54 protein-coding genes and 1 pseudogene (1 of these 55 only partly in view) are annotated in these 57671 nt (G+C 47.5%); 31 read left to right on the top strand and 24 right to left on the bottom strand.

Going from position 1 to position 57671, the window contains the following annotated elements; all coding sequences use genetic code 11:
* The 12 genes from B5X72_RS14260 to B5X72_RS14315 all read left to right on the top strand — a co-directional run.
* A protein-coding gene (locus tag B5X72_RS14260; RefSeq protein ID WP_317043116.1) for a c-type cytochrome crosses the window boundary here: on the top strand, nt 1-177 show its 3' portion. The gene continues 450 nt to the left of window position 1, outside the view; only the last 177 of its 627 coding nucleotides appear in the window; its start codon lies off the left edge, out of view; it ends in the stop codon at nt 175-177.
* A 20-nt stretch (nt 178-197) separates the two neighbouring features.
* The gene (locus B5X72_RS14265) at nt 198-1433 is read left to right on the top strand and encodes a quinol:cytochrome C oxidoreductase (RefSeq protein WP_079717586.1); all 1236 of its coding nucleotides are present in this window, start codon (nt 198-200) and stop codon (nt 1431-1433) included.
* A gap of 75 nt (nt 1434-1508) precedes the next feature.
* Entirely contained in the window at nt 1509-2846 is a 1338-nt protein-coding gene (locus tag B5X72_RS14270) for a cytochrome c oxidase subunit II (RefSeq protein ID WP_079717587.1), read from the top strand.
* Nucleotides 2847-2877: 31 nt separating this feature from the next.
* Nucleotides 2878-4770, top strand: a complete 1893-nt coding sequence (locus tag B5X72_RS14275; RefSeq protein ID WP_079717588.1) for a cytochrome c oxidase subunit I — start codon at nt 2878-2880, stop codon at nt 4768-4770.
* Between the two features lie 6 nt (nt 4771-4776).
* Nucleotides 4777-5829: a COX15/CtaA family protein gene (locus B5X72_RS14280; protein ID WP_079717589.1), complete on the top strand. Its 1053-nt coding sequence runs from the start codon at nt 4777-4779 to the stop codon at nt 5827-5829.
* 83 nt (nt 5830-5912) lie between these two features.
* A complete protein-coding gene (gene cyoE / locus B5X72_RS14285; RefSeq protein ID WP_079717688.1) occupies nt 5913-6848 on the top strand; it encodes a heme o synthase in 936 nt (311 codons plus the stop codon).
* A 5-nt stretch (nt 6849-6853) separates the two neighbouring features.
* Nucleotides 6854-7435: a cytochrome c oxidase subunit 3 gene (locus B5X72_RS14290; RefSeq protein ID WP_079717689.1), complete on the top strand. Its 582-nt coding sequence runs from the start codon at nt 6854-6856 to the stop codon at nt 7433-7435.
* A 9-nt stretch (nt 7436-7444) separates the two neighbouring features.
* Nucleotides 7445-8173 (top strand): cytochrome c oxidase subunit 3, encoded by a 729-nt coding sequence (locus B5X72_RS14295; RefSeq protein WP_079717590.1) that lies wholly within the window; start codon nt 7445-7447, stop codon nt 8171-8173.
* A gap of 25 nt (nt 8174-8198) precedes the next feature.
* Entirely contained in the window at nt 8199-8579 is a 381-nt protein-coding gene (locus B5X72_RS14300) for a cytochrome C oxidase subunit IV family protein (protein WP_079717591.1), read from the top strand.
* A gap of 29 nt (nt 8580-8608) precedes the next feature.
* Nucleotides 8609-9295 (top strand): SCO family protein, encoded by a 687-nt coding sequence (locus tag B5X72_RS14305; RefSeq protein WP_217698145.1) that lies wholly within the window; start codon nt 8609-8611, stop codon nt 9293-9295.
* Between the two features lie 37 nt (nt 9296-9332).
* On the top strand, nt 9333-9869 hold the full coding sequence (locus B5X72_RS14310; protein ID WP_079717593.1) for a DUF420 domain-containing protein: 537 nt from the start codon (nt 9333-9335) through the stop codon (nt 9867-9869).
* Nucleotides 9870-10005: 136 nt separating this feature from the next.
* Entirely contained in the window at nt 10006-10461 is a 456-nt protein-coding gene (locus B5X72_RS14315; RefSeq protein WP_079717594.1) for an ABC transporter ATPase, read from the top strand.
* A gap of 20 nt (nt 10462-10481) precedes the next feature.
* Here the strand turns inward: B5X72_RS14315 and mtgA are convergent, their stop codons facing one another.
* On the bottom strand, nt 10482-11216 hold the full coding sequence (gene mtgA, locus B5X72_RS14320) for a monofunctional biosynthetic peptidoglycan transglycosylase (protein ID WP_079717690.1): 735 nt from the start codon (nt 11214-11216) through the stop codon (nt 10482-10484).
* Between the two features lie 86 nt (nt 11217-11302).
* On the opposite strand from mtgA, the gene mutS reads away from it, so the two are divergent.
* From mutS to B5X72_RS14345, 5 genes are all read left to right on the top strand, one after another.
* Nucleotides 11303-13912 (top strand): DNA mismatch repair protein MutS, encoded by a 2610-nt coding sequence (gene mutS, locus B5X72_RS14325; RefSeq protein WP_079717595.1) that lies wholly within the window; start codon nt 11303-11305, stop codon nt 13910-13912.
* Nucleotides 13913-14047: 135 nt separating this feature from the next.
* Entirely contained in the window at nt 14048-14653 is a 606-nt protein-coding gene (locus B5X72_RS14330; RefSeq protein WP_079717596.1) for an RNA polymerase sigma factor, read from the top strand.
* 168 nt (nt 14654-14821) lie between these two features.
* Nucleotides 14822-16060, top strand: a complete 1239-nt coding sequence (locus B5X72_RS14335) for a FecR family protein (protein ID WP_079717597.1) — start codon at nt 14822-14824, stop codon at nt 16058-16060.
* 279 nt (nt 16061-16339) lie between these two features.
* A complete protein-coding gene (locus B5X72_RS14340; protein WP_176146216.1) occupies nt 16340-19786 on the top strand; it encodes a SusC/RagA family TonB-linked outer membrane protein in 3447 nt (1148 codons plus the stop codon).
* A gap of 28 nt (nt 19787-19814) precedes the next feature.
* Nucleotides 19815-21302 (top strand): RagB/SusD family nutrient uptake outer membrane protein, encoded by a 1488-nt coding sequence (locus B5X72_RS14345; protein ID WP_217698146.1) that lies wholly within the window; start codon nt 19815-19817, stop codon nt 21300-21302.
* 197 nt (nt 21303-21499) lie between these two features.
* Here the strand turns inward: B5X72_RS14345 and B5X72_RS14350 are convergent.
* Nucleotides 21500-23047, bottom strand: a pseudogene (locus B5X72_RS14350) (IS1182 family transposase).
* Between the two features lie 256 nt (nt 23048-23303).
* Between B5X72_RS14350 and B5X72_RS14355 the strand changes: the two are divergent.
* The 6 genes from B5X72_RS14355 (at nt 23304) to B5X72_RS14380 (ending at nt 30356) form a co-directional block, all read left to right on the top strand.
* A complete protein-coding gene (locus B5X72_RS14355) occupies nt 23304-23762 on the top strand; it encodes a hypothetical protein (RefSeq protein ID WP_079717599.1) in 459 nt (152 codons plus the stop codon).
* Nucleotides 23763-23893: 131 nt separating this feature from the next.
* Nucleotides 23894-25240, top strand: a complete 1347-nt coding sequence (locus B5X72_RS14360) for a dihydroorotase (protein WP_079717692.1) — start codon at nt 23894-23896, stop codon at nt 25238-25240.
* 18 nt (nt 25241-25258) lie between these two features.
* Nucleotides 25259-26299, top strand: coding sequence for a S66 peptidase family protein (locus B5X72_RS14365; protein ID WP_079717600.1), 1041 nt, complete (start codon nt 25259-25261; stop codon nt 26297-26299).
* A gap of 1 nt (nt 26300) precedes the next feature.
* Nucleotides 26301-27776 carry a M14 family zinc carboxypeptidase gene (locus B5X72_RS14370; protein ID WP_079717601.1) on the top strand — a complete coding sequence of 492 codons (1476 nt, stop codon included), beginning with the start codon at nt 26301-26303 and terminating at the stop codon, nt 27774-27776.
* A 178-nt stretch (nt 27777-27954) separates the two neighbouring features.
* Nucleotides 27955-28953, top strand: a complete 999-nt coding sequence (locus B5X72_RS14375; RefSeq protein WP_176146217.1) for a DUF6807 domain-containing protein — start codon at nt 27955-27957, stop codon at nt 28951-28953.
* 14 nt (nt 28954-28967) lie between these two features.
* Nucleotides 28968-30356, top strand: a complete 1389-nt coding sequence (locus B5X72_RS14380) for a putative oxidoreductase C-terminal domain-containing protein (protein ID WP_079717603.1) — start codon at nt 28968-28970, stop codon at nt 30354-30356.
* A gap of 73 nt (nt 30357-30429) precedes the next feature.
* Here B5X72_RS14380 and B5X72_RS14385 read toward each other — a convergent pair whose 3' ends face one another.
* Together B5X72_RS14385 and B5X72_RS14390 are read right to left on the bottom strand one after the other, a co-directional pair.
* On the bottom strand, nt 30430-31497 hold the full coding sequence (locus tag B5X72_RS14385; protein WP_079717604.1) for a dipeptide epimerase: 1068 nt from the start codon (nt 31495-31497) through the stop codon (nt 30430-30432).
* Entirely contained in the window at nt 31494-32744 is a 1251-nt protein-coding gene (locus B5X72_RS14390) for a C40 family peptidase (protein WP_079717605.1), read from the bottom strand. The genes B5X72_RS14385 and B5X72_RS14390 overlap by 4 nt, the downstream gene beginning before the upstream one ends.
* A gap of 148 nt (nt 32745-32892) precedes the next feature.
* Between B5X72_RS14390 and B5X72_RS14395 the strand changes: the two genes are divergently transcribed.
* From B5X72_RS14395 to B5X72_RS14405, 3 genes are all read left to right on the top strand, one after another.
* Nucleotides 32893-33918 (top strand): glycosylasparaginase, encoded by a 1026-nt coding sequence (locus tag B5X72_RS14395; protein WP_079717606.1) that lies wholly within the window; start codon nt 32893-32895, stop codon nt 33916-33918.
* A gap of 101 nt (nt 33919-34019) precedes the next feature.
* Nucleotides 34020-34532, top strand: a complete 513-nt coding sequence (gene msrA, locus B5X72_RS14400) for a peptide-methionine (S)-S-oxide reductase MsrA (protein WP_079717607.1) — start codon at nt 34020-34022, stop codon at nt 34530-34532.
* 370 nt (nt 34533-34902) lie between these two features.
* Nucleotides 34903-35523 carry a response regulator gene (locus B5X72_RS14405; protein ID WP_176146218.1) on the top strand — a complete coding sequence of 207 codons (621 nt, stop codon included), beginning with the start codon at nt 34903-34905 and terminating at the stop codon, nt 35521-35523.
* Nucleotides 35524-35699: 176 nt separating this feature from the next.
* On the opposite strand, the gene B5X72_RS14410 is transcribed toward B5X72_RS14405, so the two are convergent.
* The 12 genes from B5X72_RS14410 to B5X72_RS14460 all read right to left on the bottom strand — a co-directional run bounded on the left by B5X72_RS14410 (nt 35700) and on the right by B5X72_RS14460 (nt 47556).
* Nucleotides 35700-36572 (bottom strand): cupin-like domain-containing protein, encoded by an 873-nt coding sequence (locus tag B5X72_RS14410; RefSeq protein ID WP_079717609.1) that lies wholly within the window; start codon nt 36570-36572, stop codon nt 35700-35702.
* Nucleotides 36559-38118 (bottom strand): phytoene desaturase family protein, encoded by a 1560-nt coding sequence (locus tag B5X72_RS14415; protein WP_079717610.1) that lies wholly within the window; start codon nt 38116-38118, stop codon nt 36559-36561. The genes B5X72_RS14410 and B5X72_RS14415 overlap by 14 nt, the downstream gene beginning before the upstream one ends.
* The gene (locus B5X72_RS14420) at nt 38102-41791 is read right to left on the bottom strand and encodes a 1-acyl-sn-glycerol-3-phosphate acyltransferase (RefSeq protein WP_079717611.1); all 3690 of its coding nucleotides are present in this window, start codon (nt 41789-41791) and stop codon (nt 38102-38104) included. The genes B5X72_RS14415 and B5X72_RS14420 overlap by 17 nt, the downstream gene beginning before the upstream one ends.
* 48 nt (nt 41792-41839) lie before the next feature.
* Nucleotides 41840-43015 (bottom strand): DUF2062 domain-containing protein, encoded by a 1176-nt coding sequence (locus B5X72_RS14425; protein WP_079717612.1) that lies wholly within the window; start codon nt 43013-43015, stop codon nt 41840-41842.
* Between the two features lie 13 nt (nt 43016-43028).
* Complete coding sequence (locus B5X72_RS14430) at nt 43029-43496, bottom strand: hypothetical protein (RefSeq protein ID WP_079717613.1); 468 nt, start codon at nt 43494-43496, stop codon at nt 43029-43031.
* A 3-nt stretch (nt 43497-43499) separates the two neighbouring features.
* Nucleotides 43500-43868 (bottom strand): ApeI family dehydratase, encoded by a 369-nt coding sequence (locus B5X72_RS14435; protein WP_079717614.1) that lies wholly within the window; start codon nt 43866-43868, stop codon nt 43500-43502.
* Between the two features lie 47 nt (nt 43869-43915).
* Nucleotides 43916-44563, bottom strand: a complete 648-nt coding sequence (locus B5X72_RS14440; protein WP_079717615.1) for a flexirubin biosynthesis/transport protein LolA2 — start codon at nt 44561-44563, stop codon at nt 43916-43918.
* Nucleotides 44550-45218, bottom strand: a complete 669-nt coding sequence (locus B5X72_RS14445; RefSeq protein ID WP_139378706.1) for a polysaccharide deacetylase family protein — start codon at nt 45216-45218, stop codon at nt 44550-44552. The genes B5X72_RS14440 and B5X72_RS14445 overlap by 14 nt, the downstream gene beginning before the upstream one ends.
* A gap of 259 nt (nt 45219-45477) precedes the next feature.
* On the bottom strand, nt 45478-45966 hold the full coding sequence (locus B5X72_RS14450; RefSeq protein ID WP_176146219.1) for a hypothetical protein: 489 nt from the start codon (nt 45964-45966) through the stop codon (nt 45478-45480).
* Between the two features lie 148 nt (nt 45967-46114).
* Nucleotides 46115-46267: a hypothetical protein gene (locus tag B5X72_RS20825; RefSeq protein WP_176146220.1), complete on the bottom strand. Its 153-nt coding sequence runs from the start codon at nt 46265-46267 to the stop codon at nt 46115-46117.
* Between the two features lies 1 nt (nt 46268).
* The gene (locus tag B5X72_RS14455; protein ID WP_139378707.1) at nt 46269-47150 is read right to left on the bottom strand and encodes a hypothetical protein; all 882 of its coding nucleotides are present in this window, start codon (nt 47148-47150) and stop codon (nt 46269-46271) included.
* Nucleotides 47151-47313: 163 nt separating this feature from the next.
* Nucleotides 47314-47556: a hypothetical protein gene (locus B5X72_RS14460; protein ID WP_079717619.1), complete on the bottom strand. Its 243-nt coding sequence runs from the start codon at nt 47554-47556 to the stop codon at nt 47314-47316.
* Nucleotides 47557-48034: 478 nt separating this feature from the next.
* Here B5X72_RS14460 and B5X72_RS14465 point away from each other — a divergent pair, with 478 nt between their 5' ends.
* The gene (locus tag B5X72_RS14465; RefSeq protein ID WP_176146221.1) at nt 48035-49117 is read left to right on the top strand and encodes an erythromycin esterase family protein; all 1083 of its coding nucleotides are present in this window, start codon (nt 48035-48037) and stop codon (nt 49115-49117) included.
* A 222-nt stretch (nt 49118-49339) separates the two neighbouring features.
* Here B5X72_RS14465 and B5X72_RS14470 read toward each other — a convergent pair whose 3' ends face one another.
* From B5X72_RS14470 to B5X72_RS14490, 5 genes are all read right to left on the bottom strand, one after another.
* Nucleotides 49340-50287 (bottom strand): alpha/beta hydrolase family protein, encoded by a 948-nt coding sequence (locus tag B5X72_RS14470; protein WP_079717621.1) that lies wholly within the window; start codon nt 50285-50287, stop codon nt 49340-49342.
* A 1-nt stretch (nt 50288) separates the two neighbouring features.
* Nucleotides 50289-50480, bottom strand: coding sequence for a hypothetical protein (locus tag B5X72_RS14475; protein ID WP_079717622.1), 192 nt, complete (start codon nt 50478-50480; stop codon nt 50289-50291).
* 144 nt (nt 50481-50624) lie between these two features.
* The gene (locus tag B5X72_RS14480) at nt 50625-52103 is read right to left on the bottom strand and encodes a TlpA disulfide reductase family protein (protein WP_176146222.1); all 1479 of its coding nucleotides are present in this window, start codon (nt 52101-52103) and stop codon (nt 50625-50627) included.
* A gap of 50 nt (nt 52104-52153) precedes the next feature.
* The gene (locus B5X72_RS14485) at nt 52154-52447 is read right to left on the bottom strand and encodes a hypothetical protein (RefSeq protein WP_079717624.1); all 294 of its coding nucleotides are present in this window, start codon (nt 52445-52447) and stop codon (nt 52154-52156) included.
* A gap of 18 nt (nt 52448-52465) precedes the next feature.
* On the bottom strand, nt 52466-52957 hold the full coding sequence (locus B5X72_RS14490) for a hypothetical protein (RefSeq protein ID WP_139378710.1): 492 nt from the start codon (nt 52955-52957) through the stop codon (nt 52466-52468).
* Nucleotides 52958-53111: 154 nt separating this feature from the next.
* On the opposite strand from B5X72_RS14490, the gene B5X72_RS14495 reads away from it, so the two are divergent.
* The 3 genes from B5X72_RS14495 to B5X72_RS14505 all read left to right on the top strand — a co-directional run bounded on the left by B5X72_RS14495 (nt 53112) and on the right by B5X72_RS14505 (nt 54684).
* Nucleotides 53112-53435 carry a hypothetical protein gene (locus B5X72_RS14495; protein WP_079717626.1) on the top strand — a complete coding sequence of 108 codons (324 nt, stop codon included), beginning with the start codon at nt 53112-53114 and terminating at the stop codon, nt 53433-53435.
* 84 nt (nt 53436-53519) lie between these two features.
* Nucleotides 53520-54425 carry an Rpn family recombination-promoting nuclease/putative transposase gene (locus B5X72_RS14500; protein WP_079717627.1) on the top strand — a complete coding sequence of 302 codons (906 nt, stop codon included), beginning with the start codon at nt 53520-53522 and terminating at the stop codon, nt 54423-54425.
* Nucleotides 54426-54447: 22 nt separating this feature from the next.
* Nucleotides 54448-54684 (top strand): hypothetical protein, encoded by a 237-nt coding sequence (locus B5X72_RS14505; RefSeq protein ID WP_079717628.1) that lies wholly within the window; start codon nt 54448-54450, stop codon nt 54682-54684.
* Between the two features lie 972 nt (nt 54685-55656).
* On the opposite strand, the gene B5X72_RS14520 is transcribed toward B5X72_RS14505, so the two are convergent.
* The 3 genes from B5X72_RS14520 to B5X72_RS14530 are packed head-to-tail and all read right to left on the bottom strand — an operon-like array spanning nt 55657 to nt 56667.
* The gene (locus B5X72_RS14520) at nt 55657-55980 is read right to left on the bottom strand and encodes an AAA family ATPase (protein ID WP_079717631.1); all 324 of its coding nucleotides are present in this window, start codon (nt 55978-55980) and stop codon (nt 55657-55659) included.
* Nucleotides 55973-56233, bottom strand: a complete 261-nt coding sequence (locus B5X72_RS14525) for a hypothetical protein (protein ID WP_079717632.1) — start codon at nt 56231-56233, stop codon at nt 55973-55975. The genes B5X72_RS14520 and B5X72_RS14525 overlap by 8 nt, the downstream gene beginning before the upstream one ends.
* Before the next feature lie 26 nt (nt 56234-56259).
* Nucleotides 56260-56667 carry a helix-turn-helix domain-containing protein gene (locus B5X72_RS14530; RefSeq protein ID WP_079717633.1) on the bottom strand — a complete coding sequence of 136 codons (408 nt, stop codon included), beginning with the start codon at nt 56665-56667 and terminating at the stop codon, nt 56260-56262.
* Nucleotides 56668-57047: 380 nt separating this feature from the next.
* Here B5X72_RS14530 and B5X72_RS14535 point away from each other — a divergent pair, with 380 nt between their 5' ends.
* On the top strand, nt 57048-57530 hold the full coding sequence (locus tag B5X72_RS14535; protein WP_245826944.1) for a hypothetical protein: 483 nt from the start codon (nt 57048-57050) through the stop codon (nt 57528-57530).
* Nucleotides 57531-57671 lie beyond the last annotated feature (141 nt).

The following is a 57671-nucleotide window of genomic DNA, read 5'->3' on the forward strand; positions in this document are numbered from 1 at the left end:
GCGAAATCTGATGGAATCAACTCCTCAAGAGGCGGGTTGATGGCAGAATTGACCGACGGTAAAATCTATCATACAATCACGTACGGACTGAACATGATGGGATCGCACGCTTCCCAACTGTCCCCCGAAGAGCGTTGGAAGGTAGTTATGTACGTCAGAGAATTACAGAAAAAATAATATTATATCAGCTATATTAAATGGGAACTCATAGTCATCATCACGATTATAACTTTAGCGAGCAATTTACGTTTACGGCGAAGGCGAGGGGACTGAGTTTGGTCGCGCTTGCGGTAGGCATAGTGGCAGTAGCCATTGGCTTGCTCTCCAGTGAACACATCATCGTGGAACGTACATACGCCAATTTGCTGCTGATGGGGTATTATTTTACGTGTGTATGTGCTGCCGGGGGATTCTTTTTGGCTTTGCAGTTTGTTACGCAGGCCGGATGGTCTTCAGGCTTGATTCGGATTCCGCAAGCGATGGCCAGCGTGTTACCTATTGCATCCGTTATTCTGTTGATAATCACCGCTACAGGGTTATTTTCGCACAATTTGTACCATCACTGGTATGCAGAAGGACTTACAGACCCAGAAAGCCCCAATTATGATGCATTGGTGGCCGGGAAGTCCGCATTTTTGAACGCTCCTGGCTTTTTACTACGCCAGGTCGTGTTCATGGGATCCTACAGCATCTGCTCTTGGTTGCTGGCCAAATATTCGTATAACGAAGATTTGCAGGGCGGCCTTAATTCCTATAAAAAGAGTTTCAAACTTTCGGCGTTGTTTTTAGTGATTTTTGGCTTTACAACACCTATCTGGTCATTTGATACAGTCATGTCACTGGAAGCACACTGGTTTTCGACCATGTTTGGTTGGTATAATTTTGCCGCCATGTGGGTTAGCGGGTTGTGCGTGATTACCCTGATCTTGATTTTACTTAAAAAATCGGGTTACTTGGCTTGGGTAAATGAAAACCATCTGCATGATTTGGGTAAGCTGATTTTTGGGTTCTCCATTTTCTGGACTTATGTTTGGTTTGCTCAGTTTATGCTGATTTGGTATGCCAACATTCCTGAAGAAACCGTGTACTTCTACAAGCGTTGGGAGCCGGAGTACAAGCTATGGTTTTGGGTCAATCTGTTTATCAATTTTGTAGTGCCGATCTTGGCATTGATGGATAGGGATGCCAAGCGGAAAATGAATATACTGATGATCGTTTGCATCGTGCTGCTGCTGGGCCACTGGCTGGATTACTACATCATGATTATGCCCGGTACGGTGGAAGTACACCGTGGTTTCGGATGGATAGAGATCGGAACAGCATTGGGATTTGTGGGGCTATTTTCTTTCTTGGTCTTAAACAAGTTGAGCCGGCATGCATTAGCGCCAGCCAAGCATCCTTTTTTGGAAGAAAGTTTGCATCACCAGATTTGATATACGAGATTTGAAGGCTGAATGGAGCAGGCCGACGTTAAAATATAAGAACACGGACAATCGTTATAAATAGAGATGGGCTTTTTAAAGAATAGTAATTTTAAGATAGTTTTTTTGCTGGCGCTCGCGATAGGCGTGTCATTGTCGGCTACGGTATCCGCACGTCAACAGGTGGAAGATACTTCCATTCATGCTACCGATACAACTGGAGCAATCGCTGACCCGAACGCTACCGTATCGGCTGACACCTCGTTGACTTCAGATACGGCTGCCATGGACTCCGCAGCTGCTGTAAAAGGAGCTACCCCGACGGCAACAACCGAGGAGGCCGGCAAAGTGAGCCTCGACCCGCAGGTATACACCAATTTCTTTTATTACCTGCTGGTTGTCTTCTTGGTTTGCGTGCTGGTGGCGGTAGTGGGTAAGATTCTGCAGATATATGAGTTGACCCGCCGTATGAATGGCCGGGATACCACCTATTATATGTATAATGTACATGCAAATTTGTTTTTGGTGTGTTTGGTGGTGGGTCTTTATGGCGTTTATTGGTCTTACGCAAATCATGGTGCGCAATCCCTGCGGGATGCGGCCACAGAGCATGGCGAGCGGATAGACGCGATGTTTATGATTACGACGGTCATTACAACCATCGTTTTGGTGCTTACGCATATCGGTTTGTTTGGTTTCGCTTTCAAATACCGTGCAACCCCCTCAAGGAAAGCTTATTTTTACCCGCATAACAACACGATTGAGAAAGTCTGGACCATTGTGCCGGCCGTGGTGTTGACGGTGCTGGTATTGTTTGGCTTCTTTACCTGGCGGAGTATTACCAATGTTCCCGAGGAGGAACAAAAGAACGCACTTCACATTGAAGTCATTGGTGAGCAGTTCGCCTGGACGGTACGTTATCCGGGACGGGACGGACAAATTGGCGAGCGTAATTATCGACTGACTACGCCATTGAATAGCCTTGGTATTGACTTTACAGATAAGAGCAGTTGGGATGACCAGTTGGGCGCTGAAATTGTGCTACCCGTAAACAGGCCTGTCCGCGTACAGATCACTTCAAAGGATATTCTGCACAGCTTTTATATTCCGGACTTCCGCGTTCAAATGAATGCTGTGCCGGGGATGAAGACTTACTTCCAGTTTACACCGACCGTGACAACGGAGGAGATGCGCGACAAATTGGGCGATTACAATTACGACTTTGTTATGTTGTGTGCCAAGATATGTGGTGGCGGGCACTATAACATGCAGAAGCGGGTACGGGTAGTCACCGAGGAGGAGTACCAAGCTTGGCTCAACGAGCAACCCTATTTTTTCACGGAAGATTTGAGGAAAGAGTTTCAGGTGTCACAGGCATCAGAAGAAGAAGTAGAAGCGAAGAAGCTGTTGGCTAACGCCAACTAATATTGAAAAAAAAACGTATTAATACACAGATATGTCAACTATAGCAAACGCAGGCACTCATAGCGTGGACCATCACGGTGATCATGGGCATCACCATGAAACGTTTTGGACTAAATATGTATTTAGCCAAGACCACAAAATGATTGCTAAGCAATTTTTGATTACCGGTATTATTATGGCTGTGGTAGCCATGCTGTTGTCGATTTTGTTCAGGATTCAATTGGCCTGGCCGGATAAGGAATTCCCGATTTTGGAGGTTTTCCTTGGCAGTAAGTGGGCCGCCGGTGGGCGTATTCACCCTGAATTTTTCCTGGCGTTGGTGACCATACACGGAACCATCATGGTCTTTTTCGTGCTTACAGCTGGGCTTAGCGGTACGTTTGCGAACCTGTTGATACCTTATCAGTTGGGAGCAAGGGATATGGCGTCGCCGTTTATGAACATGCTTTCGTATTGGTTCTTCTTTGTGGCTTGTATTGTGATGATCGCGTCATTCTTCGTAGAGAGCGGCCCGGCAAGTGCAGGATGGACCATCTACCCGCCGCTTTCCGCTGTGCCTAAAGCGATTAGTGGTTCGGCTACGGGGATGACTTTATGGCTGATCAGCATGACGCTTTTCATTGTGTCCCAGGTACTCGGTGGCACGAATTATATCAGTACGGTATTGAACATGCGCACGAAGGGGATGGACCTTTGGAAGATGCCACTCACTATATGGGCGTTATTCCTGACCGCGATTGTCGGGCTGTTGTCGTTCCCGGTATTGGTGTCTGCTGTGGTGTTACTTATCTTCGATCGGAGCTTTGGTACAAGTTTCTATTTATCGGACTTGGTCGTCCAAGGCCAAATTTTGCCCAACGAAGGCGGTAGCCCCATCCTGTTCCAGCACTTGTTTTGGTTCCTGGGACACCCGGAGGTTTACATTGTATTGATGCCGGCTCTTGGTCTGACATCCGAAGTTATTTCTACGAACTCACGTAAACCCATCTTTGGCTATCATGCGATGGTCTACTCGTTGATCGGTATTACTATCCTGTCGTTCATCGTTTGGGGACACCATATGTTCGTCACGGGGATGAACCCGTTTTTGGGCGGAGTGTTTATGATTACGACGTTGATCATTGCCGTGCCTTCTGCCGTGAAAGTATTTAATTACCTAGCTACGCTTTGGCGGGGCAACATCCGGTTTACACCGGCGATGCTTTTTGCTATCGGCATGGTATCATTCTTCATTTCGGGTGGTCTTACCGGTATTTATTTGGGTAACTCTGCGTTGGACATCAACTTACATGACACGTACTTCGTGGTGGCCCACTTCCACTTGGTAATGGGGTCAGCGTCCATCTTTGGTATGTTGTGTGGGGTTTATCACTGGTTTCCAAAGCTCTTCGGCCGTATGATGAATGAGAAATTAGGATATTTGCATTTTTGGCTTACGTTCATCGGTGCGTATTTGGTGTTCTTCCCTATGCACTTTATGGGGATAGACGGTGTTCCGCGTCGGTATTACGCATTCACGGAGTTTCCGTTTATGGAAAAATGGATTTCCGTAAACGTATTTGTTACCTGGGCGGCTATCATCGCTGCGTTAGGACAAATAGCGTTTATCTGGAACTTCTTTTCGTCTATTTGGTTTGGCAAGCGTGCTACGCAGAATCCATGGAGTTCAAATACGCTGGAGTGGACGACTCCCGTGGAGCACATCCATGGCAACTGGCCAGGAGAAATTCCTACGGTTTACCGTTGGCCATATGATTATAGCAAACCAGGGCACCATGAAGATTTTATTCCGCAGACGGTTCCTTTTTCAGAGACGATGAGTTCGAATTTGCCACATGACTTTGAAGGAAATGCGGAGGCTGAGCGTATTCAGCGCGAGTGGGAGTTGGCCAATAATCCGCAGCCGGAGAAGGAGACCGAGTGATAAAACATGCTTCCACCTGCTGAAAAAAGATTCTTATGGGTCAACAAGATCACGATTATATCGTTGTTTGTGTTGATTCTCGCGGGTGGTGTGGTAAGGAGCACAGGCTCCGGAATGGGATGTCCCGATTGGCCGAAGTGTTTTGACCGGTTGGTACCGCCTACAGCCGCCTCGCAATTGCCCGAAGGATATGAGGAAAAGTATATTGCGGGGAGGCAAAAGAAAAACGAACGGTTTGCGAAGATGCTGGAGCGGTTTGGCAACAAGGAGCTGGCCGAACGCATACGCAACGATGAGAGCATCTTGCAGCATGAACCATTCAATGCCGCGAAAACGTGGACAGAGTATATCAACCGGTTGGTTGGAGCGATTACTGGATTTTTGCTTTTACTTTGCGCCATTTTTTCATTTACGTTCTTTAAAACGAAAAAGTCCATTTTCATTTGGAGTGTGATTAATGTAATAGCCGTTGGCTACCAGGCTTGGTTGGGCTCGATCGTTGTGTCTACCAACCTGATGCCCTGGATTATTACGGTGCATATGCTGCTCGCTTTGGTCATTGTCGGAATTAGTATTTATACGTATTTCAAGGCCCGGTCGCTGCGGGATAAGGATTTGCTCATCAATCATACGTCCGGTGGGATAAAGGTTTTGGCGGCATTTTCGCTTTTCCTGATTATCGTCCAGGTAGCGGTCGGTACCGGTGTAAGGGAAGAGATAGACTTGATTTCGGCTTCAAGTAGTATGCCAGACCGGAGCGAATGGCTGGAGCAGGTCGGGCAGGTGTTCGACGTACATCGGAGCTTGGCGGTGGTATCCGCAATAGTGATCGTACTTTTGTTTTTTGTCGTGCGCTCGCGTTTTGCTCCAAGTAGCTACCAAAGTAAGTTTACAAACTTGCTTTTGCTATTGATGGTGTTGCAGTTTGTGACAGCGGCGTTACTGGCATATGTTGATATTCCGCCTTTTGCGCAAACAGCTCATCTCGTGTTGGCGAGCTTGTTATTCGGCAACCAGTATTATTTGATGCTGTTGCTTGGTAAAGTGGCATGGAAGTGATTTTTGATATATTGAAAAATTAGTTGATGAAGATATCTGAGCGTGATATACAGGCCAAGCGGATGGCTAGTGGCGGGGTAGCCATGCAGAAGCGTGGCAAGGGGGAATTTGCTGAAGTCGCGCAATTTGCGGCGGACTTCAAGCAATTGGTCAAAATCCGCTTGACGATGACCGTTGTCTTCTCGGCTTCCATTGCTTTTCTAATCGGCAGCAAGCAGCAGGGAGACATTAATTGGGTTAATTGGCTGATTCTTACGCTGGGGGGCTTTTTGGTCACAGGCTCCGCCAACGGGTTCAATGAGATTATTGAGCGTGATTTGGATAAACTGATGAAGCGGACGGCTGATCGGCCTATCCCGTCCGGCCGCATGACAACAGGGCAGGCCCTTGTATTAAGCTTGCTCATGGGCATTGCCGGTACGTACACGTTGGTTTCGCTAAACTTTATTGCCGGGCTTTTGTCGGTCTTTTCTATAGTCCTTTACGCATTTATTTATACACCGCTGAAGCGAAAATCGCCGATAGCGGTGTTTGTTGGTGCGTTTCCTGGCGCATTGCCGCCGCTTATCGGCTATTATGCAGCCTTTAGCCAGAATGATTTGGCGGCCTATAGCCAACATAATGTCGCCGCTATCGTCGTCATACCGCTGGTGTTGTTTATTATCCAGTTTGTATGGCAGTTTCCTCATTTTTGGGGTATTGCCTGGGTGCTTGATGAAGATTACAAGCGGGCAGGCTTCCGGTTGTTGCCCACGACAAAGCGTGACAGGCTGTCTGCATTGATGGTGTTGGTTTCAACGCTCCTCATGTTGCCTGTAAGTTTGTTGCCGTATTATTTCGGGTTTGGCGGCGTTGTGGTTTCGATTGCCTCGGCCCTTGGTGCATTGCTGTTTAGCTGGTACGGGCTGAAGCTTTTTTTGAAGCGGGATCTGGCTTCGGCACGGCGGGTAATGTTTACCTCTTTTTTTTATTTGCCACTCATCCAGCTGATATTACTGTTTGATTTTAATGCCCTATGATAGCTATGGCTAAATACACGCAAGATAAGGAAGAGCTGACTCAGCAGAAGGCGAAGAAATTCAACCTGTGGCTGGGGATGATAGGGATGTTTATGATGTTTGCCGCGCTTTCAAGCGGATTTATCGTTTACACTGCCGGCGGAATGGACCGGGGGATCAAGACCTTATTGCCTGACGCATTCATCTATAGCACGGCTTTAATCGTGTTGAGCAGTGTCACGATGCAGTTGGCTTACAACGCGGCGAAAAAGACATTATTTAGTAGGCAGAAAATGTTGCTGGTAGCCACCATTTTATTGGGTATTGGTTTTTTTATTATCCAAGTGTATGCATGGGGGGTCTTAAGCGCCAGGGGCGTCGTGTTTGTCAATAGCAATGCATCACAATCGTTTATTTACGTGTTCACCGGTATGCACCTGGCACATATTGTGGCCGGTATTCTGGTTTTGATAAGAGCTTTAGCGGGGCGTATCAATAATATTCCCCAAGTGAATAATGTCTTCCGAATGGATCTGGCCGCACTATTCTGGCATTTTCTGGGCTTTTTATGGATTTATATTTATGTTTTTTTACTTTTGAATCAATAACACTGAACAATGAGTACAACTGTAACGGAATTGGATAAGGTAAAAACCGGACGCTGGAACGGGGGTAGGTCGCCTTTCAATGTGGAGTATGGCAAGATCATGATGTGGTTTTTCCTTACTTCGGATGCTTTTACGTTTTCCGCGTTCCTGATTTATTATGGGACACAGCGTTTTGCCCATCTTACTTGGCCGGATCCGGATAAGGTATTTCAGTCTATACCGTTCATCGCAGACCACGGCTATCCGTTGGTGTTTGTGGGGATCATGACGTTTATTCTCATCATGAGTTCGGTGACAATGGTGCTTGCCGTGGAGGCCGGGCACCGCAACTCGAAAAAGGAAGTGGTCAATTGGATGATCGCAACGATTATCGGTGGTCTTATGTTCATCGGATGCCAGGCGCTGGAATGGACGCACTTGCACCACCAGGGCTTCTGGTGGGGAAGCATTCCTTTTCAGGAAGGGGTATCTCCCGAGGTGACACTCGAGCCGTATTTTTCCCGTGAAATTTCGGAAGTGTCGGCGCTTCAGTTTGCGAACCTGTTCTTTACCATAACAGGATTTCACGGATTTCACGTCTCTGTAGGGATACTATTGAATATCATCGTTCTCGGCATGGTCTTGGCCAATACGTTTGAACGCCGTGGTTCTTACCTCATGGTCGAAAAAGTGGGGCTTTACTGGCACTTTGTAGATTTGGTATGGGTGTTTGTATTTACATTCTTTTATTTGGTATAATCAATAATTAACGCAATATTACGCTATGGCTTCTCAACATCACGATCATACGGTAGGACACGAAGATGGACAACACCACGAAGGTATGTCCAAGGGTAAGATTTGGCGTGTATTTTTCTACCTGCTGGCCCTTACGGCGTTGGAATTTTTTATAGCCCTCGTGTTGGTGCATGGTGGCGTTATTTCCAAAGGTCTTGGTGTAAACATCGTTTATATCGTCCTTACGCTGTTCAAAGCATATTATATCGTCGCTTATTTCATGCACCTCAAGTTTGAGACATTTGGATTTATCATGTCCGTCACCATCGTGTTCCTATTTATTATCTATTTCATCGCATTGATGCTTACAGAAGGAACTTATATGAAAGGGCATTTCAATCCGTTCCCCTTTTGGCCGAATAATTAATGGGTATCGTCAAGCAAGGGAGCGGTGGCTTGAAGAAAATCATAATCCTGGCAGCTATTTTGATACTGCCGGGATTTTTATATTATTTGCTGGAGAGGAAAGGTGAGAATCGGTATAAGACACTGCCGATTTATGGCGAAAAGGTGCTGACAGGTACGTTTAGCAACCGGATGGGAAAGAAAGTCCCTGACACGCTATTTCACCATATTAAGCCGTTTTCGTTGGTGAACCAGCAGGGCGAACCTATTCACGTATTGGCCAACGATTCTACATTGGCAGTCGTCAACTTTTTTTACAGCCGTTGTACGTCGTTTTGCGAACAGATGAACAACGAGATGAATCGGGTCGCCGAGCGGTTTATCAATAACGAGTTGATCAATTTCTATACCATCACCGTGGATACGCTGTACGACACACCCGAAGTGTTGCGGGAGTACGCAGCGGCATACCGACCGGAGACAAAGAAATGGCATTTCCTTACATCCGGGGATGATAATGTCTTCGATATTGCACAACAGGGGTTTCTGGTGGATGCCGTGCAGGACACGACCAAGTCTGTCCATTTCATCCACAGTGCGTCGTTGGTTCTGGTTGATTCCGAACGGCGTATTCGGGGCTACTATGATGCGACTCAGAAAAAGGAAGTGGATCGGTTGATAGACGAGATCAAACTGTTGCTGGTAGAAGAGATTCGCGAAAAAAGTCCGTTTAAGTGATTTAGGTTTACGCTTTTAGATTTACGATTTTGTAGTTATGGAACAGGCGCTTGAAAAAAGATATAATAAATGGATAGTTGTTTTATCAGTGGCTATCCCGGTGGTTGTAGCCATCCTGTTTGGTGTCAATTTACGTGATTTGGGCTATGACGTAAAGCCGCTCACATTCCTGCCGCCCATTTATGCGACAATTAATGGCGTGACAGCGGTATTGCTCGTGTGGGCCGTCGCTGCCATCCGCCGGGGCAACCGCAGATTGCACGAAACCTTGGTAAGAATTTGCATTGGATGCTCGGTGGCATTTTTGGTCATGTATGTGGCTTACCACATGACGGCTGAGTCTACGCCATATGGCGGGCAAGGCACTATTCGCTATGTGTATTTTTTTATCTTGATTACCCATATTTTATTATCCATCATTATCATTCCTTTTGTGCTGGTTACCTATGTCCGGGGCCTTTCCGGTAATTTTGCGAAGCACCGCAAATTGGCAAAGGTTACATTCCCCCTCTGGCTGTATGTAGCGGTGACCGGCGTGGTGGTCTACCTGATGATATCGCCCTATTACGGATGATTGAACGTCCGCGTTTCAGCAACAGGGCAAGTTTCCGATTGAAGACATCACGAAGGCTCAGATCTAACATTTGCCGGGCACCCGTCTCCATATACCTGCATAAAACCATAGCAATAATTCCGTATCTTTGCCAACAATGGAACGTATTTGGATATATCAGGCCGATCGGCAAATATTGGAGCGCGAAAAAGCTTATATATTGGAGAAACTGGAGGCATTCACCTCACAATGGAAGGCCCACGGCAAAGCATTGGCCGCTCATGCCGAAATCCGGCATGATTGGTTTGTCATTATCATGGTTGATGACACGGTAGCGCCGCCAACCGGCTGTTCAATTGACAAATCCGTACACCTCCTTAAAGAAATCGAACAGGAAATCGGAATCAGCCTCTTTGATCGCATGCGGGTGGCATACCGTCACCCAGATGGTATCAAGGTAGTGCCGCGCGCCGAGTTTGAGCGTCTTATTGCCACCGGTGAGGTGACGGATGATACGCCGGTATTCAATAATCTTGTGGCCTCCTATCCAGACTTAGCAGACAAATGGGAAGTTCCGTTGCGCGAAAGCTGGCATGCGAAGGTGTTTTTTTAGTGACAGGTGGTTGATCGGTGTCAGGGTATCTGGCTGTAACTCATATAGCGGACGATGGCGTTCGCTTTTCTATTGATGTATGCGGTAGGCTTTGCGGGCGACCAGCGTCTTGGGTTAGGCAATACCGCTACCAGGAGTGCAGCCTGTCGTTTGGTCAGGCTATGGGCTGATTTGCCGTAATAATGTTGCGTAGCGGCTTCGGCGCCATACAGGCCGTCTCCCGTTTCAATGACATTGAGGTAGACTTCAAGGATGCGCTTTTTACTCCAAAACAACTCTATCAAAATTGTGAAATACGTTTCGAATCCTTTACGTATCCAGGACCGTCTGGGCCAGAGGAACACATTCTTGGCCGTCTGTTGGCTGATGGTGCTCCCGCCGCGGAGTGTGCGACCGTCTTGATTGCGTCGATAAGCCTCGGCAATGGCTTTGCGGTCGAAACCCCAGTGTTCCATGAAGCGCGCATCTTCACCTGAAATCGTGGCTCGCTTTAAGTTGTCGGAGAGATCTTCATAGCGTACCCATTGCTTCGTGATTTTCCAGTCCTTGCCGTCACTTTTTCGTTCAAAGCCCCGCTGTACCATTAACCAGGTAATGGGCGGGTTGATAAAGCGCAATAGCAGCACCCAACTGATGGTAATGGCAAAGAAGTAGACGATTACCCGCAATGTCCAACGGAGGTATACATTCCGGATAGCAGGTATGAGCCGGGTTTTCCTTTTCGTTTTTTTGCGGCGTTTTTGTTTGGCTGCCATAGTTTCGTAACGCGAATATACAAATAGAAACTTGTCAAATCCCTGCAATAATCCTATTTTTACGCCCACGCAAAAAATAACCTACGTTGGCAAAAGCAGCAAAGAAAGAGACTCCACTGATGCAGCAATACAACAGCATCAAGGTGAAATATCCTGGCGCGTTATTGCTGTTTCGTGTGGGCGATTTTTATGAAACGTTCGGCGAAGATGCGGTCAAAGCTGCAGGCATCCTGGGTATTGTGCTGACCAAACGGGGCAATGGCAGTGAAGCGGAGACGGCCTTGGCGGGTTTCCCTCATCATTCGCTGGAAACATACCTGCCCAAGTTGGTCCGGGCCGGGCAACGGGTGGCCATATGCGATCAGTTGGAGGATCCCAAGACGACCAAGACCATCGTAAAACGGGGAGTGACCGAACTGGTGACGCCGGGTGTGTCGTACAATGACAACATTCTTCAGCAAAAAGCAAACAACTACCTCGCCTCCGTTTTTTTTGATAAAAATGCAATAGGTATAGCTTTTCTCGATATTTCCACGGGCGAGTTTTTAGTGGCCCAAGGCAATGCTGCATATATCGATAAGTTGTTGCAAGGGTTTAAGCCAACAGAAGTCATTATGGGCAAGCGCCAATACAAAACATTTGTAGAGACGTTTGGAAGTAATTTTTATACCTATGCGCTTGATGAATGGCCGTACAGCGGCGATTATGCTCAGGAAACCTTGCTTAAACATTTTGAAGTAAAATCGCTAAAGGGCTTTGGCATTGATAGGCTGTCATCGGCTGTCATGGCGGCGGGCGTGGCGCTGCATTACCTCAATGAAACCGAGCATCGCAATCTCCAGCATATCTCCAACATTTCACGCATTGAGGAAGACCGTTACATGTGGCTCGACCGCTTTACCGTCCGGAATCTGGAATTGGTGGGATCGGCCAATGAGCATGCCATAACACTTGTCGACGTGTTGGATCAAACTTCGTCACCGATGGGCGCGCGGTTGCTCAAGCGCTGGATGGTCATGCCACTAAAAGAGCGGGTGGCCATTGTCGAACGGCTTGATGTCGTTGATTACTTATACCACCACCGGGAGCTTCGGGAAGAGTTGGTGCGCGAAATCAAGCAAATCGGTGATTTGGAGCGGCTGATTAGTAAAATCGGGCTTCAGAAAGCCAATCCACGTGAGGTTGTTCAGCTCAGACGGGCCTTGCAGGCAATCGAAAAGCTGCAAACATTGACAGGCAGCACAGATGTGGAAGCACTGCGTATCATCGGTGAGCAGCTGGATCCGTGCATACCCATCAGTGAACGCATTGCCACACACCTCAATCCGGAGCCACCGGTGGCGGTAAACAAAGGTAATGTTATCGCAGCCGGTGTCGATGAAGAGCTGGACAAATTGCGTAAGGTGGCTTACGGTGGTAAGGATTATTTACTGGAGATTCAGAAGCGGGAGTCTGATGCGACGGGCATCCCGTCGTTGAAGATTGCTTTTAACAACGTGTTTGGGTACTATCTTGAAGTGACCAATGCACATAAAGATAAGGTTCCGAGCGAGTGGGTACGTAAGCAGACGTTGGTCAATGCCGAACGTTACATTACCGAGGAGCTCAAGGAATATGAAGAGCAGATACTGGGCGCTGAAGAAAAAATCCAAGCCTTGGAAACCCGGCTTTACGCCGAATTGGTCGCTGCCGTTGCCGGGTATATTAAGCCTATCCAGCACAACGCGCATTTGGTGGCGCAACTGGATGTGCTGGTCAATTTTGCGGTGATTTCTGAAAAGAATCACTATGTGAAGCCCGAGGTGAATGATGGAACGGCCATTGACATCAAAGGCGGGCGCCACCCGGTTATTGAGCACAATTTACCGATAGGCGAAGATTACATCACCAATGATGTTTTTTTAGACACCGAAACCCAGCAAATCATCATTATTACCGGGCCGAATATGGCTGGTAAGTCCGCGTTGCTGCGTCAGACGGGCCTGATTGTGCTCATGGCCCAGATGGGCTGTTTCGTGCCGGCAACGGAAGCCCGCATCGGGCTGATCGATAAGATATTTACCCGTGTGGGTGCATCAGACAACCTCTCGTCCGGTGAATCGACGTTTATGGTGGAAATGAACGAGACCGCCAGCATCATGAACAATCTTTCCGAGCGAAGCCTCATCCTCCTCGATGAAATTGGGCGCGGCACCAGTACCTATGACGGGATATCCATCGCCTGGGCAATCGCGGAGTTTCTGCATAATCATCCTACCACGAGGGCAAAAACGTTGTTTGCAACCCATTATCATGAATTAAACGAGCTGGCAGCTTCCTTCCCCCGGATTAAGAACTATAATGTTTCCGTAAAGGAAGTGAACAATAAGGTTATTTTCTTGCGCAAATTGGTGCCTGGAGGAAGCGAGCATAGCTTTGGCCTGCATGTTGCCAAACTGGCCGGGATGCCACCCAAGTTGCTGCAACGGGCCAACGAGATCCTCAAACGGTTGGAACAAGAGCGCACAGGAGGAGAGCGTATTAAGGACAGCATCAAAAAAATCCAAAAGCAGGCGTACCAATTGCAAATGTTTTCTATCGATGATCCCATCCTGGTAAAAATCCGCGATATGCTCAATAATCTAGATGTCAATACCCTCACGCCCGTCGAGGCGCTGATGAAACTGGATGAGATTCAGCGATTGTTGAAGAATTGAGGTTTTATTTGTGATATTTGTTAATATCTTGCTGCTTTTTTTGAAAAAAGTAAAAAAAAACGACGTTTTTTGAAAAAATGCAGTAATTTAGCGGCGAACAGACACACTTTAAACACCTGATCTTGATTTTTCATTATGTATTCAGATTCGGTTTCCTATTCAGATGAAGCACTATTTGAGCTTATCCAACATCGGGATGACCAAAATGCCTTCGCGGAGCTCTACAACCGGTATTGGGAATGCCTGTTGGATAGTGCCTTCCAACGTTTAAAATCTGTAGAAGCCGCCGAAGAGGTGGTACAAGAAGTTTTTGTTAATCTTTATATCCGGCGAAAAACGATTCGTTTGGAATCTTCTTTAGCGGCCTATTTGAAAACAGCGTTGAAATATAAAGTATTTAATTTATATCGTGCTGAACAGATTCATCATAAATATATGTCATCGGTGGTAAGTCAGGTAGTTACTGATTATCAAAGTCCGTATGAAAACCTTCAGAACAAGGAATTGAGTGAGCGAATTGAAACAGCCACAATGCTAATGCCTGATAAGTGTAGGGAAGTATTTTACCTAAGTCGATACGAATACCTTACACAACAGGATATTGCCTCCCGTTTAGGTATCACGTTAAGCACCGTAAAGAAGCATCTCACTAAGGCGCTTCGCATCCTACGGTCTGAATTATACAGCTACCGGCATGACGTATTCTTCGCTATGCTGTTTATCCAGTTCTGTAACCTATAACCCAATCAGTTTTGCAAGAATATTGATCTTCAGTGATTAAGCAGGCATCTGCTTGATCATTGCAGACCTTTTGAGCGGCAGTCCATCATGGCAGGTTAAATTTCTTTTAACACGAGTAGCACCTTTGCTTCGCTAATGTGACTATAAGATTAACGATGTATGTAGACAATGAAAGAACGTCAGGAGCGTATCGTAGAGCTTATTACGAAATTCAGGAACGGAACAGCCTTACCCGAGGAAATTGACGAGTTGGAAGCTTGGTATGCATCTTTTGATAGTGCAGATACATACAGTGCCGGATTGGGTGAAGCAGAGCGGAAGAAATTGAAAGATAAGAGTTTTCATAGGACATTAGCACGGATAAATCGTGAGCTTGGTCACCAAACCGGGGCATCGCATGACCGGAAAATTAGTTTGAAAACAGTAATCATTGTCGTGTTACTGCTGATAACGGTCGCTGGCGGCTATCATACCTGGCAAACGTTCACCCCAGTAGGCGATGATAAGCAGGTAGTCGTTGACGCAATGCCAGGGGGAAATAAAGCTACACTAATGCTTAGCGATGGTACCGAGATTTACTTGGATAGCGTAAGCAGTGGTTACTTGGCAGTCGAAAATGGTATGCGGATTACAAAATCAGAAGACGGACAGATTTTGTATGAATTTCAGGAGTCGCATGAGGCGAGGCATGCCGAGCAACCTGTCGTCCAAAAGGTGGTTTACAATACCATTACTACTCCGCCGGGAGGGCAGTATACCATCGTATTGCCGGATGGGACGAGAGTTTGGATGAATGCCTCCTCCACGCTCCGGTACCCCACTCGTTTTTCTGGTGGTGTCAGGGAAGTGGAACTTGATGGAGAAGCCTACTTCTCGGTAACTAGTAAACATACGAAATCCTCCCAAAAGATACCTTTTGTTGTAATAACGCCCGATTATAATGTGGAAGTTACAGGAACGGAATTTAACGTCAATGCGTATCCGGATGAAGCCTCCGTAAGCACCACCCTGGTCTCTGGCAGTGTAGACATCGTGGTCAAGCAAGGGAGCGAATCGTTCGCCGCAGAGCGGACAACATTGGAGCCGCATCAACAGGCGACCCTTCGAGGTAGCCGTGTAAATATCGAGCAGGTGGATGTAATGACCGCCACGGGCTGGAAAGACGGTTTTTTCTACTTTGATAATACCGATTTATACACGTTAGTCCGGCAGCTTTCCCGTTGGTACAATGTAGAAGTAAAGTATGCGCGGGGAATAAAAAATGATGTGTTTTTCGGGAAAATTCCGCGTAAATACACACTTGCCGAGGCGTTGAAAGTACTTGAATTGGGGGATGTACGCTTCAGGATTGTGGAATACCCCGTGCCATCAACGGACGAGCGAAAGCTATTGATTTTGGAGCCATAACACGCAGTAATTAGTAAAATAATCAATTAAAAATACAACGTATGAAAAAAGGTATACCCTAAAAAGCACGGAATAGGTAAAGACAAAACGCCGGGGATTGGTTCCAAGCGCTCCCCGGCAAAATGTCTGGGGCCTTGTCGTATCCCGATCAGATCGGGATAAGAGAGATTACAAACAACTACTAATCGTTTACCCAAACTTTACAAAAGTATGAAAATTACTCCATGTGTTAATGCCGGGTCATATTCTTGGCATGCAGCACTAAAATTATTCTTGGTTGTGAAACTTATCTTGTTGTTGGTGGTGGTGAGTTTACAAGTTTCTGCCAACGCATTCGCGCAAACTGTTACATTGTCTGTTTCCAATGTCCCGCTTTCCGATGTTTTCACGGCTATCGAGAAGCAAACCGGTTATCACTTCTTTTGGCGTGGTGCTGAAGTAACGGAGGCGAAAGTCACCGTTGATTTAAAAAACACACCACTGGAAGAAGCGGTTACGAAAATATTGGGTAACCTACCCTATTCGTATTCCATTACGAAGGAGTCCATCGTCATACGCCGGAAGCAACCGTTAACGGGCCGTAAATCTGAGAATAGCGTGAGGGTGTCCTCTCGACAGCAGACCGCCTCTGGCCGGGTGGTCGATCAGGACGGCAATCCAATTGCAGGGGTATCCGTTAAAGTTAAAGGAGGCCAATTGGCAACCATTACCAATGAAGACGGAATGTTCAGCTTATCAAATGTGCCAAATGGTGCCACGTTGGAAATCAGTTCGATAGGGTACACACGTGTTGAAGTAGCCGCTGGGGCAGGCCTTACTATCGAGTTGTCTGATCAAGTTAGTATCCTTGAAGAGGTAGTGGTCATCCCTTATGGTACGGCCACAAGAGCTACATATACGGGTTCTGTTGCGCAGATTGGAAGTGAAGCCATCGAGAAAAGACCGATTACGAACGTTACAAATGCACTGGTTGGGGCTGCCCCTGGCGTGCAGACCAGTATTGCAGGAGGCTCCCCTGGATCCGAACCCACGGTACGGATTAGAGGTTTCGGATCCATCTCAGCTTCTAATAACCCGCTGTACGTGGTCGATGGCGTTCCTTATGATGGAACGACAACCAGTCTCAATCCAGATGACATCGAGTCGGTATCCGTGTTAAAAGATGCAGCCACAACGGCGTTATATGGCTCACGGGGAGCAAACGGCGTCATTATGATTACGACCAAAAAAGGTAAGGCAGGAAGGAATTCGTTATCTTTTAAAGCTACAGCAGGCGTCGTAGAACGTGGTTTGCCAGAATATGATCGCGTGGATGCGTTTCAATACTATCCAATGATGTGGGAAGTCCAACGAAACACGTTACATTATGGCTCGGGAATTCCATTGGATGTGGCCAATAGCATCGCTTCTGGATTGACAACTGAGTATAACGGCAACAATTACTCTGGCGTTCATAGCTTGTTGGGCTATAATCCGTTTAATGTTGCATCAGACGCTGTTGTGGACCTTAATGGCAATCTAAACCCTAATGCACGGCTGCTGTATGCAGACGACCTTAATTGGTCTGAGCAAGCTGCAACCGGAGGAAAAAGTAGGCAAAACTACATGTTATCGTATGATGGTGGTAATGAAAAGAGTAACTTCTTTGGTTCATTGGCTTACACCAATGAACAAGGCTATTTGATTAAATCGAAGCTAGAACGGTTCAATGGTCGCTTAAATGTCGCTACTCAGCCGGTTTCTTGGTTTAATACAGGGTTGAACCTGAGCGGGACATATACGATGACTAAACCGGAAAACTCTGGAGGAAGTTCATTTATTAATCCTTTTTACATTTCCCGGTTTATCGCGCCGATCTATCCTGTTCATTTGCATGATCCAGTAACAGGAGAATACCTATTGGATGAAAATGGCAATCGGCAATACGACTTCGGTGACGGGCGTCCATTCAGCAGCGGCAGACATACGATCTTCGAAAACTTAAATGATGATCAATTGGAGATTCTTGGCGCACTTAATGCGCGTGCCTTTGCGGAGGTATTATTTCACCCGACGTTGAAATTTCGTTCAAACATTGCTTTTGATTTGGACGACCGGCATCGTCGTACGTATGATAATCCAATATTGGGCGATGGTGCACCATCGGCACGCTCGTATCACAATTTTTATAGAAGGACAAGTTACACGTTCAATAATGGGTTGGAATACGACAAGCGATTTGGTGACCACCATTTAACCGCACTCGCGCTGCATGAGGTCTACGCTTATAAATATAACACGTTGGCTGGCAGCCGTTCGGGTATTATTGTCGACGGGATTACCGAACTTCCTAATTTTGCAAACGTATTGGGTGTATCTTCGGTTGAGGACCGCGCCACCATCGAAAGTTTCTTGGGTAGGGTTGCCTATGATTTTGACCAAAAATATGTGTTGAGTGCAAGTTTGCGGAGAGACGGAAATTCCAGGTTCCACCCTGATTTTCGCTGGGAGACATTCTGGTCTGTTGGTGGAGCATGGAACATTGAAAAGGAAAGTTTTTTTCAGGTAAGCTGGGTTGATTACTTAAAGCTGCGTGCTTCCTATGGTACGGTGGGCAATGATGCAGGTCTGGGCTATTACCCTTATCAGGCGTTGTATACCCTCGGAAGGAATAACGCCGGGGAGCCGGGTTTCGTGCAAGCATCCCTGCCGAATGACAGCCTAACGTGGGAGACGGCAAAGAATTTTGATTTAGGGTTGGAGTTCAGCGTGCTAAAAGGACGCTTGAACGGTGCCGTTGAATTCTTCAACAAGGTGACCGATGGGTTGATTTTTCCGGTACCGCAGCAGTTGGCCAACGGAGGAACTACAGGCGGTAGTCACAACTTTGAAATCGACATGAATATTGGAAGCTTGTACAATCGGGGCGTTGAAGTTCAATTGAATGGTCATATCGTCAAGACCGATAATTTCAATTATACGGCAGCGCTCAATTGGACGTCGTTCAAAAACCAAATTACAAAAATGCCCAGTAATCAACCGTTGTTAATATCATCCGGTACCGGCAATACTAATAAAGGGTACAGCGAGGGCCATTCGATCTATGATTTTTACATGCGTGAGTTCTATGGTGTGGATCCGGAAACGGGAGACGCGCTTTATAAAACAAATATCACAAGCGACAATACGCAAATCATCGGGCAAGACACCGTCACCAATCAATACAGTGAGGCTAATCTCCGCTATACTGGAACTTCGTCGATCCCCGATTTCTACGGGTCAATGACCCATACATTTGCATACAAAAACTTCTCACTCGGTATCCAATTCACTTATCAGGTAGGCGGCGAGGTTTATGACTTTGCATATGCTTCTTTGATGCACGGAGGAACCTATGGCACCGCGCTGCATACGGATATCATCAACAGGTGGCGGCAACCTGGAGACATTGCCGATGTGCCCCGATTGGACAACGGCAATATTACTAACCAAACAGGAGCAAGTACACGTTTCTTAACAAGTGCGTCCTATTTACAGCTGAATTCCGTGATCCTTTCTTATAACGTACCAAGCCGCTGGCTCGATCGTATCCATGCGCAACGTGCAAGTGTGTTTTTAAGTGGAGAAAATCTGGCCTTACTTTCAGCAAGGAAAGGAATGGATGTATCTGGTAGTTTTAATGGCTCAGTAGGCAATGATTATACGTTTAGCCGCATTTTTTCGGCTGGTATCAACTTGAATTTCTAGTTTGTTTAGGGTTTAAAATTGAAAAACAATGATGAAGATAATTAGATATGGATTTATTGCCACGCTGGTACTGGGTTCCTTGAGCGCTTGCGATAAGGAGTTCTTGGAAACTGCTCCTACCGATCAAGTGGCAACGGGCGACGCCTTTAGTACAACAAATAACGCGTGGGCGGCTTTGAATGGAGTCCACCGTATTTTATATTCACAGATATTCGGGCGCCAAGCGCAAGGCGGTCAAAGTGGTAACATGATGTATATGGACGTATTGGGAGAGGACGTCGTGTTTTCTAGCAGTGCCAACTCTTGGTTTCGAGACGACTACCGGTGGATCGCGCATCGGCTTTCTACTAGCGATATTACTAAGTACAATTATTTATTTTATTATGTAGTAATTGGCAATGTGAATATGATTTTGGCCAATATCGATGGCGCCGAAGGGCCAGAGGCTGATAAAGCGGCCATTAAAGGGCAATCGTTGGTCTACCGGGCATGGAGTTATTTCCAGTTGGTACAATTGTACGGAAAACGCTATGTCGCCGGTGGGGATAACAGTGGTCTGGGCGTACCCTTGGTGCTTGAGCCAACTACAGCAATAACGCCACGAGCAACAGTAGAAGCGGTGTATGCACAGATTAATACAGATCTCGATGAAGCGATGGGATTATTGCAAGGATATTCGAGGGCAAATAAATCACATTTTGACCTAAATGTGGCGAAGGGTATCAAGGCCCGTGTTGCTTTGGCACAGCAAAATTGGCCAATAGCAGCACAGATGGCTCGTGAAGCTCGTGAGGGATATCCACTGATGAGCCACACCGATTACCTAAGTGGTTTTAACAATTATAGCAACCAGGAATGGATGTGGGCGTCGCATATTCAATCGGATCAGACAAACTATTTCTATTCATTTTTTGCGTATATGTCTAATAACTATAATTCTACTGCTATACGTACGAATCCAAGGCTTATTTTTTCGGTATTATATGATCAAATTGCGGACACCGACATTCGTAAACAGCTTTGGGATCCGACGGGTGAAAATGTAGAAGAGTTTCCTACCCCCCCCAATGGCTCACGTTATCCGTATTACAGCCGTAAATTCAGCGTAGCTGATCCTGGGATGAGCATCGGCGATGTGCCATATATGCGTGGTGCCGAAATGATCTTGGTGGAGGCCGAGGCATTGGCCAGGAACGGGCAAGACGCAGATGCTGCTGAGGTCTTGTTTGAATTGGCTAGTAATAGAGATCCCGAATACACGCTTTCTACAAATCGCGGTCAGGCGCTCGTCGACGAAATAATGTTTCAACGACGTGCGGAGCTTTGGGGTGAAGGTTTTCGTTTCTATGATCTTAAACGGACCAATAGCCCCTTGGATCGAAATGGTGGCAATCACAACGGCTCATATACCAACGGTGTATTTGATGTACCTGCTGGGGATATCCGGTGGGAGTTCCTCATTCCACAAGACGAAATCAATAATACCAACGGTGTGGTCGTCCAAAATCCTCAATAAAACGTCACCAACTTAATAGAGGCCGTCTCAAAAGTACCGAGACGGCTTTTTTCGTTTTTTATATTTATCGGGTCCGTTTACCGGGGATATTCTTATTCCCGTTTTTTTGGTTGATTATAGGCTTAATGCAATTTTGTTGAGGGGATAGCGGGTTCGGGAAAGGCCCTTTGTATGCATTTTTGGGGGGAGGACAGGGCTTAGGATGCCCTTTTTCTAAGGTTGTGTGCCAATGCCAGCAACCCTATTTCCAGATTGACCTTATCCAGTCCACGGAGCATGAACCGCTTGAAACCGTGGTTGTGTTTGATGTTCCCGAATACCGGCTCCACGTCATGGCAGCGCTGCTTACGCTTTTTTATTCCCCGCTTGCTTTTCAGTCTTTTCTCGGCCTGCCTTTTCAGTCGGTTCAGGTTGTGGTTCACCTGTATGATACGATTTCCCTGCTGCTGGTGGCACTGTGGCCGTAAAGGGCATCCTTCGCAGCTGCGGGCCCGGTATAGGGTGATGGTCTGGCCGAACCCCGTGCCGGTTCGAGGGTTCCGGGTTCCGATGCTGTCCATCGGTTCCCCGCTGGGGCAGTAATACAGGTCCCTGTCCGGGTCATATGCCAGCTTATCCACGGTATAGGGCTTTTTGCTCCGGATGTTCCCGTTTTGGTCACGGTCGAAGTAATTGTGCTTGACGTATGCGCCGATCGGCTTCTTTTCCAACCAGCGGTAGTTCTCCTCACTGCCGTATCCCGCATCGGCGGTGACATTGGCCGGCTTGCCGTAATCGCTGATATGCTGCTCCAGGTGGGGGATGAGCGTGGTGGTGTCAGTTGTGCGCTGATGGATGCTGTAGGAAGCGATATATTGGTTATTGGTGCTGATCTACACATTGTAGGCCGGTTTGAGCTGGCCGTTTTTCATGTGGTCTTCCTTCATCCGCATGAAGGAGGCATCCGTATCGGTCTTGCTGTAGCTGCTGCGGCCTTCCCCAAGGACCCCTTCCTGCCGGGCATAGCGTTCAAGGGCGTCGGGCCACCGGTTTTTCGCATAATTCAGCTTCTGCTTCACTTTCTTGTCAACTTTGGCCCCGCTGGCTTTCAACGCATCGTTGATTTTCGCTATGGTATCCTTTACCTTTTCGCTGTCGATGGGACCGTTGCCCGGTGGTTCGGGGTCATCGAGCTCCGAGGCGGCGACGCCTTTGGCATATTCCCAGAGTTCATTCAACTGCTTTTTGATCCGCTCCTTACTATGCTTGATGGCATTGCCCCACACAAAGGTGTACCGGCCCGCATTGGCCTCGATCTTGGTGCCGTCGGTGTAGAGCTCCTTTATGCTCAACAGCCCTTCTTCGCATAACAACAGCACGACCTGCGTGAAAATGGGCCTGAGGCAGCCCTGAAGGCGCTTCCCCCGGAAACGGTTGATCGTATTGTGGTCCGGTCGGCTCATACCGGAAAGCCACATGTAATGGATGTTCTGGCTGACCGTTTCTTCGATCCTGCGGCTGCTGTAAAGGTTGTTGATGTAGGAATACACCAACACTTTCAATAGCATCCGTGGATGGTAGCTCGATGTACCGCCGGGCCGGTACTGCCGCAATAGTTCAGTGATGTCGATCCGCTCAAGGATGTCGTTAACCACACGGACGGGATGGTCCGATGGAATAAGTTCCCCCAGATCCGGTGGCAGTAACATCGTCTGCCCCTGCAGGTTCCGCTTGAATACCACCGTGCTTGTCTTGCCTCTTGCCATACCCGAAAGATATGGATCAATACATTGATATACAATAAAATAAGAACAAAAAACTTCTAACAGGATATAAGCGATATTGTGGAAAACGCCGGAATAACCAAACTTGCAGAAGCAAAAGGCTGCCTCAAGAAATTACTTTTGAGACAGCCTCTTTTCTATGCCGATGACCGTGTCTCGTTAAACCTTGGCACAATTGCTGCAGTCAAACTTGTACCAAAGCAAACTGGTATATTGTTTAACATAAAACGAAAAAGCCATGAAACAGCTGATGATTTACGTTGCCGCGATAGTGTTCAGTGTTGTGTCCGTTTCTGAAGCAACTGCCCAAGGCAGAGGAAAGGCGCATGAAAAGGCAAGGAAGGAGCACGCGAAGTACCATGAAAAACGGCAGAAAGCCGCCTACAAACGCGATAAAGAAATCGCCAAGTCGTACCGCGAATACTATAAAGAGCGTGATAAAGCATATCGCGCATACGTAAAACGGGAAAATAAACGCTACCGTGACCACGATCGCTGGTATTACGACCGGCGTTTTCACCGGCGGTCCGATTACGTCTACTTCCCAGCCTACCGTACGTATTATGACCCATACCGTAGGGGGTATGTCTACTGGCGAAACAGCGGATGGGTATTTGCTCAGACTATGCCTTCGTTTATGGTTGGAATAAACCTCGGTGCTGCAAATGTGCAGTTCATGGCTAATTTGCCCATCTAATCCGGTAGGTCGTACTGAACAAAAGGCTACCGCGAACACGTTGCGGTAGCCTTTTGTTTATTTCACTTTTTTACGTTCATTTGTATGGGCAAGGCTTTGCGCATGGGCAAAGGCACCGAATCAGCGATTACATGACAAAACAGACATCACCGATACTCATCAAAGCACCGACAATCGTCAATGAAGGGCGGGTCTACATTTCAGACGTATTAATTGTTAACGGCGTAATTGAACGGATTGCGCCCGGAATCGCACACCCTACGGCTATTGAAATCAATGCCGAAGGCTTGCACCTACTGCCCGGTCTGATAGATGACCAAGTCCATTTCCGGGAGCCGGGCCTTACCCATAAGGCTGATATCTGGCATGAGAGCCGCGCAGCGGTGGCAGGCGGCACGACATCCTTCATGGAAATGCCCAATACCGTACCCAACACGCTTACCCAGCAGTTGCTGCAGGACAAATACGATATGGCGGCCCGGCAATCCCTCGCCAATTATTCGTTTTACATGGGGGCGGCGAATGACAATCTTGATGAGGTGCTGCGTACCGACCCCCGGAAGGTCTGTGGCATCAAGGTCTTTATGGGCTCGTCCACCGGCAATATGCTGGTGGATGACGAACATACCCTCGAAGGCTTATTTGCCAATTCGCCGATGCTTATTGCTACGCATTGCGAAGATGAGGCCACCATCAGGCAAAACCTGGCCCGATATAAGGCGTTGCACGGCGACGACTTGACCATTGATATGCATCCGCTTATCCGCTCGGCAGAGGCTTGTTATATATCTTCATCCCGGGCTGTGACCCTTGCCAGGAAACACGGCACGCGCTTGCATGTCTTGCACATTTCTACGGCACAAGAGACCGATTTATTCGATAAGGACATACCGCTGCCGGCCAAGCGGATTACCGCAGAGGCATGTGTACATCACCTTTGGTTCAGTGATGCGGACTACGCGGAGAAAGGTAACTTCATTAAGTGGAATCCTGCAGTGAAAACGGCCCAAGACCGTGCCGGCATCCTTCAGGCTGTGCTGGATGGCCGGATAGATGTGATTGCTACTGACCATGCTCCCCATACGCTGGCCGAAAAATCCCAACCATATTCCCAGGCTCCATCTGGAGGCCCGCTCGTCCAGTATGCTTTGCAGGCACTGTTGGACATGTATCATGCAGGCAAGCTGACGTTGGAACAACTTGTGCAAAAAACGGCTCACAATACGGCGACTTGCTTCCGGATTGATAGACGTGGTTTCATCCGTGAAGGTTACTGGGCAGATCTGGTCTTGGTGAATTTGCATGAGCCACATACCGTCAACAAGGAAAACATCTTATCGAAATGTGGTTGGTCGCCTTTTGAGGGGCATACTTTCCAGTCGACTATCACGCATACGCTTGTATCAGGCAACTTGGTGTACGATCGAGGTGCCTTGCAGGAAAATAGCAACGGACAACGTTTGCTGTTCAACCGATAATATGTCCCTAACGGTGCTATGAATAAACGAACATTCATCAAAACATTGGGTATGGGCATCGCCGCCCTGTCCGGATCAAACCTGTACTTAAGTGCTGCGCCAGCCCGTGTCTCATCTATTTACCCACCCCGCATCCGTAAGGGCGATACCGTTGGTATCATTACCCCCTCATCACCGCTGTTAAGTGACGAAGGGTATGCCATCGCTGATAAGAACATCAGTAAACTTGGACTTCGCATCAAATGGGGACAGCACGTAGGGCAAAAATATGGGCATCTTGCCGGCAAAGATGAGGACCGGATTGCCGATATACACCGGATGTTCGCCGATCCCGACGTGAAGGCCATTGTGTGTCTACGGGGTGGTTCGGGCTCGACAAGATTGCTCGACAAATTGGACTATGGGTTGATTGCCCGTAATCCCAAAATATTTTTGGGTTATAGCGATATTACGGCGTTCCACCAGGCCATTCACACGCAGACCGGATTGGTTACCTTCCACGGTGCCGTAGCCAATAGTGTATGGACGCCGATGGTTATTGAGCAATTCGAACAGCTCTTTTTTTACGGTAAAGTACCGGACTATGCCCGGCTGGAAATGCAGGTGCATGCAAAAGGGCGTCTTCAGCGTGCCATCCAGACCATTACGCCCGGAATAGCAGAAGGCAAGCTGCTGGGAGGAAACCTCACCGTGCTGACGACACTCGCTGGCTCAACGTATTTTCCGGACTTTGAAGACAGCATCCTGTTTTTGGAAGATGTCGGCGAAGAACCATATCGTATTGACCGTATGCTGAGTCAGTTGGCGCTGTCGGGAGCGCTGGGCAAGATCAAAGGGTTCATCTTTGGCAAATGCACGGATTGTGAGGCAAGATATCCCAGCAAATCGCTGACTTTAGAACAAATATTGAACGATTACGTTTTAGCATTGGGGATACCAGCCTACCAGGGGGCACTTATCGGGCATATCGATGAGCAACTTATCCTGCCGGTTGGTGCACGGGTGCGTATAGATGCTGCCAAAGGAAGCATTACCGTATTGGACAATATATTTCGATAGTATGAAGCATTTCGCTTATCTGATTACCTTCATATTGATATCCGCGGCCTGCCAAGGCGTTGGGCAACGTCAGCTTATGTACACGCCCGACACGGCAAAGCTGGCCAAGGCCTTCGAAACTTATCGAGAGCCAACGATTACGCATCGTCGTTTCAAACATGCAGACATCGAGCCGCTTATCCTTAAGCGTAAGGGAGGACAGGTCTTTGAAGTGACCCAATTGGGTGTTTCGGTGCTTAAAAAACCCATTTATCAATTGAAATACGGCGCAGGTCCAAAGAAGGTGATGCTTTGGTCGCAGATGCATGGCAATGAACCTACCGCTACCATGGCGTTGATGGATTTGTTCAACTTTTTGGAGGCGGAAGGGGACGGCATGGACAGTATCCGCAGCCTGCTGAAAACAGCGACAAGTCTCTATTTTATCCCTATGCTTAACCCCGACGGTGCCGATGTATTTACTCGTCGCAACGCCATGGATGTCGATTTGAACCGCGATGCGCGGGCCGGCGCCACGGTGGAAGGGCGGATACTGATTAATGCAGCCAAGGCCGTGCAGCCTCGCTATGGTTTCAACCTGCACGATATGAATATATATTACAATGTGCCTGGTACACCCACTCCAGTGACCATCGCCCTATTGGCTCCCGCCTATAATGCCGAACGGGATATTAATCAGGTGCGGGGCGATGCCATGAAGATTGCTGCAGGAATAAACCGTGTTTTGCAGGACTTTGTGCCGGGCGGTGTGGCCAAGTACGATGATACCTATACACCCAGGGGCTTCGGCGACAATTTCCAAAGTTGGGGAGCGAGCACCGTATTGATTGAGTCGGGTGGGTACAAGGGCGATCCGGAAAAGCAGTTTATTCGCAAGCTCAATTTCATCATTATCTTAAATGCGTTAATCGAAATCGCGCAGGAAAGCTACCATCAATATGATATTGACGAATATGAAGCCATCCCGTTTAGCGATTCGAAGCTTTCCGACGTCCTTTTGCGCAACGTGGGTGCGTCGCGCGATTCAATTTCCTACAAAGTAGACCTGTCGATCAACCGGGACGAACAAACGGAAGGAAGCGACTACTACGTGCAGTCGCGGATTACCGATGTGGGCGACTTAAGAGAAAGTTACGGATATGCTGAATTGGATGCAGATGGGTATTATTTTATGGCCGGCAAAATCCATCCGAACGTATTCGGCAGCATAGAAGAGGTATCGTTGGAGCAGGCAATGGGTTATTTGCGCCAAGGTTATTATGCGGTTCAAGTAGCGCGGTTGCCCGAACAGCGTTTGCACGGCTTGCCTTTGGTTGTTTTCCATCAGCGCAGCCCCGTTCCTGCCAGCCCCAATCTGGGCAGGGAAGCTAATTTCTTCCTTGCGCGTGACGGTGTGCCTGCTTATGCAATTATCAATGGGTATCTGATCGATCTCTCGGTTACACCTCAGGTGGAGTTTAAGAATTATATACGGTGACCGGCTATCTCTTAAATTTAGTATAACGGTTGACTGATGCCTAAATCGCCGAAAGCCCGCTGATTTTGCAGGTAAATGGTGATTGGTTCTTCGCTTTGCTATTGGATTTTGATAACTTTATTGCAAAGATGCGTGCCATTCCGGTGTTGGTTGTTATTATGAATCTATTTTGCCCGTGTTGAAGACATTTCGAACGACGTTCTTGCTGTGCATCGGTGCATTGTCCGGCGCTTCTGGACAAGTATCGCTAAAGGAGCCGGCCTACGCTGCCGATAAGGGAGCGGATGAACTGGTATTGAAAAATCCGGCAGGCGACACGTTGCTTGCTTACCGGTACACCGTAAAACCGCCCCCGCCAGGTGTCGACGGGGTTTATGGCCGATCAGGCTATATTCATCCCTTAAAGACTCTTTCGGGCCATGTGCTTACTTGTATACAGCCGGCTGATCACTATCACCATTACGGTATTTGGAACCCCTGGACGCGTGTAGCGTATAAGGGTAAGGTGTACGACCTCTGGAACATTGGCGACAAACAGGGAACTGTACGGTTCGTAAAATTTGCAGATATCTTTCAAAATGAGCACGGAGCAGGCTTTGAAGCCGTACACGACCATGTTGTCTTCGAGGATGGCCGCGAAATTCCCATTATCAGGGAACACTGGCGCATCGCGATATCCCAATTGGATGCAAACCGGTATCAATGTGATATCCGTTCCACGTTTGCGCCTGTCGGAGCCGCAGACGTGACGCTGCAAACGTACCGGTATGGTGGGTTGGTATTCAGGGCCACGGAAGCGTGGACCAATGCCAACAGTGACGTACTGACGTCCAGCGGGAAAAACCGCGATGACGCAGACGGATCGTCGGAACGCTGGGCAATAGTGTCGGGTAATCTCGGAGAAGAACAGGGCGGAATTTTATTTTTATCCTATCCCGAAAATTACAATTTCCCTGAGCCTGTACGGGTGTGGCCGGCCGATGCCAATGATGGCCGGGGCGATCAATTTTTTAATTTCTCACCGACCAAAAATAAGGATTGGGTGTTGCACAACGGAAAAACCTATACGTTACGATATCGGCTTGTCGTTTTTGACGGTGTATTATCACGGGAAGAGGCTGAGCAGTTGTGGGAAACGTTCGCTGCGGCTAACCAGGATGATGCTGCTAATTATTAAATATTATAAGTTAAATGAATAAACCACAAAAATTAATTAGTTTCCTTGCTGTCGGCTGCCTGGTTGCATGCCACACGGGTCAAGACAACATGCAACAGAAAGATATCCGTTTGATCACATTGGCGCCTGGTCATTTCCACGCGGCGCTGGTACAGAAATCCATGTACCCACAGGTCGATAGCCTTGTGCACGTCTACGCGCCGGAAGGACCGGAATTGGATGCCCACCTGGCGTTGGTAAACCAATACAATACCCGCACCGATAATCCAACATATTGGCAGGAAGAAGCTTATCAGGGAGATGATTTCCTTGAGAAAATGTTGGCAGAACGAAAAGGCAATGTGGTTGTCCTGGCCGGGAACAACCAGTATAAAATCGACTATATCAGCCAGTCTGTCGACGCCGGGCTGAACGTATTGGCCGATAAACCCATGGTTATCAATCAAGCTGGCTTTTCTAAGTTGGAGGCCGCATTTGACAACGCATCGAAAAAGGGTGTCTTGCTCTACGATATCATGACCGAACGGTATGAGATTAACACCATGCTGCAAAAAGCACTATCGCAGCTGCCGGAATTTTTTGGTGGGTTGGTACCGGGTAGTGCCGACAATCCGGCTATTACCAAGGAAAGCGTACACCATTTTTTTAAGGAAGTCTCCGGCAATCCGCTCATCCGGCCAGCATGGTTTTATGATACCAAGCAGCAGGGGGAAGGTTTGGTCGATGTGACCACACATTTAGTGGATCTGGTGCAGTGGGAGAGCTTTCCTGACCAAGTCATCGACTACCGAAAGGATATCCAGCTTGTCGGAGCTCGGCGATGGCCAACGCGCGTCACTCCCGAACAATTCTCCCGTTCGACGGGGCTGGATGTGGTACCGGAGTTCCTATCCGAAACCGTGGACGATAACGGCAACTTAGCCATCTTCGCCAATGGCGAGATTGATTACATCCTGAAAGGTGTACATGCGAAGGTATCGGTCATCTGGAACTTTGAAGCGCCTCAGGGTACGGGCGATACACACTATTCCATCATGCGGGGAGCGTATGCCAATCTGGTGATTCGGCAGGGCGAAGAAGAGCAATATAAGCCTGTGCTGTATGTGGAGTCAACAGGTAAGCGGGATGCGAAGTCATTTGAGGCCGCATTGGCCAAAGCGATTGGGCAGCTGGCTGAAACTTATGACGGTATAGCGTTTGAGCCACAGAGCGAAGGGCGTTACCGGATTGTTGTGCCTCCATCCTTAGTGACCACACATGAAGAGCATTTTGCTCAAGTAACCGAAAAATACCTTTCGTTCTTACAGTCCGGAGCCATGCCCGATTGGGAAGTACCCAATATGATTGCAAAATACTACTTAACGACCAAAGCCTTGGCAGAAGCCCAGACGGTGACGCCTTAAGTGTAGGGGCTGTCCAAAAAAAGGCGGCCCCACTCTATTTCGATGGCCGGACGCCTGTCTTGCCCGTCGTCGTTCACTCGTCTGCCACACCGGTATGGGGAGAAATTCCAATGCCGGGGCCAGCAGGTAACACTACTTTACCATCCATCACTTCCATGCCGCGATATACATCGTTGCTAATCAGCAAGGCGCCGTCAAGATCCGCCCAATCGACGATAGGCGATAACTGTGCCGCCGCCGAAATGGCACACGATGTTTCCGTCATGCAGCCCAGCATCACTTTCATGCGCAGTGCCCGTGCAAGCTCGGCCATTTGGTGCGCTTCGCGCATGCCCGTACATTTCATAAGCTTGATGTTGATGCCGGTATATACGCCAAACGCGCTGCGGACATCTTCCAATCGCTGGACAGCCTCATCACCTATTGTAGGAATGGGGCTGTTTTCCGTAAGCCAGGCATTGTCATCGATTTGTTCCTTGGGCATGGGCTGCTCAAGAAAAACGACACCCCGTTCGGCAAGCCAGTGTGCCATTTCAAGAGCTTGGTTGCGGTTTTTCCATCCTTGATTTACATCCACACAAAGCGGCTTATTTGTCACTTCGCGGATGGTAGCTATCATCATCTTGTCGGTATCCAGCCCAAGCTTGACTTTGAGCAGCTTATAAGGGGCGGCCTCCCGTACCTTTTGCCGTACTACTTCAGGGGCGTCCATGCCGATGGTAAAGGATGTATTTGGTGTTTTGGTTGCTGAGTAGCCCCATATCCGGTGCCAGGGCTGGTTCATCAGTTTGCCAAGCAAATCGTGCAGGGCGATATCCACGGCTGCCTTGGCGGCGGTGTTTTTCGGCGCGATGCCGTCTACGTATGCCAGGATGTCGGCAGTGAGAAATGGATCGCTGAAACCGGAAAGGTCCACCTGATCCAGAAAAGCCAACACGCTCGCCTGTGATTCGCCCAAATAAGGTGGCATGGAGGCTTCGCCGTACCCTACGACACCGTCATATTCCAGCTCGGTCAGTACGATTGGCGTGGTGCTACGTGAGCCGGAAGCAATCGTAAACACATGCTTAAGCGCTAACGTATAGGGGCGGTAGCGTAGCGTAAATTTTCCGGATTTTCGGATCGTCGTTGGCGTTGTCATTCCGTTGATTTATCAGTGGGCAGGGTATATGCGCGGTGTCTTGCGATGGGTTGGAGCGCATAGTCCGGTTGCCCGATATAGCGGCGCGCTGCGATGAGCGTACGTGTTTGAAAGTCGTCGTAGTTGACGGCATCCGGCAGCATGCTGTTGATGCGGACCGTCCCCGCCGAGTGGATGAACTCCCCATTGCCAAGGTAAAGCGCTACATGCGTAACGCGTGCATCCGGGCCCCGGCCCTTGCCCGACGCAAAAAACAGCAAGTCGGCAGGCCGAAGATTTTGAAGTGCTTTTTCGATAGCCAATGTGTCTGCCGATAAGATGTCCACGACGTGTCCGGCAAGCACTTGCTGTGAAGCATCCCGGGGAATGATGATTCCATTCATGAAATAGGCCATTTTGGTGAAACCGCTGCAATCAACCCCCTTTACCGAGGTGCCGCCCCAAAGATAGGGCAGTCCCATCATCGTTTTTGCCGTTTTCAATATGTTTTCTGCCGTTGGGTTTACCGCGCCAAGCCATTCGTCGAAAGGCCGAACCAATTCCTCCTTGATGTATGCATTTCGTCTATCCGGATACTGAACATGCACAAAACCGTCGGCTTGCGTGCCCGAAATGAGGATATTGCCCATGACCAGATCCGATACGCGCAAGGATTGCTCGTCCGGCATCGTATAGGCATGTCCGAAATCGCCGGTGACTATCACTTTTTTTGCCGAGAGCCATCGGGTTAGCTCCGGTTCAGACCGGGGCGAGACCGAAGAAGTACTTAACCATGCGATGTACCCCTCGGGTGTGCGCACGCGATAGTAGCCGTCTTGTTCTTGGAGCAAGTCCACCGGAGTGCCCAGTAGCACCTGTGATGCGAGCTCGGCCTGGTTGCTGGGCTCAACACGAAGATTGGCTACCGAAAGGTTCACGATGCCTGCAATATTCCCTGCCACACTGCTATCCGGCAATAGATTTATCGTTACCTTTGCGTCGGGAATACGGTTTTTAACCAGTAATTGATTGAAATATTCACCAGCTTTCGGTTCCGTCGTCACTATCCGGTAACGGTGGGAGATGGTGTCGGTGTAGTGCAGTTCAAAAATTGCTGTCCGTTTGTCCGGCGCATAACGCTGTGCGGTCTGCCGGGTTAGCTCCAGGATTTTTTGGTAAGCCGTGTCGGCCGATAGCGCCTGTGCGGCACTGTCTAAGCCTGCAACGCAGCAACATAATGTTAATATGATATTTTTGAAGGCTTTCATTGTGCAAACTTTCTGCCTAAGGTACGCGATAATTCACTGCTGCGCAATTTTAAAGAGCCACTTATCCGTTGTTTATGACAACTTTTTTGTGATAATTCGTATAATCGCGTTTTGAATGCGCATTTTGATATCAGACAATTAACGCTTAATGATTAATAGAAGAAAATTTATTAAGACAGGAGCCATGGGGGCTTCCCTTATCTCGTCGGCCAATATATTGGCGGCCTGTACCCCGCAAGCAGCGGCAAACAAGGGTGTAACCAAACCCATCGTTGTCTCCACATGGGATTTCGGCGTTGCCGCCAACAAAGCAGCATGGGACATCTTGAAAGCGGGTGGCAGCGCTTTAGATGCTGTAGAAGCAGGTGCGCGGGTACCTGAGGCCGATTTGGCAAACATGACGGTAGGCAAGGGCGGGTATCCCGACCGAGACGGGCACGTCACGTTGGATGCGTGCATAATGGACGACAAAGGCAACTGCGGCTCCGTTGCCGCGCTCGAAAACATTGCACATCCCATCTCGGTAGCCCGCATGGTCATGGAGAAAACACCCCATGTGATGCTGGTGGGTGAAGGCGCATTGCAATTTGCTATCGAAAACGGATTTAAACAGGAAACGCTGCTCACCCCCGAAGGGGAAAAAGCATGGAAAGACTGGCTCAAAGAAAAGAAATATGAGCCCGTAATCAATATAGAAAACAAGTCGTTTACCGCAGAAAAATTGCCGGGCAATCAATATAACCATGACACCATCGGCATATTAGCGCTGGACATAGCGGGCAACCTTTCAGGCGCCTGTACGACCAGCGGTATGGCGTTTAAGATGCGCGGGAGGGTAGGGGATAGCCCTATCATCGGGGCTGGGCTGTATGTCGATAACGAGGTTGGAGGGGCCACAGCCACCGGTGTAGGCGAGGAAGTGATACGCACGGTGGGTAGTTTCCTCGTGGTCGAATTAATGCGGCAGGGCCGCTCGCCACAGGAAGCCTGCCGCGAAGCGGTAGAACGTCTTATTAAAAAGAAACCTGATACTGCCAAGAACATACAAGTCGGCTTCCTCGCGCTGAACAAAAATGGCGAATACGGGGCCTTTTCATTGCAAAAAGGGTTTTCTTATGCGGTATGTGATGAGCAAAAGCAAGACCTGCTATTACCGGGAGCGAGTGTGTATTGATTTTTGGATATAAATACTTATCTTTAAAGTTTGAATAGGCAGGAGGCGACAAGCATAAGCTTTTGGCTGAATGCCTACGGCTTACCGCAAAAAACAAAAGAATGATAGCGACATTTGGAGGCGGGTGCTTTTGGTGCACCGAGGTCATATTTAAACAACTGCAAGGGGTGAAGAGTGTGCTGCCAGGATATATGGGCGGCCAACGCGAAAATCCGACCTATGAGCAAGTCTGCACGGGAGCTACGGGGCATGCAGAAGTTGTGCAAATCGATTATGATGAAACCGTGTTGCCGTATAGGAAGTTGCTGGAAGTGTTTTTCAAAACGCATGATCCAACAACATTAAACAGGCAGGGCAATGATGTAGGGACCCAGTACCGGTCGGTTATTTTTTATCACGATGAGCAGCAGCGCATCGAGGCCGAAGAATTTATCAGGCAGCTGACCACCCACGAGGTGTACGACGATCCCATTGTGACGGCGATAGCGCCGGCACAGCCCTTTTATGTTGCTGAGAACTATCACCACGATTATTTCAACAACAACCCGCAAAATCCTTATTGTGCGGCAGTCATTGCCCCCAAATTACAGAAGTTTTTGAAGGGCCTGCAATAGCCTGCACCGGCGCAATGCCAGTGGCCACAAGCGTCGGCCGTTTATCGACCCGACGGCGCTTTGGCTCCTATGCCCAGCCGCTTCGGAAGACCGACAGCGACCGGCATCTTGTTGGTAGTGATTGAAGCAAGTGTACCACATAAGCCGTATTTTTCTTAAATTTGTTTTCGAATTATCTACTCATTGCGGCATTTCAAGTCAAGGGTGCGTAATATCCTGTTCAACAGACTGAAGATTTAGCTATTTTTCGAAAACTACCCCAAAAGGGTGGGCCAACCGTAAATAAAATAGGCTACCTTTACACCCAATCTTTGAAAAACAGCTATTCCTACGCGGTGGGGTTATTTTTTCACTACCTATGAAAAATGATATGTTTAAATTGGTTATCATTGAAGATAACCTAGTTATACAAAAAGCATTGGAGGGGTATTTCGAGGCTTCTTCCCAATTTGAGCTTTTGTTCTGTGCCACTTCAGCCGAGGAGTTTATGAGCGTTTGGAAAGAACAGCGGATAGACGTATTGCTTTGCGATATCGGCCTTCCTGGTAAATCAGGAATAGAAACGACGTGGTATGTGAAGCGTAAGTCTTCTTCCACGCAGGTGGTCATGTTTACGGTATTTGAAGACAAAGATACGATCTTTCAGGCGTTGTGCGTCGGCGCTTCGGGTTATTTGCTCAAAGACACGCCCTTAAGGAAGATCGAAGAACAGCTGCTGGAAGTGATGGATGGCGGGTCGGTCATGAGTCCGCAGGTGGCACGCATGGTGATAGGCTTTTTCCATCCCTTGTTGGATAAGAAGGGGGCGAAGGAAGCCGATCGGCTTACCCAACGGGAGATTGAGATTGTCTCCATGCTGCAGCACGGAGCATCGTATAAGACAGTAGCTAAGAAGTTGTTTATCAGTGTTGATACGGTAAAATTTCATATCCGGAATATTTATAGTAAGCTGCAAATCAATTCGCGTTCTGAACTGATTAATAAGTATTGAGGAAAAAGTACACCATACGACCTGAACCTATATCCATGCATGTCGGCAGATTCAGTCCTTTTTCTTTAAACGACGGTAAAACACAATTGCTGAATAGCTGTTCGAATGCATGCGGCAGCGGCTCGCGGATTCCCTGTTTTGGGGAATGAGCAGGTCGCTGCCTTTTTTAAGGCTATTCAGCTGCCGATCCTGGCAAGCCGGCGCTGTGTTCGCCGGTATGCCCACCGTTCCTTAAAGTCCAGCCACTTCTGGCCATTTATTTTCCGCATCGTATTATCGACCAACCGCATGATAAAGACGTTGTACAACATGCTTGCTAAGCGCGTAGGTGTGCGCGGCAGGGCCCGCAGGGTCATGGAGAATCCGCCATCCAGGTAGGTGATGTAATGCCACCAACCGCTCGGCATATAAAGTGCGTCCCCATGTTTCATGTAAACCTCGAACCCACGCACATGCTTTAATGCCGGATAGCGTTCAAAGTCGGGGTTGTCCATATCGATTTTATCAATATTGTGTATTGAAAACGGCACCTTATACAGGTACTTGCTTTGGTCCGGGCCAAAGAGCATTACCCGCTTATTGCCTGCAAAGTGAATGTGCAGGTTATCGGGCAGATCGATGTCGTAATGGGCGAAAACTTTGGATTGGCCACCTCCGAAGAACAACGCCGGCAACCGTTTGAAAAACTTCAGGCCAATCGCTGGATAGTCGAAGTCTTCCAGCAGTTTCGGGCAGTGGTCTTTCAGCGTATAGAAAAAAATGCGCAGATCAGTGGGGGTTGTCTGCAGCAAATCAATATAGTCGCCAAACCGCATTTGCGTCACCGGCTCATATACGCTTTGTTTCCCTTTCGCTGGTTTATTGTCATACAATGGCACGGTTTGGTCGCCAGCCAACGATTTTATATGCTCAAATGTCCACTTGCTGTTCCATGCGTCGGTAAGGTTTTCAATGAGCACAGGCCGCTGGGGGCGGTAGTAGCGGCTGATAAAGGTTTCCTTGTCGATGGCGGATATGCGTTCGAGCGGTTGTAAGTTAAGCGTTGCCATAAGAATCTTCGATTAGGGGTTGTGTTTGATTCGCAGCGGTAATCTTTTCAAGAAGATATTCCTTACCCAACAGTTCCGTACAGGTGAGTATGGCGTTGATGGTTACGCCCAAGATGCCGTGCATGCTGACGCCCTGCCCTGTAAGCAGCAAATTCTTGATTTTGGTGCGGGGGGGCAGCGAATTATTCAAGGGTTGATTGGCATCCTTCACAAACCCATACATGCCCCCCGTTTCATTGCCAATATAGTCACGGTAGGTCAATGGCGTGGACACATAGATAGCATCTATATACCTGCGGAGGTCAGGAAACTTCTTTTCCAGTTCGTCGAGCATGATTTCGGTTTTCAAGCGTTTAAATTGCTCATAGCCGTCACCGCGATGGCCGGTCTGTGCGACGGTATTGTATGTGTTTGCCCATTCGTTTACCTCGTCGAAGCGCATGTAGGTAAATACGGTCATCGTGTCGGCCCAGCTGTCGTTGTCATGCTTCGCGTTCATCGATACCATGTAGCCGTTTGGCCAGTCGGCTGTCCGGTAGTGGGCATTGCTCCACACACTCGCTTCGTCTTTGAAGTGATAATAGTTCCGGTTAAGGTAAGGCAAGCTTCGTGGTTTCAGTACAAGGTATAGGCTAAATGATGAAATCGTGTTTTCGGCCCGGCGTATGCGGCTGGCGTAGGATTTGCGTATCGGATAGTCGCCGATTAGCTGGAGGGTCTTTTTAGGGTCCATATTGGAGATGAAGGTTTCCGCCCGGTAGTTGTTGCCAGCTGCCGTGGTTACTGACTGCAATAAACCGTTTTCAATATGAAACTGTGTCACTTCCTGGTGTTTGAGCGCTTTCCCACCATGCTGATGGAGCTCCCTGATGAGCAATTTAGCTATCTGGCCGCCGCCATTGATACATCGCCAAGCACTCTCGATGTAGGAGTTGATGGATAGGGCATGCACGTAAAACGGTGTTTTATCTTTTATCCCGGCGTAAAGCAGGTTTGTGCCTGCGAGTACGGCCCGCAGTTTGGGATTCGCCGTGCAACTGTCGATGACATCGCTTACTTTAAGGCCGAGCGTCTCCGCATTCCATTGGTACTGTTCGTCCATATCAAGACGATAGAGTGGAAAACGCTGGCAGATGGCTTTCATTTGCATGTAAAATCGTTCAATGCCAGCACGTTCTTCCGGGAAATGACGGCTAAGCTGTTCTACGAAGTTGGCCCCGCCTTGGGCGTAGGGGTACTCGTTGGGATCATTATCAAAGGTCACCACATCAAAGGCATCCTGATCCATGCGCTTCAGCCGAAGTTTGTCCGCAATGCCCAGGTATTGGAAGTATTGGTAAAGATTTTGTCCCCGATCCAGCCCGCCGATATAGTGCACGCCGGTATCAAAAATACACCGGTTGCGCACAAATGTCTGCAAATTGCCGCCGTACTGTTTGTTTTTCTCCAGCACCAGCACCTTAAGGCCTTCTTTGGCCAGGGTAGTGGCACACACCAGCCCGCCCAAGCCACTACCAATGACAATGACATCATATGATCCGTGCATGCTTCCGTAAAATCGTTATTCCTTCATGGTCAAAAATCGATTCAAACCCCAGCTCGGCTAAGATACTCATTTCTCCTGTTTCTACGTTTTCCAATACCAACCATTCCGCCGTTTGTACATACGGCATCCAATCCAGTGCCATCCTGCCGGATACAATCAGCACTTGGAAGTCGTTTGCAGGCTGTGGTTCCGCCAAGAACCGGAGCGGATACCGGTTCACGGTAAAAGTATGTTGTGCGGCGAGGACTTTTTCAGGGTTTGGATCCCATGCGGTTACTTGCCGTGTTGCACTGTCATACACCAGCAGAAAGTCCAGTACACCATAGCCGCACCCCAGATGGAAAAAACGGCCATCTGGCGGAAGTATCCGTAGAATCCGGTGATAATTGGCCCGTTGAGCGTTGAAGACGGCCTTCACTTCGCGTTGGATGGCCTTAGGTTTATAGTAGTAGTTGAAGTAGAGCTTGGACCGGAAGTAGTCCGCACCTTCCCGCTCGTTGCGCAACGTCCTGAACTCCTGTTTGAAATACGCAGCTATCCGCCTCGTGCGCTCACGATAGGTCGTGCCGAATGCCGGATCGTCATGTCTGATTCGGGGAAGTAGCTTCATGGTAATAGGCCCGGTCTTAAGCATGTTGTCGTTTTTCGGCAAGGCATGGGCATTACCATGAATCAGTACGGGCAGTATATCAACCTTTAATTGGGCGGCGAGGAAAAAGGCACCTTTGTGGAAGCGTTGTATCGCGGTCGTCATCGAACGGGTGCCTTCCGGAAATACGATGATGGAATAGCCCTGCTCTACTTTTTTCCGTAGTTTTTCCAGGCTTTCCTGGTTATTTTCTGATGCCGGATGAGCACCGACCATACGCATCAGCCGCCCGAAAAACGGCGAGCGGAGCTGCCTGTCATTCATCATAAAAATCTGCAGCGGGTGTAAGAGGCCCATCGTCGGGGTGTCCAGGATGGAAGTATGGTTGGCAATCACGATGGCTGGTCGTTCGTAAGCTGCCTGCCTATCGCCGAGGATGGTCATCCGTACGCCCGGCGTGCGAAACATCAGGTTATGAAAAAACAGTTGCATGGCGCGATGGAGCAGCCAGAACTTTTTCTGCTTCGCAAGGGGGAGGAAAGGAATCAATACCTGCGCCAATAGGCTTACCAACAGGCCGCCCAGAAAGAAATAGCCGAACGTGAAGCCGGTGAGTATAAAATTGCCAATACGCCACGGCGTATTGCCTCGTTGCTGGGGGGCGCTGATAAAGGTGCGGAATAGCCAAGGCTGTATGGAAAACGACATCAGGACTACCACCAACAGCCCGATAAGTGGGATGATGGAAATGTACCGTATGGCCGGATGTTTGGCAAACACCAGGATGCCGAAGCAGCCGATGGTCGCCAAAGCAGACATAACAACCCCCGACTTGTATGCCGGCATATCTTGGCGGCCGTAGGTGTAGTGTTCCAGCAATCCCTTCGTCACAAAGATGGAATAATCCACTCCTAATCCGAAGATCAGTGTGGTAATGATGATATTGAAAGCATTAAAATGGATGTCAAGCGCACCCATCAGGCCCAGTGTCACCAGCCAACCCAGGAAGATAGGGATGTTGGTTACCAACGTAAGCTCCAGACTGCCGAAAAATAAGAAAATGACGACAAATACCGCTATGGACGCAATGAAAAACAGGTTGTTGAAATCGGTTTCTAAATTGTTCAATAGCGTTTCCTGCAAATGTTTCCGGTCAATGGCCAGTACCCCCGCATCATGGTCTGTCAATGACTGGATAAGTTGGGCAGCGCGTTCATCATCGAGTTTCACCGGGGTGGTGATGGTGGTCAGGCGTTCGCGCGATGCAACAAATTCATCCAGGAAAAGACTGTTCAGCAAGGCTAGGTCATCGTTGTCCAGCAACACGTAGTCCCGTGATAGCATCTCGAAGAAAGGCTCGAATGCGTTTTCCCTGAAGCCGACGTTCCGGCCATCGGCAATAAGCTGCCGCATCAGCCGCTCCTTTTTGCCGCCCGACCAAAAGTGGCGCCATCGATCGATCTTTTCCTGCTGCTGCGCTTTTGAAAACACGATGTTTCCCACCGACTGGAAACTGTGGATGACACCTTGGGCTTCATACTGTTCCAGTTGGCGGTGCAGAACGCCGTTCTTATCCAGGGCTTCGTCATAGGTATCGCCATATGCAACGAGGTAAATGGATTTCGCAGCATAATCGTTGAGTGAGTCCAACGCTTCTTCGGCCTGTTTTAAGTGAGGAGGTTGGTAGTTCAACGCCGCTAAATCGTCATTAAAGCCAACTCGCTGGAAGGTGAACAGGCTCACGGTGACCAGGACGACGCCTACCCCCAGTACCCATTTATTACGGCTGAAGTCATAACGCGCGATCGCATCGATAAAGGTGTTTTGCCGTGCCCGGATAGCACGGTGCGGTGCGTATACCTGCGGAATGAAAATTAAGGAGAATAACGCGGCGCTCAATACGCTGACAGCCGCGAAAATCCCCAGGTCTTTCAGTACATCGGAGCGTAAGAACAATAAGCAAAGGAAATCTACCGCTGTGAATATGGCACACATTAGTAACGGCTTTGTCGTGCTGTCGAACAACTTTTTTATGTCGCCGGTACCACGGTAATGGCTTAGAATGTGCAGCGAGTAATCCAGCGTGAGGCCCAGCAACACCGAACCGATGCCGATGGATATGGCAGATATCGTGCCTTTGAGCCAATAAAGCACCGCCATGCCCATCAGGCTTCCAAACGCAGCAGGGACAATAATAATCAAGGGAATGTACGCCCGCCGGTAAAAATAAATAAAGAGCGCGACCAAGGCTATCAGCGCTATGGATAATGTCACTTGAATATCCCGCTTGATCTGCTGGGCATTGGCTACAGCCATGGCTGCCGCACCGAAATACGATGCGGTCGCCCGCCCTTCGAACTGCGCGTTTAAATCCCTGATGGTGCCGTCAAGGATTTTAATAAATTGGGTGTTTTGGGCGGTCTCACTGCTGCTCATGGCTGTCGTGATGAACGCCAGCAGGTTTTTTCGGCTGCGGGCTATCAGATAGCCGTCTTCCAAAGTAAACTGTCCACCGGATTGCAGGTGCTGAAATTTACGCAACCCCATGTAGGTCATTCCCAGGGGATCCTGCCTTGCCAGCGATGCCGTGATCAGGCCCTGGGGAGCAGCTATCGTCTGATAGGCCTCCTGTATCTTTGCTGCAACGGAGTCAGGTGCCAGCAGCGAGTCGATACGCCGGTAGTCATCTGCCGTGAGAAAGAGCGGCAGGTTGTGCCTGACCACCTCCATCAGCTCCAGGAGCTGGTCGTCTGCCAATTGTACCTGCAGGCGCTGGATATAAGGCGCCGCATCCCGTTCGATAGCCTCGGCAAAAGCGTCGGCATATTCCTGCAACGCGGCAATGTTATCCGCCTCCGGCGTAGCCACGTTGATGACAATTTTATCCGCAAACTTAACGGATTGCATGACATTGGCCACCCGTTCAGCATCCTCACCCGCGGGGATGAGCTTCATGATATCCTCTTCAAAGCGGATTCGGCTGCTCCAATAGCCTATCAGCGCGAAGCCCAATATGACAGCGAGGAAGAAAGCGGTTCTGTGCTTCTGAAAGTAGCGGAATATGGTATAAAAAACGGAGGCCAATTCACCAAGCTGTTAGGTAGGCAAAGTTAATAGAATTATAAATTGCTCCTATACCTTTCGTCTTTCCTTTATATTCAACAGTAAATAAGTGCCAACCCCAAATACCGCAGCCGTGACGATGGACAGCACCAGGCTGCCTATGATGTATTCCGTTAAGTGCTGTTGGATAAAAGCCCGGTATGTCCCGATATTGGTCCATTGGAACGACGTTCCCGTGGGCTCCCCCAAGACGAAGGCGCCAACTTGTAATCCCGCGTAAATGATTAACGGTATAAGTGGCGGAAGGCTGATATTCGAAAAAGCAAAAGCAATGAGCTTGTTGAGCCGGAGTACAAACGCCAGAAAAAAAACCGTAATCGTCTGGAATCCCCAAAGCGGGGAAAGTCCCACGAGTACGCCGAGAGCCACGGATGAAGCTTTTTTTGACGTCGAATCGTCGCTGTGCAGTAAATCTTCAAGGAAAAACCGTTTGAACCCTTTTTCCCTGAATGTACGGAGATACGCTCTGGGGCGGATATAAAGTAAAGTGACCACAACAAGCCAGGTATTGAGGATGCTGATGCGCGTAAAATCGCGAAACGGCCGGAAATGAGACACGCGTTCCGCAGGATTATACAACACCTTGACCGGGATATTGCGAACGGGAATACCGCGCCAGGCTGCTTTGACGATTACTTCCACCTCGAATTCGAATTTGGTGGTATAAAAGCGGATATTCCGGATTTGTTTAAGGGGATAAAGCCGAAAACCGGATTGCGTATCGGCAAGCGTGATGCCCGTTTCAAACCGAAACCAAAAGTTTGAAAACCGGTTGCCGAAACTACTCTTGCCGGGAATGCCTGCTTGGTTCATGTTGCGATCCCCGATGAGCAATGCCGGCCCGTTGCGCTGGATTTCGTCTGCAAATTTCGGAATGTCATCAGGAAAATGCTGACCATCCGAATCAATGGAGATGGCGTAGTCAAATCCCCTGGCGTCGGCCTCGAGGAAACCTGTGCGAAGGGCAAAGCCCTTTCCGCTGTTTCGAGGCAGGTGGATAATCGTCAAATCTGTATATGGGGCCAATAGGCGCGCGGTCTCATCGGTTGAGCCGTCGTTTACAACGATGATATCGGACGTATACCGGCGCACTCCATCCAGCACTTGCTTAAGTGTTTTGCCATTATTATAGGTGGGGATGATGACGCAAGCGTTGATAGCGGCTAATACCTCGTTGGAAGTCATTTAGGTTGGTGGCTCATTCTTTTGAAAATTCATCAAAGTAGCCATTAATCATGGCCTTTAATCCCTCATCTTTCAGCGAGGGGAGTGCTTGTTGTACAAATTCACGGTCATCCTCAATATCCTGATTGTACCGGAGAAATTTGGGGAGATGTTCCTGCACACTGAGGCGGATCAGCCTGATTTCAGCATTGTCAGGGTCCTTTGCCACCGCCTGTTCAATCCATTCCGCCGCTTCCTTGACTTTGGCTTTTCGTTCCGATAACTTTTCATACCGGGCGAGTAGCATCATCCCTGAGCCCTTGTAGGCCACAAAAACCGGCTTATCTGACATTGAGACGTTCTTCAGCGGTTCAAAAAATGCACGTGCCTGTTCTTCAGATTTGGTCGCATCTTTGTACAATAGCCGGAGGTTATTGAGTTCCTGCGCTTGTGCCAGCACCGTCCACGATACTATAGCAAAGAGAAAAATCACCTTCTTCATGACCTAAATTTTTTGAAAGACGCCACTAAACTTGAGCGCTACCGTATTTTCAAATGAGGTAGTGCTTTTGATGGCAAGCAGCCCATCTTCTTCTTCAACATCCAGTTCTACATGAATGTTTGGATGGTTTTCGGGATTGATGATGGCCATGAATTTTACATTCCTTGCAGTTCGCAGCACAAGCGAGCAGTCGGCCCATTTTTCAGCCAGTTCTTTGATGATTTGCATCATGCATACGCCCGGCGTCACAGGGTGGTTGGGGAAATGGCCCTGAAATACCGGATGTGCCTTGTTTATGGCAATGGAGGCCGACACCTTTTGGCCATGCGTCGTAAACGCTGTCAATGAATAAAAGTTGGGTAAAAGCGACATAGCAGGCAAAAGTAAAAAATCCGCCGCATATAGGCTACGAAACCAGGCTATTTGATGGTAAATAGCTCTTCAGGCATCGCCACATTTTTGCGTTGGTTTTCGAAGTCAATCAACGTGAAATCTTGCGTTGGGTCAATGATCTTAATCCGGTTTATCAAAAACGTGCTGCCATCGAATGTCAGTTCCACCTCTTTGATGTACCGTTGCAGCGCTTTGTCCTTCGGCCTCAGGATAGCAGCATATCCCGAGCCTGCCCGATAATAATCGACGACAAAACGGCTTTCGTCTACGACGTTTCCACCCTGCACGGTGCCTACCAAAAGGCCGCTCAGCCCTTTCAGTCGCCTATTGGCAGCCAAATCGATTTGCTTCGGTTTGCTGCCGCCTTCATCGATAAACATGGTTTGGTGGTCAAAGACAATTACATAGCTCGTTGGTTGGCGATATTCCCACCGGATGTCCTGCGGAGCCCTGAAATAGAGCTTGCCGGAGGCTTTGACGGCATGCTCCATGTAGCTCAGTTGCTTGGACTGTGTGAAGTTGCTTTCTAACGATTTCAGGTTCCGGGTATTGGCGATTACCTTTTCCTTGAATGCAGCCGCCTCCGCAGGGGTCAGTGCTTTCCGCTGGGCAAATCCTGCCGTGCACGCAGCCAGCAGCACAATTATCAATAACCGATATTTACGCATACGCATGTCGTTGGGTTAATGTCTCCACGGTGACCATGGTGAAATTCCGTCTTTTAAGTGCTGGCAACAACTGTTCCAAAACCGGTACGATGCGGTCATGGGTGTCGTGGAGCAAGATAATATCACCTGGTTTGGTCTTGTTCAGAATAGTACGCACGATACGGTCGGGGGTGCGTCTTGCGGTATCATAAGGGCGTACACGCCAGCCGATTACGGAGTGGCCGCTCACGCGGATGGCTCCTGCCAGGTGCGGCGTGGTTACCCCGTAAGGGGGGCGGAAAAAGCATGGTTTGCGGCCGATACAAGCCGCAATGGCAGCATCCGTCCGATGGATTTCCCCCAGCCATTTTACCTTTGTGTGGAAATCGATGGTAGGGGCGTGGGTATAGGAATGGTTGCCGATAAGATGTCCCCGTTTATGGAGTTCCAAGGCCACTTCCGGGTGCTGTGTCACTTGCCTGCCGATGCAGAAAAAGGTAGCTTTGACAGCGTATTTATCCAACAGGTCGAGCACCCGTGGTGTGTAAACGGGATGCGGGCCATCGTCGAACGTGAGGGCGATTTGCCGTGAATGGGTCTGGCCGTTATGTATCGCCTTGACGAAGAAATTCCATTGGATGTTGAACGCACCGAGGGCGATACCGATTAAGCCAATCGCCATGATAAGCAGCGCGGCTACCCAAAAAACGTTTAAGAATAAGCTTAATAAGATGATGACCAGCAAGAGCAGAAGTACATATAAAACGCAAACTTAGCTAAAGTCAAAACAAATAGCAAACATGCTGCTTTCACAACGGGATAGCCGGTGGCAAGAAGGGCAGTCGCAAAGAGATTATATGCTGACAGATAACGGCTGATCGTGCTGTTCCGAATTCCTCATCATCGGCATGTGATAATGCGGACAGATAAAGATTTTTCTCCTATTCGTCCATTTTACCATGATTTTTCGATAAACGCATCTTAATATATGCATTACCCAGTGGCGAAAGCTCGTAACCTACAGGGTGGCTGATGGTGAGGCCCAGATTTTTCAGTTTCCGGATATTCAATTTTAGCCACTCTTTTTCAAAGCCTGTCAGTTTTGCCAGACCAATGGCATGCAAGTTGGGATTATCTTTTATCGTCAACAAGGTTTTTGTTGTCCAATGCCCTTGCCTGCTACGATTGTCCAACCGTTCCAATTTGTGCTTTAAATCGCTGAATTGCTGTTCTGACAGATCTGTTTGCTCCCGTAGTTTTATCCTTGGATCTGCGGAATGATAGCCGACAGATATCTTGAAAATCGTTCCAGTGCCGCTGCGGGTAAGGGATTTCATTAATTGCTCTTTGCTTGCGAAACCTGCATTCCGCGCATCTTTGTCGGTTATATTGTTTTCGCTTACGGCTCCAATTTTACGGATTTCAACCAAGCCGATGGAAGTGTGCAAAAGACTTCCGCTTTTTACCGAAGCCATTTGCCACCTGCGGAAAGCGAGGGTTATTCTGCCCGATTTTATTCCGCTTAAATGGATCTCTTTGAACAGCATAATTATAAGCTCTTTACGTACTCATTCAAAGTTAACGGTTTTCTGCCGACAATTTTTCAAGCGTATTATCGATATAGGAAAATTCACCCGACTTGATTCCTTTTGCCATACTGACCAATAAATCCACTATTTCCATGGGCATTTGATAACTGATCAGCTCTTCCCTGAAAGTGGTGTCCTCCATACTAATGTGCTTCGCTCTGCCCACCGGGGTACATGCAGCAAGCGCCGTAAGCCAAATCAGGTACATCCGGAATTTGCGTCCATTTTTTCCGACCGAAATCGTATTGGTAAAACCGTATCAAGCCCGGAAAAACGACGGCAACCATCCGCCGGTCGTAAACAAAAGCTGTGATGGCTCCGTCTTGCAGTACAAATTCCATTTCTTTTGAAGAAGGGAGCGAATGACCATATTTTTCCTCAAAGTCAATGTTGCGTGCTTCCCTATACACCGCAGGCAATTCGTAACGGTAGAATATCATTTTATCATCATGGACGGCAACGGTATACTCGCCGGCTTCATTTTCAAAGGAATACAGTTTTTTAAAAGGTCTTGTAACGTCTTCTTTTATTAAAGGTTTCACACCTTCATTGTTCAGCATACGTGAAAGATGTTCATGCATGTCGATTTTCAGCCATTTTTCCCCGTCTTTGACATAGGCAGCTATCCTTTCATTTTCATATATCCAGATGTCCTTTTCCGTAGAATGGGGTGTCCTTATCCAATGCGTTATTTCATTCATCTTTATGCTATCGCTGAAAAGGAGGGTATCCTTAGGCTCGCCATAAAAGCCATGGAACACCATCTGGTTTTCCATCAAGATGTAGACTCTTCTGATATTGCCGTCCAATGCCTTGTAATCTTTCGGAAGGGGGATGCTGTCCATGAGCTGCCAATTCCGTTTTTTAAGGGCATAGATACGAAGTTTATCGTCTTCTGGTATTCCTACACACGTATGCCGAAGGGAGAAAATATTTTCATGATTGATCGTTGTTTGTGCGATCGCAAGAGAAAAATTTAACAGCATACCCCCCAATAACAGCAGGTATGCATTAATTTCTCTCATTCCTTGTTTAAATTTAAATGTCATTTTACAAAACTAAGGTTGCATACGATGTAAAAAAATCCCTGATTTTCGGGATTCATGTAAATGGACCGGCTTGCTATTTTTGAATCGTAAAGTTTGGCATATGGTATCCCGGAGCATTATGTTTGGTAGGTTTAGCCGTTTAATTAGATGATAAGATGATAGAAGCTGATTTGATCTCTTTTTTCTCGGTATTTTGTCTAATGATTCCCGGTATGGAAAATGAGATTTTGCGGGTTTCGGCTATGGCCTTTTTCATTTCATCCGCTTCACGCTTAGAGAGGATGCCCACGAAGTCGTTTATGCTCAACTTCCCTTTGGTCGGTTTTTTTAGTGTTTGGTCGATGAAATCCTCGATAGCAGCCAGCTTCGACTCGCTCTCCATGAAACAACGAGGCCACCGATTAGATGCTGTTTTCAGGATTTACTTAACGTATCCCCGTGTCTCTTCATAAATTCGCTGTTTAATCAGTTTAAACTTGAGTAGCTGACTGCACATTGATGCAAATTATTGACGCCGATGCTACCCCGACATCGGATACCCAAAGAATTAGGAATGTTATAGAAACCCTCCGGAAGAAAACGTGAAACAGGCTTGGATTTCAGGAAATGGAAGGCTTACTATTCTATTTTTTTTTTATTTTGCTTTTTATAACAAATCCTTTTTATTACAATTAGTATTGCTGCCTATGTTTAAGCCCTTATCTACATACATCTGTTTACCTGTTTTTTTTCTTGCCATGTTAAGTCTGGAATGTGTCTCCCAAAATGCCACGGAACAACTTGCGGACCGCTTAAATACTCACGTCATCCCCATAATGTTCGGCGGGGATAGATTCGATCATACCAAAATTTCGGACAAGTTGGAGAATTACAGTATAATCGGTCTGGGGGAAGCAACTCACGGCACCAAGGAGTTTTTTGAAGGCAAGGCGGATATTATACTTACCCTGATAAAAAAAGGCATCGTTAAGACAGTTTATTTTGAAAGTGATTACGTAGGTCTTACCGCGCTCAATGACTTTTTACGCGACCCGAACCGAAACGATCTGAAAGAGGCCGTCAGGCAATCCGGACTTTTCGGCATCTATAAAACAAAGGAAGTTTATAACATGCTGGAAGGCATTAAAGCTTACAACATGGGCTGTAAAGAAGTAAACAGGGTTTCTGTCTATGGAATAGACATGTATGTGCCCCATATTTCCCGCGGAATACGGAACATACTGACGTCCTATTCCGTGGATATTGAAACAAAGCAACAATTAAAATTGCTCGATTCCCTTTTTAAAGAACATTCATATGAGTATACTGTTCCGGTATCAAAAACTGTAGAAGCCGCCAACGAAAGGCTTTTTAAAACACTGGATTCAATATCCGAAAACCATAAAGACAAGGAATTAACTTTGTACACGATACTACTCAAGCGCGGCATTCAAATTAGGGCCGTGAAGAATGCGAAGCAGGTAAGGGATATAAGAGACCAGTTGATGGCCAGCAATATTATATGGATACACGAAAATATCGCTCCGGAAGGTAACGGGGTGGTATGGGCGCACAACGGCCATATCGCAAACACAAAACTGAGTGCATCCTACCGAATGGGATACTACCTGAAACAGCATTTTAATGACCGATATTATGCGTTGGCATTTACGTTTAACGAAGGCAGTGTGCGTTTTTTCGGAAAGTCGGTGCATTACCCGGCCACTTCAAAGAAAAATGCAATAGAGTATGTTTTCGCCAGATGCAAGCCAAAAAATTTTTTCTTGGATCTCAACGAAATTCGACATGACAGGAATCTCGCTAAGCAGCTGTCTAGATTTCCCTACATGAGATCAATCGGTGCCACGGAACTAAAACAGTCGTTCTTTTATATACCATTGCTTAAGGCATTTGACGGAGTAGTATTTTATAACAGTACCAATATGACAAAAGGCTTAAACTAGATAGCATTTTTGAAGTTTGACGTTAACACGTAGGCGTTCAGATAAGAGTTCCGTAGGTCGCTATCTATGTACATTCCCATTTCTTTTATCAGGAAGTCACCTAAATCGTTCACGTCACAAAATTCAGACATAAAGCTGTCTATTCCTTCTTTTTGGCTGGGGGAAACCCCATAATAGGAAAAGCTTGCTATTAAATAAGAATTCAATTTAAAGCCATGGCGCTTAATTTGATTTTATCCACTTGTCAACATCGGCAATGACTTCTTTCCAATTAGACTGGTTGTTTTCGTTAAAGAAGTTGTGATTCAGTCCATTGTATTTTTTTATTGTTATATTTTTATTTTTCCATTTCAGGGTATGGAACATATCACATTGCACACAAGACTTATCCTTATCCCCATAGACAATCAACAATGGCTTTCGCGTGCTTGCTATTGAAATCATAGGCGAATAGGAATAGGACTTCCAGGTTTTATAAGAATCCCCCATTTCAAACTCAACCTCCAGTCTATCCGGACTATCGTTACGGTACAAAATATTATTATACGCCGCGGAATCTATACCCGCATAAAACATTCTACCTAATGGGGAGGCCGACATATAAACAAATTTGTCTATTACAGGGGTTTGAACCATTTCTGCAACTATTCTGGCTCCCTGCGAGTGACCCATCAGGATGATCTCCGACGGCTTAAGTTGTTTTTTTGCTTGCTTGATCAGCTTGGGCAAATTATCAACAAAATATTCAATAGTATTCTTTTTTGAAAACTTCGCAAACAACTCATTGCTGCCGCTAAAATTAAAATATCTGGTCTCCGGATCTAGGTCATTCTGCTCAACGACCGCAGGGATATGGGGTTTTGAGACAAATAGATAATTGTAGCTAACGCTATCTGAAACAATATCATGATGGAACAAAAAATAATAATTGGAGTCCGCAGCTGCACGGACCGCTAATGGGTAGCTTCCAGACCCCGTCAAAAAAATTATCAGAGGCTTTCCTTTTTCACTGCCAACAAGCAAACTTTCCAACGCCAACTCATCAGTGTTATCTCGTTCTGCGGGAACCACGTACAAATTGTCTTTAATAGCGGTATATTTATGGTTGCTGACACATGCGTTCGAGAGCATTAGAATTATACAAAGCAATCGGTTGTTGGTTTTACTCATCTTAATCTAATATGAAACTCCAAATTCTCTTTCTCGGGATCCTCAAGCGGCAGTACGTAGTACTCCCCGTTTCGGGGTCGCGTCCCATATGACTGCCATAGATTTGCTTTTTTCCCTGCCGTAGCGCCACCCTGTCTTCCAGCAATGCGAGGTCAAGCTCATTGGCATTTCCTTTCACGGCCTCGCGCTTCATCGGCACGCTTCAATTCTTCGGAATTGCGCCCCTATTTCTTTAGAAGTTAGTGGTTTTATAAGCATGCCATCCTTGTTACCAAAAGTACAAAAAACGTTTTCAGGCACCACTCCGCGATTGTACCGGCATTGAGCCATATCCCCTTCACCCGACAAGCCAGATCATCAGCTCCAGAAGGCCCCGGTTCTTGTCGTTGATAAGGAAGTCTCTGAACACGATCCGCCCATCTTTATCAATAAGGTAATTCGTGGGCGCCGCTTCAGCGATCAAATTCCCACGTTCATCTGGGGAATCTTTCATCGGAATGAAAGAGGTACTCCCTTTTTTGATGAATGGCATGACATAGTCATCTTGGTCATGTACGATATTCACACCGATATATGCGATTTCATGCTGCCCCTTCATTTTTTGCAAAACAGCTTCAAAGTGGGGGAACTCGGCATGGCAAGGCCCGCAGGTGGGAAACCAGAATGTCAGCAGTATAGTCTTGCCACGGAAATCGCTTAGTTTAATTGGTTGATGGTCGATATAACTGGTGCCGCGTAAATCGGTAGCTGCAGGAGCCTCTTTCAATAAGGCAGACTTTATGAAATCCTTGACTTGCTGTCTATCCATGCCGACAGACACCCCCAAAGATTCCGTCTTTTCGTAAACGACGATGTCGGGATTGGCTAGAAAGAACATTTTGAGCACGTCCATGGAACGGCGTTGTTCGCCTTGTGATGCGAAGGCATCGGCTTTTAGCAAGACCGCCCTGCGCGAAATCGCGGAAATGCTGGATGCTACCGCAACGCTGAGGGAATCTATTGCTTCATCAGTTCTTCCTGACTTCAATAGCCCTTCCGACCGTAGTAACTTTTGAGCACCACGCAGACGGGGTAGCCAGGCGCTATCGGCATGTTGCTCCCAGATTCTTTTGGCCAGAGCTTCGGCAGCCTCCAGGTCACTGTCGACCAGCACATCAAAATAATCGGACATTCCCGAACGGGCAAAGCTGAATTCCCCAATCGGATAGCGTTCCGAAAGCTCCCGGTAATAGGCGATTTTCTTAAGCGTGTCGGTTTCTTTGTCCGCAAGCCAATAAAGTGCCTTAGCAGCCGTTCCATCGCCTGCGAAATCCCTTGTTACCGCGTTCATTTTTTCCGTGTAGGTCGCCTGATCATACATTCCATAGCTGTTGGCCTCGTAAAATGCATAATCCGGATTCTCCGGCTCCATTTCGCTCGCTTTGGCTAAATAGACCGTGCCAAGTTGATAGTCCCCCCAGCGCCCCGCGTCTATGCCGTACAGCATATAGACTTCAGCTTGGTTGGAATCAGCCTCCAACGCGTATTCGAGCCATCGCCTTGCTTCGGGATGGCTACGATAAAATAAAGCCTTTCCCAGCGTGTATGGAATTGTGGGGGATGCCGGAAATTTCTCCCGCAGTTTTTCGTACTGCGAAATCAGCGTATCCATGTTGCTTTTAGCCTGTTCGATGAATTCTTGATGTAGTTCCAGGCTATCCGGATATTGCTCAAGTTTTTTAAGCAATTCGGGGTCCTGGGCAAAAAGAAGTCCGGATTTAAAAATTAGCTGGGCCAACAATGCAAAACCGACCGATATTTTAATTGTGATACGCATTATCATCTGTTTATGGCAAATTTATTAATAATATTGTCAATCATTGTCGCCTACCACTCAATGATATTGTCGTCCGATAAAAGCAAATCCTTTGCCGAGGTCGAGCAAGAATTTTCTTGTCGATAGCGGAAGAGCCAAATGAACACGCCTGAAAATGCGGGCGCTACCTCGGGCAAGGTGACGCCATTGGCATTTACATCGGTCATAAGTTCGTTGAGCTCCCGGAAACCGTTGCCGTTCCTGGCTATGCCGATATACAGCAAACGGTCGCCATTCCGGTATTCCATGCCCGGCAGGATGTGCAAGATGACACACGGTTCCACCATTCCCGCAGACCCTCCCATTGTATGCGGCACATTTCGTTATTCCTTTCTGTAAAGGGGCACAATTCTTCCATGCGCTTCCGTTTGGGGCGCTTCGCTATTGAATGTCACCTCAACTAAAAGGGACTGTGGGCACGGTCTGTAAACGACTTCCCCCGTAAAAGCGATAGTGTCAAGTGGTTGGTCAGCTATCTGCATGAAAAGGGTGTCGGCAGGATAGACGTAACTGAAAAAATGGATGTCCCCCCGGTTTTCCGCTATGCCCTGATGGGCTGGTTCAAGTGCGCTGCCCGCCCCTTTCCTGAACAATTTGAGTTCGGTGGTATCATAGACCGGGCTATCGGAGAAAAATAGGTCTGCCCCCGATTCCTTACCAAGCACGACAAACCGCAGGGTATCGGGATTGAGATGCGCTAAACAGGCAACATCGGCCACATCGGAATCGTTTTTGGAACAGGAAGCCATTAGCATGCCGATAGCGGCGATTGAGCAAAATGCCTTGAATAACGTTTTTGTTTTGAAACTATTCATGATGCAGGCAATTTTTATTATGAGCGTTTGACTAATCGGTGTTAATCGGTGTGGGTGTGTATTCTAAACGTATGAATGGCGGAAATCGCTACACCGCTACTCGTTGCATCGGAGTCTGGTGCCTTGCCGAAAATTACAGGGAGTAATTCGCGTCATGAAAACTATATTTCGCCTTTTCTTTTTATCGGTCGTATTGTACGGTTGTCAGCCAACGGGAAATGCATCGGCACTCCAAAGCAGGGATTCCACCGCTACGAACCCCCCTATGGATTCCGTTCTGATGGCACTTTCAAGTACGCCAGATAGTTTAAGGACACCCGAAAAAAAGGAAACGATAAGGAAGATTCAATTGATGGTTGCTAAGTACGTGGAACTCAAAGACGGCATGTTTTCCTTTACTTTACCGAAAGAGGAATTTGTGGAAAAAACCGGCCTTGGTATCGAATATTATGATGTCATAACATTGCTGTCCACTTAAAAGATATTGAGGAACAGCAATGATTGATTTTAATAGACTTGATCGTTTCACGCAAATATAAGTTGGAAATCTTAAATTTGTCCTATGACCAATCCACAACAACCGAAAGTGGGCTTGTACATTGACCCTCTTACAGATTTTGGTTTCAAAAAGCTCTTCGGAACCGAACCCAACAAGGACTTGCTCATTGCCTTGCTCAATAGCATTTTCCGCGGGCGCAAGAACATCGTTGATTTGACGTACAACAAAAACGAGCATCACGGCGAAACTAAGGACGAGGGGGCGGCCATCTTCGACCTCACCTGTACCGGGGATGATGGCGAGCGCTTCATTATAGAGGTGCAACGCGGCAAGCAGGGCAATTTCAAGCAGCGCGCCGTATTCTACACCAGTCGTCTTATCACCGAACAGGCACCCAAGGGCCGCCGCTCCGAGTGGGCCTATGACGTAAAAGAGGTATACCTCATAGCCTTGTTGGAAGACTTCACGCTGGACGCTATGGGTGACGGCCGCTATTTGCACGATATTTGTTTGAGCGAGAGGGAGACAGGAAAAGTTTTCTACGATGGATTGGGGTATATATTCATCGAATTGGTTAATTTTGTAAAAACGGAGGATGAAGCCGAGACAGACCTTGAAAGGTGGCTCTATGTATTGAAAAACATGAGCAGCATGGATAAGGTGTCGATCTACACCCGCAAGCCGATTTTCGAGAAACTGTTTAACGTGGCGGAGTACGCCAATTTAACAAAGGAGGAAAAGGCCATGTATGATGCAAGTCTGAAACGCAAATGGGATAACAAAGCCGTGTTGGATTACGCGGTCAGCGAAGCCGTAAAGGAGGCTACTACTAAAACCCGCGAAGAAGAACGCGCTAAGGCAGAGGCAGAGAAACTGAAATCAGCCTTAAAGATGAAACAAAGTGGTTTTGATGTCTACATGATTGCAGACATACTTGAGTTGCCCGTGGAGAAAGTGGAAAAACTTTAGCGTCGCTTAATATGCCAGCCTTATGATTGATACCAGTCTAAAACAAAAGTGGGACAAAAAGGCTATCTTGGATTACGCGGTCAGCGAAGCCGTAAAGGAGGCTACTACTAAAACCCGCGAAGAGGAACGCGCTAAAGCCGAGAAAGAAAAGCTTGAAGAAAAACTGCGTTCTGCTGCCGAGTTCAAAAAAATGGGGTTGCCGGTTGCAGACATCGCCAGGGGCTTGGGACTTTCCATCGAGGAAGTGGAAAAACTTTAATTTTCTGATTTAACATAAAGCATCAAAGCCATTCGCTATCAGCGGATGGTTTTTTGTCAAATAGAAAAGTCGTACTGCAATATCTGTCAGGTGTTAGGTTTTTCGTGGATGCTCACAATGTTTCGCTAATGACGCCGGCGCAGGGATACGGGAGGGTTTTTAAAGGGGCTTTGGATGAAGGTTCAAAGCCCCTTTTTATAATCCCATAATCAGTCAAATGCGTTTAATAGCTTATAAATCAATATTATATCGATTCTTTTTAAGCTAACTAACCCATCCAGCTAAAACATCCAATTCGGTGCCACCCATATATTTCAAATCCCTAAATAAGCGTTTAAATCGTTGGTCATCTTTGCTATTCGTTGATTTGGAAACTTTCTTGAAATCCTCAAATGAAGATGGGAGGCCGTAGTTTGTCAGGTCAATTTTTTGGATTTGTACAGCTTCCAAAATGAAGCGTTCAATGGCCGGACTGATTTGGATGATATAGTGGGGACGGTTGTTATGCTTATGCAAAAAAAGTTTCCCCTTTGACCAGACCACATGGGAGTGTAAAATCCGGGTCGCTTGTTAGCCGGGTAAGAATTTTTCTCAATCTCTCAACCTCCAATGCCTTTGCGGTATTCCAAATTAATGGAGATAGTCCTTCTCAACTCGGAAATTCTCTTTTCTATTCCTTTCTTATTTTCGCTGCTATCGTTGGCATATGTACCAGTAACCAATCCGGTTGCTCATGAATGGGTAAAGCATCAATTATGTGCCCATTTTCTATCGCAACCAAGTCTTTATGGTCCGTTTCAGACGTGTCGACTACTTTTAGTGAATCAAATAAAGTAAAGCGGTCGTTTACCTGCCTTAAATTGCCGTAGAAATTCTCTCTAAGGGTCAATGAATCCACGGAATGGCCTCCCTCGTTGGCACGGATAAGTACTCGATTTGCAGAAAGCGAAGGGTTATCCAAGCCGAAGAATATCAAAGTACAAGATACCCCTGTTGTTTGAATCGCTCAATAACATGCCAGCTTTCATCCCGGGAAAAATGACCTTCATATGCAAAATCAGCACCTGTATCCAAAGCTTTTTCAACCAATGCCGAAAAATATTGTTCTACAAATTCAGATGCTTGCAATGTTAACTCCTTCTGGACGCGGAGACCCGATTTCCAAAGTTCGGTGCGCTTCTGCAGATATAATTTATCCCCGTCAAAAATATCGTTGATATGATCTGGAAAATATGGCAAACCGACCGTGGATTTTCCCGCGCCGTTAGAGCCTGTGATGACAAATAGGTTAGGCATCCACCAATTTCAGCTTTTCTTTAAGTTTTTTCGATTCAGCTACCGAAAGCACATAAATCGTTTCGAAATCGGTGCCATTCGGTGCTTGCCGCACCAAGTGGATACTGCCATCGGGATATTCAAGATAACAGGTCGCATTGTCCATCCCCTTTACATTAATCATGAAGGGCAAACCTTGGTTAAGCCGTTTGGTCCGTAATGCCCGCACAGCGTCCGAACCTTTTTGAACCTGTTCTTTCAATGAGGATGTCATAGGAATCTTTTTTATAAACCGTCTTTTTATTTCTTTTCCAGCAACTCCATCACGCGGCTGTTTATTTCCGTCACATTTTCAATCAGTTTCAGGATAGCGTCGTTTTGCTTTTCGTTCACTCCCTGAAATGTATGAAAGTTTGATGCATTTAATATCGTGGCGTTCTCAATTTCCTTAAATACGGCACCAGGAACCGACGAAATAAGTCTCAAAGGGTCAGTTTTATATATTTTGGCAGCTTTTTGTATTAACTCGGTAGTGACTTTCCCCTTACCATTTTCAAGTTCAAGATATTCAGTTTCTTCCATGCCAAATTCTTGCGCAATTTCTAGAGAATCCTTTCCAGCAATTTCTCTTCGTACAAAAAGCTCTTGTCCAAATTTTTCGTTATCCACGAAAAGATACTCTTCGCTTTTATCGGTTATTCTGTCCATGTTTCAAATTTAATGTATTTTCGTCAAATATCTCTCTCCCTGTTAATTCGTTCCAGTAAATCCATAATTCGTTTATTCATCTCCACAACGCTATTTATAAGTAATAATACTGCGTCATTTTGCTTTTCGTTAATGCCATGAAAAGTATGGAACGTTGAAGTATTCAAAATCGTTGAGTTAGAAATATTATCAAAAAACGTACGAGGTGTTGAGGAAAGTAGTTGTAGAGGGTCTATTCCAACTTCATGGAACAACTCGAAAAAAAATCATTTATGCAAAAAACAAAAATTGTCTATGTTGTTTTCATGAGTTTTCTGGAGTGGGTGGCCCATTAAATTGATTATCGCATTCCTTTCAGAAGTTACTTATCTTTGGCGGATATGATAATTGGCCTGCCGCTATATGTGTCATTGGTTTTCGGACTTACAACAGCAGCGACACTGTTTCTTTTTTACCGGGGACTGCGCATGTCTAACGCCGCAACAACACGTAAACAGTCAATACACGTGTTGCGTTTTCTGATAAGCTGGCTTGTTATTCAGGGCTTTTTGACCCAATATGTTTATAGCACCGATACGGATTCCGTGCCGCCAAAGATAGTTTTATTTGGTATTTTGCCCATGATTTTGGGGACTGCTGTGCTATTTTTAACAAGAAAAGGCAAGGGGTTTGTCGACAGTCTGCCACTTGCCGGACTAACGATGATAAACGTGGTAAGGATTCCGGTGGAAGTCGTCTTATGCTGGCTTTTCATCAACGGATCCGTCCCCGAAATGATGACTTTCGAGGGCAGGAATTTTGATATCATAGCAGGAATTACCGCGCCGCTTATCGCCTATTTTGGGGTGGTCAAGAAAAAGTGAGCAGGAACTTTCTGCACCCTCTCCCTTGCAGCGGTTTGCTTTTGAACAGCCCAATATCGCCATACTGAACGTTCCCTTTAGCTGGCTTCCGACGTTTATTGTGCCTGTTGTCCTATTTAGTCATTTGGTATCCATAAGGCG

This window comes from Parapedobacter luteus (assembly GCF_900168055.1).
In the GTDB taxonomy this organism is placed as follows: Bacteria; Bacteroidota; Bacteroidia; order Sphingobacteriales; family Sphingobacteriaceae; genus Parapedobacter; species Parapedobacter luteus.

Excerpts from the sequence above, each read along its gene's own strand:
- B5X72_RS14530 (WP_079717633.1), bottom strand. The coding sequence starts at position 56,667 with ATGGACAGAATAACCGATAAAAGCGAAGAGTATCTTTTCGTGGATAAC.
- B5X72_RS14410 (WP_079717609.1), bottom strand. The coding sequence starts at position 36,572 with ATGGCAACGCTTAACTTACAACCGCTCGAACGCATATCCGCCATCGAC.
- B5X72_RS14520 (WP_079717631.1), bottom strand. The coding sequence starts at position 55,980 with ATGCCTAACCTATTTGTCATCACAGGCTCTAACGGCGCGGGAAAATCC.
- msrA (WP_079717607.1), top strand. The coding sequence starts at position 34,020 with ATGATAGCGACATTTGGAGGCGGGTGCTTTTGGTGCACCGAGGTCATA.
- B5X72_RS14470 (WP_079717621.1), bottom strand. The coding sequence starts at position 50,287 with ATGAGTAAAACCAACAACCGATTGCTTTGTATAATTCTAATGCTCTCG.
- B5X72_RS14270 (WP_079717587.1), top strand. The coding sequence starts at position 1,509 with ATGGGCTTTTTAAAGAATAGTAATTTTAAGATAGTTTTTTTGCTGGCG.
- B5X72_RS14280 (WP_079717589.1), top strand. The coding sequence starts at position 4,777 with ATGCTTCCACCTGCTGAAAAAAGATTCTTATGGGTCAACAAGATCACG.
- B5X72_RS14495 (WP_079717626.1), top strand. The coding sequence starts at position 53,112 with ATGAAAACTATATTTCGCCTTTTCTTTTTATCGGTCGTATTGTACGGT.
- B5X72_RS14535 (WP_245826944.1), top strand. The coding sequence starts at position 57,048 with ATGATAATTGGCCTGCCGCTATATGTGTCATTGGTTTTCGGACTTACA.
- B5X72_RS14435 (WP_079717614.1), bottom strand. The coding sequence starts at position 43,868 with ATGTCGCTTTTACCCAACTTTTATTCATTGACAGCGTTTACGACGCAT.
- B5X72_RS14370 (WP_079717601.1), top strand. The coding sequence starts at position 26,301 with ATGAAGCATTTCGCTTATCTGATTACCTTCATATTGATATCCGCGGCC.
- B5X72_RS14390 (WP_079717605.1), bottom strand. The coding sequence starts at position 32,744 with ATGAAAGCCTTCAAAAATATCATATTAACATTATGTTGCTGCGTTGCA.
- B5X72_RS14425 (WP_079717612.1), bottom strand. The coding sequence starts at position 43,015 with ATGACTTCCAACGAGGTATTAGCCGCTATCAACGCTTGCGTCATCATC.
- B5X72_RS14485 (WP_079717624.1), bottom strand. The coding sequence starts at position 52,447 with ATGGGAGGGTCTGCGGGAATGGTGGAACCGTGTGTCATCTTGCACATC.
- B5X72_RS14415 (WP_079717610.1), bottom strand. The coding sequence starts at position 38,118 with ATGCACGGATCATATGATGTCATTGTCATTGGTAGTGGCTTGGGCGGG.
- B5X72_RS14290 (WP_079717689.1), top strand. The coding sequence starts at position 6,854 with ATGGCTAAATACACGCAAGATAAGGAAGAGCTGACTCAGCAGAAGGCG.
- B5X72_RS14405 (WP_176146218.1), top strand. The coding sequence starts at position 34,903 with ATGTTTAAATTGGTTATCATTGAAGATAACCTAGTTATACAAAAAGCA.
- B5X72_RS14300 (WP_079717591.1), top strand. The coding sequence starts at position 8,199 with ATGGCTTCTCAACATCACGATCATACGGTAGGACACGAAGATGGACAA.
- B5X72_RS14440 (WP_079717615.1), bottom strand. The coding sequence starts at position 44,563 with ATGCGTATGCGTAAATATCGGTTATTGATAATTGTGCTGCTGGCTGCG.
- B5X72_RS14460 (WP_079717619.1), bottom strand. The coding sequence starts at position 47,556 with ATGGAGAGCGAGTCGAAGCTGGCTGCTATCGAGGATTTCATCGACCAA.
- B5X72_RS14360 (WP_079717692.1), top strand. The coding sequence starts at position 23,894 with ATGACAAAACAGACATCACCGATACTCATCAAAGCACCGACAATCGTC.
- B5X72_RS14490 (WP_139378710.1), bottom strand. The coding sequence starts at position 52,957 with ATGAATAGTTTCAAAACAAAAACGTTATTCAAGGCATTTTGCTCAATC.
- B5X72_RS14330 (WP_079717596.1), top strand. The coding sequence starts at position 14,048 with ATGTATTCAGATTCGGTTTCCTATTCAGATGAAGCACTATTTGAGCTT.
- mtgA (WP_079717690.1), bottom strand. The coding sequence starts at position 11,216 with ATGGCAGCCAAACAAAAACGCCGCAAAAAAACGAAAAGGAAAACCCGG.
- B5X72_RS14345 (WP_217698146.1), top strand. The coding sequence starts at position 19,815 with ATGATGAAGATAATTAGATATGGATTTATTGCCACGCTGGTACTGGGT.
- B5X72_RS14385 (WP_079717604.1), bottom strand. The coding sequence starts at position 31,497 with ATGACAACGCCAACGACGATCCGAAAATCCGGAAAATTTACGCTACGC.
- B5X72_RS14380 (WP_079717603.1), top strand. The coding sequence starts at position 28,968 with ATGAATAAACCACAAAAATTAATTAGTTTCCTTGCTGTCGGCTGCCTG.
- B5X72_RS14525 (WP_079717632.1), bottom strand. The coding sequence starts at position 56,233 with ATGACATCCTCATTGAAAGAACAGGTTCAAAAAGGTTCGGACGCTGTG.
- B5X72_RS14395 (WP_079717606.1), top strand. The coding sequence starts at position 32,893 with ATGATTAATAGAAGAAAATTTATTAAGACAGGAGCCATGGGGGCTTCC.
- B5X72_RS14315 (WP_079717594.1), top strand. The coding sequence starts at position 10,006 with ATGGAACGTATTTGGATATATCAGGCCGATCGGCAAATATTGGAGCGC.
- B5X72_RS14275 (WP_079717588.1), top strand. The coding sequence starts at position 2,878 with ATGTCAACTATAGCAAACGCAGGCACTCATAGCGTGGACCATCACGGT.
- B5X72_RS14475 (WP_079717622.1), bottom strand. The coding sequence starts at position 50,480 with ATGAAGCGCGAGGCCGTGAAAGGAAATGCCAATGAGCTTGACCTCGCA.
- B5X72_RS14455 (WP_139378707.1), bottom strand. The coding sequence starts at position 47,150 with ATGAGAGAAATTAATGCATACCTGCTGTTATTGGGGGGTATGCTGTTA.
- B5X72_RS14505 (WP_079717628.1), top strand. The coding sequence starts at position 54,448 with ATGATTGATACCAGTCTAAAACAAAAGTGGGACAAAAAGGCTATCTTG.
- B5X72_RS14335 (WP_079717597.1), top strand. The coding sequence starts at position 14,822 with ATGAAAGAACGTCAGGAGCGTATCGTAGAGCTTATTACGAAATTCAGG.
- B5X72_RS14365 (WP_079717600.1), top strand. The coding sequence starts at position 25,259 with ATGAATAAACGAACATTCATCAAAACATTGGGTATGGGCATCGCCGCC.
- B5X72_RS14265 (WP_079717586.1), top strand. The coding sequence starts at position 198 with ATGGGAACTCATAGTCATCATCACGATTATAACTTTAGCGAGCAATTT.
- B5X72_RS14480 (WP_176146222.1), bottom strand. The coding sequence starts at position 52,103 with ATGCGTATCACAATTAAAATATCGGTCGGTTTTGCATTGTTGGCCCAG.
- B5X72_RS14445 (WP_139378706.1), bottom strand. The coding sequence starts at position 45,218 with ATGGCGATTGGCTTAATCGGTATCGCCCTCGGTGCGTTCAACATCCAA.
- B5X72_RS20825 (WP_176146220.1), bottom strand. The coding sequence starts at position 46,267 with ATGGAGGACACCACTTTCAGGGAAGAGCTGATCAGTTATCAAATGCCC.
- B5X72_RS14310 (WP_079717593.1), top strand. The coding sequence starts at position 9,333 with ATGGAACAGGCGCTTGAAAAAAGATATAATAAATGGATAGTTGTTTTA.
- B5X72_RS14295 (WP_079717590.1), top strand. The coding sequence starts at position 7,445 with ATGAGTACAACTGTAACGGAATTGGATAAGGTAAAAACCGGACGCTGG.
- B5X72_RS14430 (WP_079717613.1), bottom strand. The coding sequence starts at position 43,496 with ATGAAGAAGGTGATTTTTCTCTTTGCTATAGTATCGTGGACGGTGCTG.
- B5X72_RS14355 (WP_079717599.1), top strand. The coding sequence starts at position 23,304 with ATGAAACAGCTGATGATTTACGTTGCCGCGATAGTGTTCAGTGTTGTG.
- B5X72_RS14500 (WP_079717627.1), top strand. The coding sequence starts at position 53,520 with ATGACCAATCCACAACAACCGAAAGTGGGCTTGTACATTGACCCTCTT.
- cyoE (WP_079717688.1), top strand. The coding sequence starts at position 5,913 with ATGCAGAAGCGTGGCAAGGGGGAATTTGCTGAAGTCGCGCAATTTGCG.